This window comes from Mesorhizobium sp. M5C.F.Ca.IN.020.29.1.1, from assembly GCF_003997375.1.
GTDB lineage: Bacteria > Pseudomonadota > Alphaproteobacteria > Rhizobiales > Rhizobiaceae > Mesorhizobium > Mesorhizobium wenxiniae.
In genome coordinates this window covers 1-42965 of the sequence record NZ_RZSW01000004.1, presented here as the reverse complement: position 1 = coordinate 42965, position 42965 = coordinate 1, and the positions used below count along the sequence as shown (strand labels likewise).

At 61.9% G+C, this 42965-nt stretch carries 37 protein-coding genes and 2 pseudogenes; 30 read left to right on the top strand and 9 right to left on the bottom strand.

All coding sequences use genetic code 11. The features are described 5' to 3' along the window. Positions 1 to 16 precede the first annotated feature (16 nt). The 9 genes from EOA85_RS01005 (at position 17) to EOA85_RS00965 (ending at position 10588) form a co-directional block, all read left to right on the top strand. A complete protein-coding gene (locus EOA85_RS01005; RefSeq protein WP_245485549.1) occupies positions 17 to 577 on the top strand; it encodes an SDR family oxidoreductase in 561 nt (186 codons plus the stop codon). Positions 578 to 665: 88 nt separating this feature from the next. Next, positions 666 to 1619: a TIM barrel protein gene (locus EOA85_RS01000; protein ID WP_245485548.1), complete on the top strand. Its 954-nt coding sequence runs from the start codon at positions 666 to 668 to the stop codon at positions 1617 to 1619. Next, a complete protein-coding gene (locus EOA85_RS00995; protein WP_095518460.1) occupies positions 1616 to 2428 on the top strand; it encodes an SDR family oxidoreductase in 813 nt (270 codons plus the stop codon). Before EOA85_RS01000 ends, EOA85_RS00995 begins: the two co-directional genes overlap by 4 nt. 345 nt (positions 2429 to 2773) lie before the next feature. Beyond that, positions 2774 to 3961 (top strand): magnesium transporter, encoded by a 1188-nt coding sequence (locus EOA85_RS00990; protein ID WP_127208017.1) that lies wholly within the window; start codon positions 2774 to 2776, stop codon positions 3959 to 3961. Between the two features lie 124 nt (positions 3962 to 4085). Next, positions 4086 to 5123 (top strand): SulP family inorganic anion transporter, encoded by a 1038-nt coding sequence (locus EOA85_RS00985; protein WP_164759433.1) that lies wholly within the window; start codon positions 4086 to 4088, stop codon positions 5121 to 5123. Further along, positions 5087 to 6250 (top strand): cyclic nucleotide-binding domain-containing protein, encoded by a 1164-nt coding sequence (locus EOA85_RS00980; protein WP_127208015.1) that lies wholly within the window; start codon positions 5087 to 5089, stop codon positions 6248 to 6250. The genes EOA85_RS00985 and EOA85_RS00980 overlap by 37 nt, the downstream gene beginning before the upstream one ends. Positions 6251 to 6563: 313 nt before the next feature. Next, positions 6564 to 7838, top strand: coding sequence for a tetratricopeptide repeat protein (locus tag EOA85_RS00975; RefSeq protein WP_127208014.1), 1275 nt, complete (start codon positions 6564 to 6566; stop codon positions 7836 to 7838). 95 nt (positions 7839 to 7933) lie between these two features. After that, positions 7934 to 8650: a FecR domain-containing protein gene (locus tag EOA85_RS00970; protein WP_164759432.1), complete on the top strand. Its 717-nt coding sequence runs from the start codon at positions 7934 to 7936 to the stop codon at positions 8648 to 8650. Positions 8651 to 8665: 15 nt separating this feature from the next. Next, complete coding sequence (locus EOA85_RS00965; RefSeq protein ID WP_127208012.1) at positions 8666 to 10588, top strand: adenylate/guanylate cyclase domain-containing protein; 1923 nt, start codon at positions 8666 to 8668, stop codon at positions 10586 to 10588. Positions 10589 to 10602: 14 nt separating this feature from the next. On the opposite strand, the gene EOA85_RS00960 is transcribed toward EOA85_RS00965, so the two are convergent. Then, the gene (locus EOA85_RS00960; protein ID WP_127208011.1) at positions 10603 to 11394 is read right to left on the bottom strand and encodes an IclR family transcriptional regulator; all 792 of its coding nucleotides are present in this window, start codon (positions 11392 to 11394) and stop codon (positions 10603 to 10605) included. A gap of 231 nt (positions 11395 to 11625) precedes the next feature. Here EOA85_RS00960 and EOA85_RS00955 point away from each other — a divergent pair, with 231 nt between their 5' ends. The 8 genes and pseudogenes from EOA85_RS00955 (at position 11626) to EOA85_RS00920 (ending at position 21570) form a co-directional block, all read left to right on the top strand. Next, entirely contained in the window at positions 11626 to 13227 is a 1602-nt protein-coding gene (locus tag EOA85_RS00955; RefSeq protein WP_127208010.1) for an ABC transporter substrate-binding protein, read from the top strand. 12 nt (positions 13228 to 13239) lie between these two features. Further along, a complete protein-coding gene (locus tag EOA85_RS00950; RefSeq protein WP_065007058.1) occupies positions 13240 to 14100 on the top strand; it encodes a hydrolase in 861 nt (286 codons plus the stop codon). Next, a pseudogene (gene ggt, locus EOA85_RS00945) lies at positions 14097 to 15706 on the top strand (gamma-glutamyltransferase). The gene EOA85_RS00950 and the pseudogene ggt overlap by 4 nt, the downstream one beginning before the upstream one ends. Positions 15707 to 15764: 58 nt before the next feature. Further along, positions 15765 to 16742, top strand: a complete 978-nt coding sequence (locus EOA85_RS00940) for an ABC transporter permease (protein ID WP_127208009.1) — start codon at positions 15765 to 15767, stop codon at positions 16740 to 16742. A gap of 28 nt (positions 16743 to 16770) precedes the next feature. Further along, a complete protein-coding gene (locus EOA85_RS00935) occupies positions 16771 to 17667 on the top strand; it encodes an ABC transporter permease (protein WP_127208021.1) in 897 nt (298 codons plus the stop codon). Then, positions 17664 to 18626, top strand: coding sequence for an ABC transporter ATP-binding protein (locus EOA85_RS00930; RefSeq protein WP_065007061.1), 963 nt, complete (start codon positions 17664 to 17666; stop codon positions 18624 to 18626). Before EOA85_RS00935 ends, EOA85_RS00930 begins: the two co-directional genes overlap by 4 nt. A gap of 56 nt (positions 18627 to 18682) precedes the next feature. Further along, positions 18683 to 19678 (top strand): oligopeptide/dipeptide ABC transporter ATP-binding protein, encoded by a 996-nt coding sequence (locus EOA85_RS00925; RefSeq protein WP_127208020.1) that lies wholly within the window; start codon positions 18683 to 18685, stop codon positions 19676 to 19678. 20 nt (positions 19679 to 19698) lie between these two features. After that, on the top strand, positions 19699 to 21570 hold the full coding sequence (locus EOA85_RS00920; protein ID WP_245485547.1) for a CocE/NonD family hydrolase: 1872 nt from the start codon (positions 19699 to 19701) through the stop codon (positions 21568 to 21570). A gap of 70 nt (positions 21571 to 21640) precedes the next feature. Here the strand turns inward: EOA85_RS00920 and EOA85_RS00915 are convergent, their stop codons facing one another. Both EOA85_RS00915 and EOA85_RS00910 read right to left on the bottom strand, forming a co-directional pair. Continuing rightward, the gene (locus EOA85_RS00915; protein ID WP_127208008.1) at positions 21641 to 22540 is read right to left on the bottom strand and encodes a proline iminopeptidase-family hydrolase; all 900 of its coding nucleotides are present in this window, start codon (positions 22538 to 22540) and stop codon (positions 21641 to 21643) included. Positions 22541 to 22885: 345 nt separating this feature from the next. Beyond that, entirely contained in the window at positions 22886 to 23476 is a 591-nt protein-coding gene (locus tag EOA85_RS00910) for an amino acid synthesis family protein (protein WP_065007065.1), read from the bottom strand. Positions 23477 to 23641: 165 nt separating this feature from the next. Here EOA85_RS00910 and EOA85_RS00905 point away from each other — a divergent pair, with 165 nt between their 5' ends. From EOA85_RS00905 to EOA85_RS00855, 13 genes and pseudogenes are all read left to right on the top strand, one after another. Then, on the top strand, positions 23642 to 25450 hold the full coding sequence (locus EOA85_RS00905) for a helix-turn-helix domain-containing protein (protein ID WP_127208007.1): 1809 nt from the start codon (positions 23642 to 23644) through the stop codon (positions 25448 to 25450). A 145-nt stretch (positions 25451 to 25595) separates the two neighbouring features. Next, positions 25596 to 26582, top strand: coding sequence for a flavin reductase (locus tag EOA85_RS00900; protein WP_127208006.1), 987 nt, complete (start codon positions 25596 to 25598; stop codon positions 26580 to 26582). Between the two features lie 20 nt (positions 26583 to 26602). Next, the gene (locus tag EOA85_RS00895; protein WP_127208005.1) at positions 26603 to 28114 is read left to right on the top strand and encodes an aldehyde dehydrogenase; all 1512 of its coding nucleotides are present in this window, start codon (positions 26603 to 26605) and stop codon (positions 28112 to 28114) included. Positions 28115 to 28155: 41 nt separating this feature from the next. Continuing rightward, complete coding sequence (locus EOA85_RS00890; RefSeq protein ID WP_127208004.1) at positions 28156 to 29235, top strand: LLM class flavin-dependent oxidoreductase; 1080 nt, start codon at positions 28156 to 28158, stop codon at positions 29233 to 29235. A 1-nt stretch (position 29236) separates the two neighbouring features. Further along, positions 29237 to 30046 (top strand): alpha/beta fold hydrolase, encoded by an 810-nt coding sequence (locus EOA85_RS00885; protein WP_065007069.1) that lies wholly within the window; start codon positions 29237 to 29239, stop codon positions 30044 to 30046. Further along, positions 30043 to 30357 carry an NIPSNAP family protein gene (locus EOA85_RS00880; protein WP_127208003.1) on the top strand — a complete coding sequence of 105 codons (315 nt, stop codon included), beginning with the start codon at positions 30043 to 30045 and terminating at the stop codon, positions 30355 to 30357. Before EOA85_RS00885 ends, EOA85_RS00880 begins: the two co-directional genes overlap by 4 nt. A gap of 269 nt (positions 30358 to 30626) precedes the next feature. After that, positions 30627 to 31769, top strand: a complete 1143-nt coding sequence (locus EOA85_RS00875) for a betaine/proline/choline family ABC transporter ATP-binding protein (protein ID WP_082982249.1) — start codon at positions 30627 to 30629, stop codon at positions 31767 to 31769. Beyond that, entirely contained in the window at positions 31762 to 32721 is a 960-nt protein-coding gene (locus EOA85_RS00870; protein ID WP_127208002.1) for a proline/glycine betaine ABC transporter permease, read from the top strand. Before EOA85_RS00875 ends, EOA85_RS00870 begins: the two co-directional genes overlap by 8 nt. Positions 32722 to 32860: 139 nt before the next feature. Further along, positions 32861 to 33895, top strand: coding sequence for a glycine betaine/L-proline ABC transporter substrate-binding protein ProX (proX, locus tag EOA85_RS00865; protein ID WP_127208001.1), 1035 nt, complete (start codon positions 32861 to 32863; stop codon positions 33893 to 33895). 439 nt (positions 33896 to 34334) lie between these two features. Further along, positions 34335 to 34721: an ATP-binding cassette domain-containing protein gene (locus EOA85_RS40040; protein WP_348627869.1), complete on the top strand. Its 387-nt coding sequence runs from the start codon at positions 34335 to 34337 to the stop codon at positions 34719 to 34721. Beyond that, a pseudogene (locus EOA85_RS40035) lies at positions 34618 to 34839 on the top strand (ATP-binding cassette domain-containing protein); the annotation flags it as partial. The gene EOA85_RS40040 and the pseudogene EOA85_RS40035, both read left to right, overlap by 104 nt. Positions 34840 to 34857: 18 nt before the next feature. After that, positions 34858 to 35328, top strand: a complete 471-nt coding sequence (locus EOA85_RS40030; protein ID WP_348627870.1) for an ABC transporter ATP-binding protein — start codon at positions 34858 to 34860, stop codon at positions 35326 to 35328. Positions 35329 to 35563: 235 nt separating this feature from the next. Then, complete coding sequence (locus EOA85_RS00855; RefSeq protein ID WP_065007073.1) at positions 35564 to 36424, top strand: alpha/beta fold hydrolase; 861 nt, start codon at positions 35564 to 35566, stop codon at positions 36422 to 36424. A 60-nt stretch (positions 36425 to 36484) separates the two neighbouring features. Here EOA85_RS00855 and EOA85_RS00850 read toward each other — a convergent pair whose 3' ends face one another. The 6 genes from EOA85_RS00850 to EOA85_RS00825 all read right to left on the bottom strand — a co-directional run. After that, complete coding sequence (locus tag EOA85_RS00850) at positions 36485 to 37381, bottom strand: arginase family protein (protein ID WP_127208000.1); 897 nt, start codon at positions 37379 to 37381, stop codon at positions 36485 to 36487. Between the two features lie 469 nt (positions 37382 to 37850). After that, positions 37851 to 38930, bottom strand: coding sequence for an ABC transporter ATP-binding protein (locus EOA85_RS00845; RefSeq protein WP_065007075.1), 1080 nt, complete (start codon positions 38928 to 38930; stop codon positions 37851 to 37853). Continuing rightward, entirely contained in the window at positions 38927 to 39727 is an 801-nt protein-coding gene (locus EOA85_RS00840) for an ABC transporter permease (protein ID WP_127207999.1), read from the bottom strand. Before EOA85_RS00840 ends, EOA85_RS00845 begins: the two co-directional genes overlap by 4 nt. 1 nt (position 39728) lies before the next feature. Then, on the bottom strand, positions 39729 to 40589 hold the full coding sequence (locus EOA85_RS00835) for an ABC transporter permease (RefSeq protein ID WP_127207998.1): 861 nt from the start codon (positions 40587 to 40589) through the stop codon (positions 39729 to 39731). 67 nt (positions 40590 to 40656) lie between these two features. Beyond that, positions 40657 to 41661, bottom strand: a complete 1005-nt coding sequence (locus tag EOA85_RS00830) for an ABC transporter substrate-binding protein (protein WP_127207997.1) — start codon at positions 41659 to 41661, stop codon at positions 40657 to 40659. Between the two features lie 64 nt (positions 41662 to 41725). Next, the coding region (locus EOA85_RS00825) for an aldehyde dehydrogenase (RefSeq protein ID WP_164759430.1) at positions 41726 to 42965 on the bottom strand (1240 nt) is incomplete at its 5' end.

The window sequence follows — 42965 nt, the reverse complement described above, 5'->3', positions numbered from 1 at the left end:
GTACCTCCACTGCGACGTGACCGACGTCGCTGCGCTGCAGGCGTCGGTCGAAGGCGTACGCGCGCAGCTTGGTCCGGTCGCCGTCCTGGTGAACAACGCTGCCGATGATCATCGCCATGCGGTTGACGCGGTGACAGCCGAATATTGGGATCGCAGCTTCGACGTCAATCTCCGGCATCACTTCTTCGCCGCGCAGGCGGTGCATCCGCATATGAAGGAACTCGGCTTCGGCTCGATCATAAACTTCTCTTCCATCGCCTGGCGTTTCGGGGCGGACCAGATGGTGGCTTATGCCACCGCCAAAGGCGCTGTGGTGGCGCTGACGCGCGCGCTGGCGCGGTCGTTCGGATCCGACAACATCCGCGTCAATGCAGTCGAACCCGGCGCTGTCATCACCGAGCGGCAGCGCGCGTTGTGGTTCAAGACGCAGGACGCGATTGACCAGACGGTGCAGCGGCAATTGATCCGCCGCGTCCTGCTGGGCGAAGAGATTGCACGGACCGTCCTCTTCCTTGCCGCCGATGACAGCCGCATGATCACGAAGCAGTCCATCGCCGTGGATGCGGGTCTGCGCTGATGCGATCGCTTCCACATCTTTCAACGGGACTACCAAATTGATGCTTCGTCTCGGCCTCAATCCTTTCGGACTGACCTACCATCTCGGCTTGCAGGGCCGCGGTACGCCGCGGCACAATCCGGATGGGGCGGGGCTGGAAGGCTTCATAGCGCTCGCGCAGGAACTCGGCGCACGCACGCTCGAGATCTACGAACCGTGGTTGACCGATTTGCCGGACGCCGAGGTCGTCGACCTGCGCAGGCGTCTGACCGCGCTCGACATCGTCCCGGTGGTAAGTGGCGGACTTCTCGTGGCAGGTCCGTTGGACAACGCATTTCGGGCTGCGCGCCTGCTCGAGGCGACAACGATCCGTATCGCACTGACCCCCGTCCTGTGCGGCGACCGCAACGTGTGGGGCGCGAAATGGAGCGAGTTCAACGCGACGATCCGCGCTGCCTTGACGGAATGGGGACCGCGTGCGGCGGCTGAGGGCCGCGTGCTCGGCATCGAGAACCATCAGGATTTCGGCAGCGACGAACTGGTCGCGTTCTGCGAACTCGGCGGGCCCGGTGTGGGCATCACCTACGATACAGGCAACGTGTTCCCTGTCGGCGAGGCACCGCTTTCCTTCACCCGGCGGATCGCGCCGCATGTCCGCCACGTTCACCTCAAGGACTATCGCGTGCAGTTCACGGATGAGGGCTACCGTCTGGTCCGCTGCGCGATCGGCGATGGCGCCGTGCCATTCGCCGAACTGGCAGCCATCCTCGCCGAGCACCATGATACGCTGACGGCCGTGCTCGAGCCAGGCGCGCTGGAGGCCCGTCACGTTCGCTGTCTCACCGACGACTGGTGGAACGGATATGCGCCGAAGACCGCGCGCGAGTTCGCGGCCTGCCTGAGTGCTGCGCGCGTGAACCGTCTTGCGGATGACGCCGACTACCGGACGCCATGGGAGCGCGACGATGACGGCGCGCTCGTTTCGTACGAGCTCGACATGATCCGGCGCAGCGCCGCCAACATTCAGAAGTTCGATTTCATTGCAATGGAGAAATCAGCATGACTGCCCGAGAACTCAGCGGCCTGACTGCCTTCGTGACTGGCTCGGGACGCGGCCTCGGCCGTGTGATGGCCGAACGCTTGGCCGAACTTGGTGCAAACGTCGCGATTCACGATCTCGATTGGACCCGGCCATCCCAATATGGCGAATTCGCAGACCTCGGCGAATCCGCCAGGGGTTTGGAAAAGCATGGGACGCGAGTGACCGCGGTCACGGGCAACATCGGCGACAAGCAAGCCGTCGCCGAAATGAAGAGGAAGATCGAGGCGGACCTCGGCGATGTGCATGTTCTGGTCAACTGCGCCGGCGGCGACATCGGCGCCAAGGGGGTAAAACCCAGTCCCAACAACGCGCTCGACATCGACTATGATGACATCAAGGTTCTGACAGAGAACAATCTTATCGGTACGATGCTGGTCTGCCAGGCGTTCATTCCGCCTATGGTCAAGCGCGGCTCAGGCTCGGTGATCAACATTGCCTCGGCGGCAGCGCATATCGGATGCTCGCCGGAGGTGGTCTACTCCACGCTCAAGGCTGCCGTCGTCCATTATACGCGCTGCCTGGCCAAGGAATTGATCGACGATGGCGTGCGCATCAATGCGGTGAGCCCCGGCGCCACCAAGACGGCACGCTTCCAGGCGAGCCGCGTCGTCGATCCGGAGCGTATGGACTCGAGCAAGAAATCGCTGAACCGATATGCCGAGCCCGAAGAGATCGCCGAAGCGGTCGCCTTCCTCGCCGGTCCGCGCGCGCGCTTCATCAATGGGCAGGTCATTCGCGTCGATGGCGGTTTCACCGTCTTCCCAGGTTAAAGCGCGGCCGTTCACACCGGAAACTGTCGGGCTGAGCGCACCCCAATGAACAGGGCCACGACGGCCCATTGCCGACCTTACTTCGCCGCTGGGTTGCGACGTGCTCGCGGAGCCCAGGGATCGACGGTGAATTTCGGCAACACGACAATTCTCTTGGCGACACGCTGACGTTACAGCCCGCCTGTATGCACCCACGCAATGGCTCAGATTTGTCTGGGTTCGGTCTACTCGGCGCCCTGAGAAGGCGAAGATTTCCGGATCGAGGCGCTTGGGCCACCGTGCGCCTGGGCAGAGCGAACCGGTGCGGTCTTTAAGCTCAAGAGGCGCAACATTAGAGGGGAACAGATGAGGCAAGAGAACGACATTCAGAAGTTGGTGCGCACGCTGCGTGCTCGAGCACCTGACGACGCGGCTGAATTGCTAGCCCGAGAGTCTCCCGAGTTCATCCGCGACGCACTAGAGTTGTTACCGGATAGGCACGCCCGGAAGGTGGCGGAGTATTTGCCACCGCAAAGGAGGCCCATCAAAACTCATACCGACGGAAAGGATCTCGCGATCCCCGAGGCAATCGTCGAGCTGATGGACCCGATCCCCGCCAGCGTTGCTGTCGGGACGACGGTAGCTGCCGCGGTCGAGGCCGTCAGGCGCGCGCAGGTGCCGACCGAGTTGACTTACCTCTACATCACGGACGAGGGCGATAAACTGGTTGGCCTGGTGGTCTTGCGCGATCTGATGCTGAGCGAGGCCGACGCGACGGTGGATCAGATCATGCTGGCAAGTCCGTTCGCCCTTCACGTCGATATGCCTTTGAGCGAAGCCTGCAAGGCGGCGGTACGCCGTCACTACCCTGTCTATCCCGTGGTGGACGCGGAGGACCGGCTGCTCGGGCAGGTTCGCGGCTGGCGGCTGTTCGAGCAGCAAATCATCGAGATTTCTGCCCAGCCTGGCCAGATGGTGGGTGTCCAGAAGGAGGAGCGTTCTTTCACCCCGCTGTTTTCAGCCTTCTTGAAACGCCATCCGTGGCTGCAGCTCAACCTGCTGACGGCCTTCATAGCCGCTTTCGTGGTCGGCTCGTTCACAGGCACGATCGAGAAGATCGTCGCCTTGGCGGCGTTCCTCCCGGTGTTGGCCGGACAGAGCGGAAACACCGGCTGCCAGGCGCTGGCTATTACGCTTCGTGGCCTCGCCTTAGGGGATGTGGACAAACGATCGAAGCTGCACCTGGTGCTGAGGGAGGGAGCGCTCGGGATCGCCAACGGCCTGCTCGTCGGTCTCGTGGCGGCCGCGGCCATGTGGTTCTACGCCTCGCAGCAACCGGAGTCGGCATCCCAGGCGCCCATGCTGGCACTTGTGATCCTGCTCGCCATGTCCGGATCGTGCCTCATGTCCGGGATCTCCGGCGTGCTGATCCCGTTGGGCCTGCGGCGGGTCGGCGCCGATCCGGCCGTGGCTTCCGCGATCTTCCTTACCACGGTGACCGATATTGTAGGCATGGGCCTGATGCTGGGGCTGGCCACTACGCTCGTGCTGTAGTGGGTCGCGGCCGCGGACGCGTGCCGACATTAAGGATGGCGTTGGCGGGATCACCGCCGTGAGGTTGTAGGGGCTCTGAATGGTGGTTGAGCAGGTTGGGACACAGACGGATTTTGCGCGCCGCTTGAGCGCCGGGCTGGGCGTTCTGGCCCAGGAACTGACCGCAGGTGTGACGACGGCTGGCGTAGCGCTGCCAATGTGCATCTCCTCCGGCGTCCTTGCCCTTTCGCCGCTCGGCGAGGATCGGGTGGCGGAAGGCGCGCTTGCCGGCGTCATCGCGGCCATTGTCGGCGGCATCGTCGCTTCCGTGTTTCAACGGTCGTCCTTCGTGACGACCATGCCCAGCAACTCACTGATCCAGGCCAGCCTGCTGGGATCCTTGCTCGTCGCTCTCGACGGCAACACGACCCAGGCGCTGCTTGCTTTCGTCGGATGCGTAATGCTGGCCGGCTTCTGGATGATCTTCATCGGGGCGACCGGACTCGCCCGAATCGTCAAGCTTGCCCCCCACCCGGTTGTCGCCGGGTTCATCTCGGGCGTTGGCATCCTGATCATCAAGAGTCAGACCCCGGTGCTTCTCGCGGTCTCGTCCTGGAGTGGGGTCGCGGCGGCAGATTTCAGCCTCGCTACTCTGACAAGACTTCCCTTCGGTCTTGCGCTGATCGCGACCATGGTGGTGATCACGCGACATGCACCCAGGATTCCGGCGCTGCTTGCCGGCCTGCTGATCGGCTATCTGATCTACCATGCTGCCCGTCTGTGGGCGCCCGGCATTGAGCTCGGCCCCGTTGTCGGCACGATCGATCTGGGCGGTTGGGCGCCGATAGGCCTACACGACGCTGCCATCGCACTCCGGCTCGGGTTCGGAGATATCTGGTGGACCCTGATCGCCGGCTCGTTGACCCTGGCGATCGTGGGAACGCTTGACACGGTCTTCACCCTCCGCACGGCGCGCAATCTGGCTGACATTCAGATCGGTCCGGACCGCGCCCTTGTCGGGCTGGGCATCGCCAACCTTGTCTCCCCTATTATGGGCGGGCTGTTCGTCTCCACGTCAGCCTCGCTGACTGCCGCCAACCATCGTGCCGGTGGGCGCACGCGCGCCTCGACATTGCGAGCCGGGCGGTGCTGCTTGCGGCCATCCTTGCGTTCCCGGGTCTGATCTTCTCGATGCCGCTGGTTGTGCTGGCCGCCATTCTGGTTTTCGTCGGCATCAATACCATAGACCGTTGGGCGCTGCGGACCGCGCGCCAGGCACTCTTCGGCAAGGATGCGACGGGCCGCATCCAGGCACAGCGCAATATCGGCGTAGTCGCTACGGTGGCGCTCGCCACAGTGCTTGGCCAACCCGTTGTCGGCGCCGTGGTCGGCGTGGCGCTGGCCTGCATCGTCTTCATGGTCGAAATGAACCGGCCCGTGGTGCGGCGAAAGGAGATAGTCGGCAAGACGCGCTCCAGGCGCATCCGTTCCACAGCTCAGAACGAGTTGCTGGCGGCCCACGAGCGGGAGCTTGCAGTCTTCGAGCTGCAGGGGGTGCTATTCTTTGGCAATGCCGATGAGCTCGCGGAGGAGATCGACCGGCTGCCCATCGCCGTGCGGGTGATCATTCTCGATTTCCGCGCCGTCAGCGACATCGACGCCTCCGGCGCATTGACATTGCAGCAGATCGCCGCTCGGTGCGCCAGGCGTGGTCAGCGGTTGTTCTTCAGTGACCTCAAGGATGCCCAGGTTCTGGAGGAGTGCACGTCGCAACCTAATGGACCGAATATCTACCCCGACCTCGAAACAGCGCTGGAGCGCTTCGAAGAGGAAATCGTGCAGCGGACCGACAGTGCAGCCCGCTCCGTGATAGAGGTGCCACTCGAACGCACCGATTTCGGCATGACCACGCAGCCGGAAGATTTGAAGGTGCTGATGAGCTATCTCGACCACGTCGAATTCCCGAAGGGCGCAGTGCTGTGCCGCGCTGGCGATCCGGCGGACCGACTGTGGATGCTGACGCGCGGCTGTATCAGCGTCTGGGTAATTACGCCTGGCGGGCGGCGCCGGCTGGCGAGCATCGGGGCTGGATGCACAGTGGGCGAAATGGGTTTCCTGACCGAGCGACCACGCTCGACGGACGTGATCGCCGACGAGGATGTTGTTGCCTATAAGCTGACCTCGTGGGCGTTCAACAAGATAACAAAGGCTAGGCCGCACATTGCGCAGGCCGTCCTGAGAAGCATCGCCCGCCAGCTCTCCGACCGCTTGCGCAACGCGACGGAAGACCTTCGGATGAGCTACATGTGACACTTGATGCGTCAGGCGGCGACCAGATATGCGCAGAATCGCGCAAACAATATTGATCTTGTCGGCTGCGCGATCCACGGCTGATTATGATTTGGCTTAGTTGCCGTTTGTACCGAATACTTGCTCGAAGTCCAGCAACGCTGAGAAGATGCTTGGCCAACCAGGGTAGCCGAAATGCGGATGAACCCGATAGTTTGTTGCGCAGCTGCAACAGCTGCTGAAGACTCGGAAGGTTTTGTGCCAGTTCTGTCGCTTTTTTTCGTGCAGGCGTGCTAGATCGCTGCACTAGTCGGGTTGGGGTGGGTTTCTCGGCATGCATTCCTCGTTTTCAATGATCTTCGGCTTCGCCGCGGCGCTGCTTTGCACCGGCATATCGCCGGCCGGCGCACAAGGTCCCTATCCGGCCTATGACGATGCTTTTTCAGCCCGCATCGCCAGTCCGGCCGACAACAGAACGCTCGCCCAGTTCGTCACGGTTGCCGTCAACGCCGGGCAGTACGATCAGGCGATCTCGTCGGTCGAGCAGTATCTCATCAAATATCCCCGCGATGCCCGCGCCCGGCTTGCGGCCAGCCGGTTGTACTATCATGTCGGCTCCTATGAATTGGCCCGGCGGCAGGTGCAGTACGGCATCGAGGTCGGGGGCCTGTCCGCGGCTGAGCAGCAGGAAGCTGTTCGCCTGCTTGCCCGCATCGAGCGCGCGTTGCGTGGCGTCACCTGGGAACTCGCCCTGACCGGCGGCGTGTTCAGCGCATTCACCGATTTTGAGCCCGGTGGGGCCCAGGACGACGACAGCTTCGTCTCGCCCTATGGGCGGGCGGAAGGCTTTGTGCGATGGGACCTCGGCACGCCAAGTGCCGACGCTCTCGTTCTTTCAGGGTCGTTGACGGCGACACAGCGTTTTTTCACGCCAGACCTGTCGGTTCCGGGTAGCAAGGAGACTTTCATCCACGGCAACGCCGCGATCACCTGGGACAAGGGGCTGCCCAACAGTGGGATCGATTCGCTGCGCCTGCTGCTTTCGGCGTTTACCGTTACAGATCGTTTCGACAGCGATATCCACGAAACCGGCATCGGCCTCAGTGGACGCTTTCTTGTGCGCCCGACCGTCGAGACGACGCTTTTTGCAGGCGGCGGCTACATCGATCTAAGCGCCTCGCAAGGCATTTTCGCCGATAGCAGGGTCTTTTATGAGGCAGGCGGCAGCTACCGCTTCCGCAATGGCCAGGCGCTCGGATTGCGCCTGGTCGGCACGAATGACTTCGCCTCCGGATCTGGCGAAATCGGCCACAGCTACATGGGCGAGATCCGGTACGGCGGCGTGCTGATGGAAGTACCGGACCTGTTCGTATGGTCTCACCAGGTCGCCGTCTCGGCCGGCCACAGCGACACTCCCGACTTGTCCGTCGGCATCAGCACGAACATAGAAAGCGACTTCTGGCGCATTGCCTCGGAAAGCGATTTTCAGCTCACTGAGTGGCAGAAGGTCAGCGTCGACCTCGCCTATCGCGAAACCGACTTCGATATCGCTAGCCGCGACCGAAATTCATTCGAATTGCTCGTGAGCTACACGTTGACGCTCAACTGAAAGAGACCGCGATGAGGACCCTGTATCGTCAGATAGCCACCTGTATCGCCTGCCTTGGCTTTGCGGCACCGTCTGTCGCTGAAACGGTCGGGTCCATGACGGCCTACCAGACCGACATCATCCGCAATGACCGCGAGGCGATGAACGTCGGCGCTGCCGTCGAACTCGGCGACCAACTGCGCAGCAATATCACCGGTCTGGGAATGCTCGTGTTCCGGGACGAGTCGAGCGCCAAGATTGGTCCGAACACCAGCCTGACGATCGATGAATTCGTCTACAATCCGGGGTCCCGATCAGGAAAGATCGACATCAGGATGAACAGCGGCCTGGCCCGTTTCTACGGCGGTCAGGTTTCGAAGGGCGGCGACATGCAAGTTGCGACGCCACACATGGTGCTCGGAGCCAGAGGCGGCATCATTGAAGTGCTTGTGATAGCTGGTCAGACCGTCGGCATACTGCGCGCCGGCCGCATGACCTGCATGTTGAATGGTCGCAAGCTCGTGATCACAAACCCGGGCCACGCCTGCACGTCGGACAATGGCAACCTGCTGACCGGCTACGGCGGTATCGACGTCTTCCCGATATTGGACAGCATCGATCGGATAGCCGGCACCGGCATGCCAGGCGAACCGGGTCCGGGGCTGAACGTAAGCGCGATTTGTGCGTCAGCACTCGGCAACTCGCTCAAAGCCTGCAAGTCCACCGACGGCGCGTTGCCCGGCGTGGCCATGGAATTCCCTGACAGCTCAACGCCCCCTGTAGGCAGCGGGGTGGATGATGAGGATGATGACTGCTTTCCCGACTGCCGGTAAGCCCGGCCGATCGGCATGAGCCCCTCGCTTGATTGGCGGCGGGCTGCCAGGCGGAAAATACCTGGTCTTGCGGTCGTACTCTTGCTGCTCGCTTGCCATTTTGCTTTCGACGGGCCGCTATCGCGCCTGCGCGAGCGTACGTACGACTTCTACCAGTTTCTCGCCCCGCGCGAGGCGACCAGCAATCCTGTTGTCATAGTCTCGATAGACGACGCGAGCCTTAAGGCATATGGGCGATGGCCTTGGAACCGTGGCCTTTTGGCCGATCTAGTCGATGGTGTCGCCGAGTCCGGTGCGGCGGTGATCGGGCTTGCGCTGATGCTGCCCGAGGCTGACATCTCTCCTGATGGCATCGCCGGAGACAAGCGTCTCGCCAGCGCACTGGCGAAAAATCGAACGACGCTCGCCGTCAGCCTGGGTAACGAGGCGACGGTTTCAGAAGCAGAGCCCAAAGCCGGCTGGTCGATCGTCGGGCAAGTACCCGAGACGCTTCCTGGCTTCACCGGCCTGACAGGCTCGCTTCCGGATTTCTCGAGCGCCGCTGCAGGCCTCGGCGCAATTCGCACTTTGCCGGATCCCGACGGCGTACTACGCCATGTGCCGCTGCTCTGGCTCCGAAATACGGCTCAAGGCGTTCAGCTCTGGCCGTCCTTCGCGCTCGAACTCCTGCGCCTCTACGCCGGAGAGAACGGCTACGTAGCCCGGATGAATGCCGCCGGGTTTGACGCGCTCAGGATGGCCGGGACCATCGTGCCACTCGAACCGCAGGGCAGCATCCGCCTCTGGGAAACCGACACCAATACGCCGCGCATATCTGCCGGTAGTATTCTTTCGGGCCGCGGCGATCCGCTGCTGCGGAACGCCATCGCCATTGTCGACCTGTCGGCCGTGGGATTGATGCAGTACCTGCCAACCCCGACGCGTCCGGCGCGACCAGGCGTGGACATCCACGCTGATGCAATCGGCCAGATGCTTGCCGCGCGCTATCTTGCAGAGCCAACGCAAGCGCGTACGCTCGAGCGGCTGTGGTTGGTCCTCAGTGGCCTCGTTTTCATCGGACTTTCGGGAGTTCTCGCCCAGCGTGTCATGCTTGGCGCCCTCGCTCTGGCGCTCCTTGTTGCCACGCCCTTCGCGTTCGGCGCTCTCGAATACAGCCTGCAGGGTAAGCTCTACGACCCACTACAGCCGGCGCTTGCGACGATCCTCTTAGCAGGCTTCGAAGGCTATGTCCTCTACAGGCGCAGCGAGCAGCGCCGGTCCACCCTGGCACGGCAGTTTTCCCAATATCTGTCGCCCTCCGTGGTGCAGCGCCTCGCAAATTCGGATACCGAAGCGATCCTGTCCGGAGAGAAGCGCGAGATCACAATCCTGCTGAGTGACATACGCGGCTTCACGGCGATGAGCGAACAACTCGATGCCCAAGAAATCGCAAAGGTGGTCAATCACTTCCTCGGCCTTGCGACCGATGAGATACTCAAGCGGGACGGGACCATCGATAAGTTCATGGGCGATGCCGTGCTAGCCTTCTGGAACGCGCCGCTTGACCAGCCAGATCATCGCGAGCGTGCGCTCGAAGCGGGGCTTGCCCTAATCGAACGGGTGAGGCGCGAAAACGCGGCGTTCACGGCGCGCGGGCACCCCTCTATCCAAATCGGCGTCGCTATCGAAACTGGCATCTGCTCCGTAGGGAATTTCGGCTCCGAACGGCGCTTCGATTACACCGCGATCGGCTCGCCGGTGAACCGCGCGGCACGGCTCGAGTCAACCACCAAAAAGCTGAGGATCCCTCTGGTGCTTGGTCCCGGATTTGCGCAAGGAGCATCGATGCCGGTTGTGCAGGCAGGCGCCTTTGAACTCCAAGGCTTCAAGGGCGAGGTGTCGATTTTCACCGTTCCGGAGATACACCCCTCGTCACAATCCGCCAAGGAAGTCGTGTGATGTTTGGCACCGGTTCAACTCGCCATCTCATTGGCCGGCGAGCGAAAGCCAAGGGCGGCGGAAATACGATGGGCGGCCCGGGCTACCATATCGCCCAGTTCGCTTATCCGCTCTTCCGGCACCCGGTTTTCCGGGGCAGCGATGTTCAGCGCCGCGATTATCTTGCCCGGTGCCACGAACACCGGTGCGGTGATCGAAATCAGATCGTCGTTGATCTCGCCGCGACTGACGAAAAACTTCGCCTTGCGGATTTGCTCGAGCCCGCCCCTTAGAAGCCGAGGATCGGTCACAGTTTTCTTGGTGAAGCGCTTCAACGGGCCCGAAAGAATGGCCTCGCGCTCCTCATCATCCATATGGGCCAGGAACGCCTTGCTCGAACCGGCATGTAGCGGCCGCCGGCGGCCGACAATCGCATTGACGCGAAGGTCCCGCTTCGGCTCCCATTTGGCGACGCAAAGGCTTTCCTGGTCATCGCGGATTCGCAGCTGGGTGGTTTCGCCGATCGCCTGACCGAGTTCTTCCAGAACAGGGTTTGCAATGCGGATCAGGTCCATCTGTTCGCTGGCGGCGTGGCCGAGCATCAGCGCGGCGAGGCCGAGGCGATAGCCTTTTCCATCCGATGACCGCGCCAGCAGACCGCGTCGCACCAGCGTCTGCAAAAGCCGGAAAGCACGTGCCTTGCTGTCGCCGGAACGCCGCGCGATTTCGGAAACGCCAAGATCGGCCTCTCCGGCCACAGTCTGCAGCAAGCTGATCGCGCGATCGACGGAATCGACTGTGTACCGGGTGTCTGCCTGATCGGCCATCTCTCGTTCCTCGCCAAAACTCTCATGCTGAAGCCTAAACGAGAAAATTTGTCTCGTCTAGTGAAACAACGGTTTATCTGTATTGACAAACGGAGGAGCTTTAGTTTCAACTCGCCGTCAGGAGGGAGACCGGCACCGACAGCGGATCCTGGGCTGGACTCGATGATGGCAAGCGGCAGCAGAAAAGAACTCCTCCGACGGAACTATCCAGAGTGGACACGGAGAGAACCAATGATGAACCGGACAATATCGCGCCGTTCGCTGATGCAATGGGCGCTCGGGGGTGCCGCTGTCTTGCAAGGCATTAGCTGGACGGGGCTTGCACAGGCCGCGGGAAATGGCCAGCTGCGGATCGGCATGGCTGCTCCGCCGACGACGCTAGACCCGCATCTGAAGAGCAATGCGCCGAACAACGCGCTTGCCACCCACATCTACGACACGCTTGTCATCAACGACGAAAAATCGATCTCCAGACCGGGGCTCGCGACGGCCTGGCGCGTGGTCGACGACACCCATTGGGAGTTCGACCTGCGGCCCGACGTGCGCTTCAGCGACGGCGAGCCGCTCACCGTAGACGACATCGTCGTCTCATTCGACCGGGCCAACACCATCGAAAGCACGGCGTCGTTCCGGACCTACACGCGCAACATCAACTCGATCACCTCGCCCCAACCCGGCAAGCTTCTCATCGAAACCAAGCAGCCGGAGCCGCTTCTGCCCAATTCCCTCAGTCGCATTCGCATCATCCGCGCCAAGTTCAAGGATACCCCTAGCGATCAGTTCAACAACGGCACCGCGGCGATCGGCACCGGCCCGTATGTGCTGAAGGAATATGTTTCCGGCAACCGTGTCGCGCTTTCCGCCAATCCAAACTACTGGGGACCGAAGCCTGCTTTGCCGGACGTCGAGCTCCGCATCGTCACCGATGCCGGCGCGCGGCTTGCCAACCTGCTCGCCGGCGATCTCGATCTCGTTGAACAGGTGCCCTACGAGGGTGTTGCTCGCGTCGAAAAAGACGAGCGCTTTCACATCATTCGCGGCGTCTCGAGCCGGGTCGTCTTCTTCTCGCTGGACACGTTCCGGGACGTCACGCCCTTCATCACTGGCAAGGACGGCAAGCCGCTCGACCGCAACCCGCTGAAGGATCTGCGCGTGCGGCAGGCGCTGTCCATGGCGATCGACCGCAGCGCCATTGTGGAGCGCTTGATGCAGGGCAATGCCATTGTCGCTTCGCAGTTTCTGCCTGCCGGCGCCCCGGGCACCTCGGCTGCTATCAAACCCGTTCCATTCGACGCTGCAAAAGCCAAGGCCCTGCTCGCCGAGGCTGGCTACCCCGACGGCTTCCGACTGACGATCCACGGGCCCAATGATCGTATCGTCAACGATTCGAAGATCGTGCAGGCCGTGGCCCAGATGTTCTCCCGCATCGGCCTGGAAGTCAGCGTCGAGGTCATGCCCTGGTCGGTTTATGCCGACAAGGCGGATGCCCATGAGTTCAGCATCAATCTGGACTCCTGGGGCGTCAACACGGGCGAAACCTCTAACCCGATGACAGCGCTGGTCGCGACGCAGAACCCGGATGCCGGTATGGGTATTGCCAATTCGGGCCGCTACTCCAACCCCGATCTCGATGCCAAATTGGTTGTGGCGAAGCGGACGCTGGACGATGCCAAACGCGAAAAGATGCTCTCGGAGCTCAGCGAGATCGTCTTCAACGACGTCGCTGTGATTCCGATGCACCACGAGGTCCTCGTCGTGGCTGCCCGGAAGGACCTTCAGTTCACGACGCGGGCCGACCAGTATACGCTGGCGATGAATGCCAAGACTGTCTGAGGAGTTTTAGACTTGACGAGCATCGCCACGGGATCCGTCGCGGATCGCGGTCGCGCTACATACGATCTTGGCGCGACCGCCATCTTTGCTTCCAAATCAGACCCACGCTTCCACTATTGCCTGTATGTACCGCCCGCGGTTGGGGAAGGCGCCCAAGTCGACCTGCTGGTGGCCGTCCATGGCACAGGCCGCACCTCGTTCCTGGGTTTCCGCGACGCGTTCGCCGAGTTCGGACGCTGGAACGACTGCGCCATCTTGTGCCCGGTGTTTCCAATGGGCGTTCTCGGCGACGACGCCCGCAGCGGATACAAATACATGATCGAGGGCGACATCCGCTACGATCAGGTGCTGCTCGCCATAGTCGAGGAAGTTGTCGCGAAATACCGTCAGGACTGGACCCGTTTCGCCATGTTCGGATTTTCCGGCGGCGGGCACTTCACCCATCGCTTCGCCATCCTCCATCCCGACAGGCTCTGGGCGGCGTCGATCGGTGCGCCAGGCTCGGTGACCTTGCTCGATCCCACGCGGGACTGGTGGGTGGGCATTCGCGACCTGGCGGAGAAGTTCGGCATCACCTTCGACGCCGCAGCGCTGGCAAAAGTGCCGGTCCAGATGATCGTCGGCGATGCCGACCTGGAGACCTGGGAAATCACGCATGTCCAAGGCAGCACCCATTGGATGCCGGGCGCCAACGATGCAGGACAAACGAGGCCGGAACGCCTCAGGACGTTGTGTCGATCGTTCGAGGAAGCCGGTGTGCGCGTACGCTTTGATTTGTTGCCCGGGGTATCCCACGAACGCGACGCGGTTCTCGATCCGGTCAAGGATTTCCTGGCCCAGGCGCTCAAGGAACGACGGAACGCCTCAAGATGAACGCAATGATCGTTGCGCCGCAGCCGGAGGCGGTCGAGGCGGGCGCGCTGGTGCTCAAGCGCGGCGGCAACGCCGTCGATGCGGCGATCGCCTGCGCTTTCATGCAAGGCGTCGTCGACCCTCAAATGGCCGGCATCGGGGGTTTGGCTCGATGCAGGTCTACATGCCGCGACGCGGCGTGCACGAGGTGCTTGAATTCTACGCCAGGGCGCCGCTCAAAGCATCGCCCGAAATGTGGAGCGACCTCCTGGTCGGCCAGTCTCGCGATGGCTTCGCCTTTCTGCTGGAAGGCGGCATCAGCGAGATCGGCTACCTCGCCGTCTGCACGCCGGGCAGTATCAAGGGTTATGCTGAGGCGCTGGCGAGATATGGCACTTTTGAATGGGCCGATGTCGTCGCACCCGCCGCCACGCAGGCCAGGCGAGGCTTCATGGTCCGCCCGCATGTCCACTGGTATTGGTCGCAGGACGGCGTCGACACCGGCGAAGTGCGGACACTTGACAAGCTGCGCTTCAGCAAGACGGGGCGCGCAATCTATTTTCGCTCTGACGGCACGGTGAAGCTGCCAGGTGACGTCGTCGTCAACACCGATCTCGCTCAAACGCTCGAGCGCATCGCGGCGGCCGGTCCGGACATTTTCTACAAGGGCGAGATCGCCGAAGAAATCGCCGCCGACATGGCCGCCAACCGAGGCCTCATCGGGACGGATGATCTGGCGTGCTACGAGCTCTCTACCGCGCAACCGCTCTGGGGCGAGTATCGCGGCTACGATATCGCGACCAGCCCGCCGCCCGCCAGCGGCATATCCATGCTGCAATTGCTCCACATCCTCGCGCATTTTGATGTTGGAGCCATGGAGCATGGCGGTGCCGAGCACATCGTCCTGCTGGCAGAGGCGATGAAGCGCATGACCATCGACAAGGACCGCCACCTCGGCGATCCTGCCTATGTTGACGTGCCGATCGGGCGGCTGCTGTCCCGCGATTATTGCGGCGGGCTTGCCGCCGAGATCAAGGCTGGGCTGCGCGCCAGGATCGAGCGCGTCGACGACCGGTCGCCGCGCGAGACGACTCATATTTCGGTAGTCGATCGGGAGGGCAACGCCGTCGCCTTGACCCACACGCTGGGCAGTCCGTCGGGGGCGATCACCGATGGCTTGGGTTTCATGTACAACGGAACGATGAGCCGCTTCGACCCAAGGCCGGGCAGGGCCGGATCGCTGGCTCCCGGCAAGCGGCGGGCCAGCTCTGCGGCGCCCACCATCGTCTTCAAGGACGACCGGCCCGTGATCGTCATGGGAGCGCCCGGCGGCAGCTATATCGCGCCGTCCATGGCGCAGGGCCTGATGAACCTCATTGATTTCGATATGAGCATGCCCGAAGCGGTGGCCGCCCCGAGGATCGTGGCGGTGTCGAACACAATCGACGTCTCCAATCGCATTCCGCGCTTTGTCACTGAAGAAATCGAGGGCAGGGGCTACGAGGTGAAGCGCTCCTGGCAAAGTTACGCTTTTGCCGCCCTTCACGGCATCCAGATCGAAGACGGAGTTTGCCGCGGCGGTGCCGATCCGCAGCGCGACGGCATGGCGATGGCGGTGCCGGCGTGATGTGCCGCGCACAGACGACCGACGAGCCTTTCCGGCAATCAGGCTGGAGAGCGATGCCATGACCGCAGCCGTCGTGCGCCGGCTGCTCCAGGCCGTGATGGTCATGTTCGCCATGACGGTCATCGTCTTCATCGCGATCAACGTCATCGGCGACCCCGTCGACATTCTGATCTCTCCCGACGCCGATCAGATCGAGCGCGCGCGCGTCGTCCAGGCCCTCGGGCTCGACCTGCCGCTTTGGCAGCAGTATCTCCGCTTCCTCTGGGCGGCGCTGCATGGCGACCTTGGCGAGAGCTACGTCTACAACGAGCCGGCGATCAGGGTGATCCTGGAGCGACTGCCGGCGACGCTCGAGCTGGCCGTCGCTGCCATCCTCATCGCCATCGTCGTCGGCGTGCCGCTCGGGCTTTATGCCGGGCTGCGGCCGGACGGCATCTTGAGCCGAGTCATCATGACCGTCAGCATCCTCGGCTTCTCGCTGCCGACCTTCTGGGTCGGGCTGGTGCTGATCATGTTTTTCGGCGTGCAACTCGGCTGGTTGCCGAGCGGTGGGCGCGGCCAGACCGCCGAACTGTTCGGCGTCCAATGGGCGTTCCTGACCAAAGACGGCCTTGCCCACCTGATCCTACCGGCGGTGAACCTCGCCTTGTTCGACGCCTGCCTCATTCTACGCCTGACTCGCGCCGGCGTCGCCGAAGTCCTTCCGCTCGATTTCGTCAAGTTCGCACGGGCTAAGGGCCTCAAAGAAACGCGCGTGATCGGCGTCCACGTCTCGAAGAACATCATGATCCCGGTGGTGACCATCATCGGCCTGGAATTCGGCTCTATCGTCGCCTTCTCGGTTGTCACCGAAAGCGTCTTCAGCTGGCCGGGCATGGGCAAGTTGATCATCGACAGCATCAACGTGCTGGACCGTCCGATCATCACTGCTTACCTGATGGCGATCGTCGCCTTCTTCGTCATCATCAATCTCGTCGTCGACCTGACCTATACGGCACTCGACCCGCGGGTGCGGCTCCAGGGCGAGGGATCGTGAGATGAGCGTCGACACCTTGCCGCCGCCGATGCCGGTCGAGGCCGAAAAGGGTGAAGAGGCGCCGTTTCAAGTGCTCGTGCGGGCATTCTTCCGCTCGCCCGCCGCCGTTATCGGTTTCGTGCTGCTGACCGCGGTCATCGGGCTGGCGCTGCTTGCGCCGCTTATAGCGCCGCAAAATCCCTACGACCTGAACCAGCTCGACATCATGGACAGTCGCCTGCCGCCCGGCTCGCAATCGATGACGGGCACGACGTTCTGGCTCGGCACCGACGACCAGGGTCGTGACATGCTTTCCGGCATCATCTATGGCCTGCGCATATCGCTCGGCGTCGGCGTCAGCTCGGCGCTTTTCGCAGCGCTGTTCGGCGCCTCGTTGGGCCTGCTCGCCGCCTATGTTGGCGGTCGGACCGAGACGGCGATCATGCGCATCGTCGATCTGCAACTCTCCTTCCCCTCCATTCTCGTTGCGCTGATGATCCTCGCCTTTCTCGGCAAAGGAATCCTCAACGTTGTACTCGCTCTGGTGATCGTCGAATGGGCGACCTACGCGCGTGCCGCGCGCGGCACGGCGCTGGTGGAGCGGCGCAAGGAATACATGGAAGCAGCGGAGTCGCTCGCTATTCCACGATGGCGCATTCTGTTCGTCCATCTGCTGCCCAACTGCTTGCCGCCGCTGATCGTGATCGCGACGGTGCAGGTGGCGCGCGCCATCTCGCTGGAGGCGACCTTGTCCTTCCTTGGCCTGGGTGTGCCGATCACCGAGCCCAGTCTCGGCCTGCTGGTCGCCAACGGCTACCAGTACATGCTCTCCGGCATGACCTGGATCAGCTTCTATCCGGGCGTAGCGCTGCTGATTACCGTGGTTGCGATCAACCTCGTCGGTGATCGGCTGCGCGACGTGCTCAACCCGCGGGGGCGCGAATGAATGCGACCGTACTCGAAGTCCGCGATCTCAGGACCCATTTCGGACAAGCAAAAGCCGTCGACGGCGTCTCGTTCAGCGTCGCGCGCGGCGAGGTTCTGGGTCTCGTTGGCGAAAGCGGGTCCGGCAAGTCGGTCACTGGCTTTTCCATCATCGGCCTGGTCGATCCGCCCGGGACGATCGTCGGCGGTCAGATCGTCTTCAACGGCCGCGACATCACCCGCTCCAGCCGCGAGGAGATGCGAGCGCTGCGCGGCCGCCGCATGGCCATGATCTTCCAGGATCCGATGATGACGTTGAACCCGGTCCTGCGCATCGATACGCAGATGATCGAGGCGGTGCAGGCGCATGAAAACGTCTCGCGCACCGATGCCAGGGCGCGGGCGCGCGACGCGCTCGGTATGGTCGGGATTCCGAGCCCGGACGAGCGGCTGCAGGCCTATCCGCATCAGTTTTCCGGCGGCATGCGCCAGCGCGTCGTTATCGCTATCGCGCTGCTGCACCAGCCGGACTTCATCATTGCCGACGAGCCGACCACCGCGCTCGATGTGACGATCCAGGCGCAGATTCTCGCCGAGATGCAAAAGCTCGTGGCGCAGAACAACACGTCGCTGATCTGGATCACGCATGATCTCGCCGTCGTCTCGCGGCTCGCCGACCGGATCGCAGTGATGTATGCGGGCCGCATCGTCGAATCCGGTCCGGTGTCGGACGTTCTCGCCCGTCCGCTGCACCCTTATACCGCCGGTCTGATCGACTCCGTTCCCAGCCGCAACCAGCGCGGCGAGCGGCTTCGGCAGATCCCCGGAATGGCGCCCAGTGTTGCGCGGCTGCCGACCGGATGCGCTTTCGCCCCGCGCTGCGCACGTGCCGATGCGGTGTGTGCCCAGGCGGTGCCGCTGTTCGCTGCTGGCCCGCGCGAGCACCGTTGCGTCCATCCCTTGCCGGAGCTCCGCGTATGATCTCCTCCACTCCGGTTGCGGCAAACATTCAAAGCTCCTCACCGGGTTCTGGCGGGATGACGCCGCTGATCGAGCTGAACGAGATTTCTCACAGCTTCGGCACTCGGCCCGATCTCGCTGCTCGATTGGCGATCTCGCTCAAACTTGCCAAACCGGCGGCAAGGGTGCAGGCGATCGACGGTGTCAGTCTCGCCGTTCGCAGGGGTGAGGTTCTGGGCCTCGTTGGCGAGTCGGGATGCGGCAAGTCCACGCTGGGGCGGATCGTCGCCGGCATTGTGTCGCCCACCAGGGGATCGGTATCGTGGCGCGGCAAGGATATGAAGGCGCTCCCGCCGTCCGAGCGGCGTGAAGCCAAGCTGCGCGTGCAGATGATATTCCAGAACCCCTATGCCTCGCTCAATCCGCGCCGCAAAGCGGCCGATATCGTCGGCGAGGCCCCGCGCGTTCACGGGCTGGTCGGCGGCGATCTCGGCACCTTTGTCGATGAACAGTTCCGACGTGCCGGCCTCGATCCGGCATTGAAGCACCGCTTTCCGCATCAGTTTTCCGGCGGTCAGCGCCAGCGGATCGGCATTGCGCGCGCGCTCGCCGTGCAGCCGGAATTTCTCGTCTGCGATGAGGCCGTTGCCGCTCTGGACGTCTCGATCCAAGCGCAAATCCTCAATCTCTTCATGGACCTGCGCGAGAGACTGAACCTCACCTACCTGTTCATCAGTCACGATCTCGGGGTGGTCGAGCACATCTCCGATCGGGTGGCGATCATGTATCTCGGCCGCATCGTCGAAGAGGCCCCGTCCGAGGAGATATTTGCCCGGGCCAACCATCCCTACACGCAGGCGCTTCTCGCCGAGGTGCCGCGGATCGAAACCACCAAACGCGGCTTTGCCGCGATCAAGGGTGAATTGCCGAGCCCGCTCTCGCCGCCGAGCGGCTGTCATTTCCACCCGCGCTGCCCGCACGCGATGCCTCGTTGCCGGACCGAAGCGCCGCGACTGAAGGTGGTTGCTGCCGGACACAAGAGCGCATGCCACCTCAATGACGCTGCCGTCTGAACGCCTTGGAATTTTTAGAGATGACCGACCTCCAGGCGCTCCAGTCCGTGACCGATGACATGGTGCTCTGCCGCGACGTCATGGTGACGATGCGCGATGGGGTAAGACTGGCGACCGACATCTACAGACCGGCAAGGGGAGGCGGCGCGCTGGACCGGCCAGCTCCCGTAATCATTGAGCGGACGCCTTATGGCAAGGCGATGGCGTCGCGTGCCGAGCTCGAGGTCGGTATGACCGAACCGATGGATCGCGCGACGGTCGCCGAGCATTTCGTGCGCCATGGTTACATCGTCGTTTATCAGGACTGCCGCGGCCGCTATGGCTCGGAAGGCGAGTTCGTCAAATATCGCTCCGAAGGTCCGGACGGCTACGACACGCTTGCATGGATCGCAGCCCAGCCCTGGTGCAACGGCCGGATCGGCACCATGGGCCTTTCCTATGCCGCACATACCCAAATGGCGGCGGCGTGCCTTGCGCCACCGGCTCTTGCTACCATGATCCTTGATTCCGGCGGGTTCTCTAACGCCTTCACCTGCGGCATCCGCCAAGGTGGCGCGTTCGAGCTGAAGCAGGCGACCTGGGCCTACCGGGAAGCCCGCGAGAGCGCCGTTGCCGCCGGCGACGAGTTGGGCCAAAAGGCGCTCGGAGCGGAAAACCTGCATCGCTGGTTCGGCAGAATGCCGTGGTCGGAGGGACGTTCGCCGCTCCGCTGGGCTCCGCAATACGAGGCCTATCTGCTCGAGCAGTGGCGGCACGAGACCTTCGACGATTTCTGGAAGCAGGTGGGCATTCATGCAGCGGGCTTTTACGATGCCATTCCCAACATTCCGATCGCGCTGATGTCGAGTTGGTTCGACGTCTATGTCCCGACGACGTTCGAGAATCTGGCTGGCCTTGCCAGCAATGGCAAACGGCCGCTCGCCTTGATCATGGGTCCGGGCTTGCACGGCGACCGCAATCTGTCCTTTGCCGGCGACGTCGATTTCGGACCGAACGCTCCGCTCGGCGGCAATGTGGCGGCGAGCTGGCTGGAGTTTCGTCGACGCTGGTTCGATCGCTGGCTGAAGAGCGGGCCGGAGGGCGATCTCGACGAGGAGCCGATCCGCCTTTTTGTCATGGGCGGGGGAAAGGGCACGAAAAATGAAACGGGCCGTCTCGATCACGGCGGCCGCTGGATCAAAGCCAAGCGGTGGCCGCTGGCGGGCGTGACGGAGCAAAGCTATTATCTGCACCCCAACGGCAGGCTCTCGGAGGCCTTTCCTGCGGCCGACGCCGTCGCGCTGACCTATGATTTCGATCCCGCCGATCCCGTCCCGACCATCGGCGGGGCGCTGACCAGCGGTCAGCCGATCTTCGCCGGCGGCGGCTTCGACCAGAGAGAGGACGACAGGTTCTTCGGCTGCCGCAATTTTGGCTTGCCGCTTTCCGCCCGTCTCGATGTCCTCTCCTTCGAGACCGAGCCGCTTGCCGACGATTTGACCGTGCTCGGACGGGTGGCGGTGGAGCTCTGGGCGGCGACCGATGCAACCGACACCGATTTCACGGCGAAACTGATCGACGTCTATCCACCGAGCGCCGACTATCCGACGGGCTTTGCCCTGAACCTGACAGACGGGATTTTCCGCTGCCGTTTCCGGCATTCATTCGAAAGAGCCGAGCTCGTGAAGCCCGGGGAGATCATGCGGCTTCGCATCGAGTTATTTGCGACCGCCAATCTGTTCCGTGCCGGCCATCGGCTGCGGCTGGACATCTCTTCGAGCAATTTTCCGAAGTTCGACGTCAATCCGAATACCGGTGCGCCGGCTGGCCTCGGCCGTAGCCGGCAAGTGGCGCGCAACACGGTTTTTCTCGATGGGACGCGGCCATCGCGGCTGATCGTGGAAAGATTATGAGCAAATCGGGCGGCTCTAAGCCCTGCACAATGAGCTTGCGCAAGGATAGGCTGATGTGGGGGTATGGACCTCAGTCGTATCTGGCCAGAAAGCGTCCGACGGCGGCGAGGCAGTCGTCCTTCTCCTCGACATGCGGCATATGGCTGGAATTGGGGAAGACCATGCCTTCGACGTCGGGAATATGATCGAGAAAAGGCTGGACGCAGGCTTCGGTCGCTTCGTCGTAAAATCCGCGGAACGCCAGGGTCGGCGTCTCGATCAGATGCAGGCGCTCGACGATGCTCCAGTTCCGCATCGTGCCGATGACGTGAAATTCATTGGGTCCGTTCATGGTGTGATAAACCGTCGGATCCGCGTCGATTGCGGCAAATGTCCGGGCGACCTCCGGCGGCGTCGGAAGGACACGGCAGACGTGGCGTTCGTAGAAGGCTTTGGTCGCCGCAACATAATCCGGGTGATCGGTGGTCCCGGCGGCCTCGTGCCGGTCAAGCGCATTTTGCACATCGGCCGGCAGCCCGGCGCGCAATTGCAGCGCGCCTTCCACCCATAGCGCCATCGAGGCCAGCGAATTGGCCAGGATCAATGCCTTGAGCCCTGCAGGACGTCGCACGGCATGTTCGGCCGAAAGTATGCCGCCCCAGGACTGGCCGAGCAGGGCGTAACGCTCGGCAATGCCAATGTGAGCGAGCAGCGCATCGAGTTCGCCCAAAAAGAAATCGACGGTCCAGAAGTCGCCGCCCTTGTCGGGCAGATGGGTCGATTTGCCGTTGCCGATCTGATCGTAGTGGATGACGGCCCGCCCGGTATCGGCAAGCTCCTTGAACGAATCGACATAGTCGTGGGTGCAACCCGGCCCGCCGTGAGCAATGACCAGCGGCAGCTTGCCCGAGTTGAGATCTCCGATTACGCGATACCAGGTGCGGTAGCCCCTGTAGTCGCTAAATCCTTCGGTGGTCGCATGTGCCGTCACAGTTCCAAGCTCCGCGTCATGGCGCGGCAGGAACCGAATGACGGACCCTCCCAAGCCTTGTTTGCGGCCGACGGTACTAAGCGGCCCGGCCCATTTACAGCTAGCACTGTTTATAGGTTTGCCTGGCGGGGGCCGGTGGCCCTCAGGCGGAGAGCCTCAATGCTCCGGCTCTTCGCGCTTAGGTTTATGGGCTGATTCCAGACGCCGAGATATTTCACCGAACGCGGGTCGATCGCGTCCGCCCGATAGTGGAATGCGTTTTCGGGCGCGCGTTTGGCAAAAATCGCTGCCCACTCATAGAGGAAGGTCATTTCGGCGCCTCGGGATTACCGCGAAAGAGGAAGCTCAGCGTGCCTGCTCCTCAGCTTCCATTTCCGCCAGGTCCTGGAAGCGGTCGGCGATACGCGGATGCGCCCGCCCGCCATCACACGCGCCAATGGCGATCAGTATCTCATCCGCACCGGGCGCGTCCGGAACCTGGAAACTGGCCGTCAGGAAGTGGGAGCGCTTGCCGGTTTCGCTCTTGTGGGTCATCGGCAGGGAAAGAAGGGCGCCAGGCCCGTTGCGGGTATTCGTGAAACTCAGATAGGTCGTGCCGTTTACCGCCGTGCGGAACATATTGCCGAACCGTAAGGTATGGATCAGCGCCGATGCATGTTCGATCTCGCCATTGACGCCGACCGAAGCCGCCTTGCCGTAAGCCTCGACCTTATCCGCCGACAAGAGCGCCACCAACCGCTTGGTCATTTCGGCGCCAAGACCCGGCGCCAACCGGAGAATCTCAGGGCGCAAATTTTCAACGAACCCTTGACCGGCCCACGGGTTCTTCAAGACGGCTGCGACCACCACCATGGAGATCGGTTGGTCGGCTTTCTTGCCACCCTCGACGAATACTTCCTCGATGAATGTGCAGAACTTTCTCACTCCGAGATCCATGGATTCCTCATCTGTTCGCTGGATTGTGGCGCAACCTAATGAGCAACGACGGTGAATGTCTTCCTTCGTTAGGGAGGAAAAACAGAATGGCCGGCACTTCGAAACGATGTAGAATTCAGCTTCGTCGCATGCCTAACTCAGCGGGTCGTGGCGCAGGGAGCGATCGTGGACAGGAAGGCGCAAATCTCGGTTCTCAAAGATGTCGCGAGTGAGATCAATTCCGGCGGCGATCTTGTCACGATTCTGAAGCACTTGGTTTTCGCCGCCTGCCGCCATGCGAACTGGACGCTCGGTTCGATCATGTCGATCGATGCCGCTCATGGTTATGCCCATGTGATGGTTCGCTATGATCCGACGTTGATCGAGCGAACGCTCCCTGACCGTTGGGAACTGGCGACGAGCCCCTCGCTGATCGCCTTGAAGCGGAACGAGCCAGTCTACATCCGCGACGTGCGCGAATCCGAGGAGTTTCCAGGTTATCGCCGCGAAGCTTTCGAGCGAGACTACCGTACCGTCCTGGTCATGCCTATGAACTGCAGCGACTTCGAGGGCCGGCCAATGGTGCTGAGCGTTGTGTCGCGGGATATCATGGAGGTCCCGGAAGAGGATTTGGCGTTTCTGGGTTTGATCGTCCATCTCGGCGCCATCGCGATCGAGAGGGAGCAGCGGCTGGAAGCCGAACGGCAGGCCGGAGACAGGTTGCAAAAGGCGCTCAAGGCGCACACCTCACTACTTGAACACGTGCTTGCAGACGGCTCGGTTTCTTCATTGTCGGCGATGGTCGGCAGCCTGCTGCCCAATCCGGTCGTCGTCGTCGATTTTACTGCGAACCAGATTGTCGCCGGCCGCTCGCCAAGCGAGGTGCAGTTCGATGATGTCGCTTGGCAATCGTCAGCGGCGGGTCCGCTGAGCCGACAACTGGGAAAGGCAGCACGCGATACAATTGAGCGGGGCGGCAACAGCGGGGCGACGCTTTTTCTCGATGACGGCTGCTCCCGGCTCAATCTCGCCGCCCGCATCGAGCCCTTGACGGTCGACCGCCAACTTGTCGGGGCATTGATCATCTTTTCCACGTCGCGTGCCTTCAGCGATCTGGACCAGTTGCTGCTTGACAGCGCCAAGTTCGCGCTCAGCGTCCAAATGATGCGCAGTTTCATCCGATTCCGTTTCGAAACCCGCACACAGACCGAGCTTTTCTTCGAGGTGGTGGAGCGGCGTTGGCGCGACGCGGCAGATGTCCAGCAGCGGGCCCAGCGGCTCGGCATCAATTTCATGACAACTCAGCAAATCGTCGTCGTCGACTTTCCCGAGAGCGCGAAGAATCTTGGCGGAACGTCCGTCGATCTGCATCACAGTCTCGCTCGCATCATGCAGCAAGCTTCCGTCCCCGCGAGCGTGGTGGCCATCGATGGCGGGCTGGTGTGCCTCATTCCCTGTGACGAGATCTGGAAACAGGAGCGGACATCGAAACTGATGCGGCGTATCGCAGCGGATCTCGGCCAATATTTTGACGAAGAACCAATCGTCATCGCCAGCAACGTCTGTGCCACGTTGACGGATTATCCGTTGGCTTGGGATCGCTGCAGTCGCATGATTGCCATCGCCCGTTCGTTCGGTCGCACCGGTGCGCTGTCCGGCCAGGATTTCGGGCCGTTGCCGATGCTCGTAGCGGCCGCAGGCGCCGACGATGTACGCGCTTTCGTGCAGGAAAGCATCGGCGCCATCGCCGCCCACGACCGCCAGCATGGCACGCCCTATCTGAAAACGCTGTCGACTTATCTGCGGGAAGGCTGCCGCAGCGGCGCCTGCGCCGATGCGATGGGCCTGCACGTAACCACGCTGCGCTATCGCCTCTCGCGAATCCAGGAAATGTTCGGCATCAATGTCGAGACGCCCGAGCAGCGCTTTGCCATCGAATTGGCCATTCACCTGCATGGTGTCACGGAAGTCGTGGCTGACGATCAATCGACCTGACCCTCGAGACGGCGGATCGGCACCCTTCGTCTCTTACCGCAAACAGTAGCAATATATTCCGCGCTCTTCCGGCTGAATGAAGGAAGAAGCTCGCTCTTCTTGCGATTAGCCTTCCCGCTATCAACCAGCAGGAGGCGCTGATCCCATGTTGACCACGGGAACCGCAAAGATTGCGACGGCCATCGACCCAATCGCGTTGCGTCGCGCTTTCGGAACCTTTGTCACCGGCGTCACCATCATCAGCACGCGCGACTCGGACGGCAATCCGCGCGGCATGACGGCCAATTCCTTCACCTCGGTTTCGCTCGATCCGCCGCTGCTGCTCGTCTGCGTCGCAAAATCGGCGTCAAGCTTTGCTGCCTTTACGACGGCGGATTCCTTTGCCGTTAACCTGCTACATGAGGGGCAGGTCGACATCTCGGCGATCTTCGCCTCGAAATCCCCCGATAAATTCCAGTCCGTCAATCACGACCGCGTTCATACCGGCGCGCCAATCCTGACGGACAGCCTTACCTGGTTCGACTGCACGATCTACAACAGGGTCGATGCAGGCGATCATGTCATCCTGATCGGCCAGGTGCAGGCTTTCGGCACGAGCCCTTCAGCGCCCCTCGGCTTTTGCCGCGGCCGATACGCCAGCGTCAAGGATCCGCTGCCGTCCGGCTGGCTGGCCTCGCACAACATGATCATCGGCTATCTGATCGAAGCCAGCGGCGAGATTCTGCTGCGAGCGGATGGAAGCGGTGGCTGGGCTCTGCCAACGGCCAAACGCCGTAAGGCCGGCAGCGAACTGCCGCTCAACGACGGAAAATCCCTCAAGCTGCTGTCAGACAAGACCTTTCTTTACTCGATCTTCGATGTTGCTGACTGCGACCCCGGTTATCTAATCTATCGCGCCCGACTTGCCGATGGCGGACAAGGGCGCGACCTGCCGGAAGACCTGCGGTTCTTTGCCATTGACAAGCTGCCCTATGACCTCATCCCGACCCGGGAATTGCGGGCGATGCTCCGCCGCTATGTCCGCGAGCGCAAGCAGGAACGCTTTGGCATCTACATGGATTCCGGCGACGGCGGGCGACTGGCAATGATCGAGGGCGAGGCCCGCTCGTGGCATCAGGCCATTCAAGACTAACCCGAAATCAGGAAGCGACGATGAAGACGACGGTGAAATCGCTCGAGGGAATGCGCCTCAACCTCTTTATCGACGGCCGGTTTGTCGAACCGACATCCGGTCGCTACCTGGACAGTTTCGACCCGACCACCGCGGAGGCCTGGTATCAGTTTGCGGAAGCCGACGCCAACGATGTGCGACTGGCGGTTGAGGCGGCGCAAAAGGCATTCGTCAATCCTGCCTGGCGACGTATGACGCAGACCGATCGCGGAAAGCTGGTGCGCAAGCTGGCCGATCTGGTTCTCGCCAATGCCGACGACCTCGCGCTGATCGAAACACGCGACAATGGGAAGCTGATCAAGGAAATGCGGGCGCAGATGCGCTCGATCCCGGACTCTTACACTTACTTTGCCGGCATGGCTGACAAACTGCAGGGCGATACGATCCCGGTCAACAAGCTGGACCAGCTCAACTTCAACATGCGCGAACCGATCGGCGTCGTCGGCATGATCACACCCTGGAACTCGCCGCTGATGATGTTGACAGGAACGCTCGCTCCCTGTTTGGCGATTGGCAACACCATCGTCATCAAGCCTTCCGAGCACGCGACCGCCTCGACGCTGGCCTTGGCCGAGCTAATCATGGAAGCGGGGTTTCCGGCCGGCGTTGTCAACGTCGTCTCGGGAACGGGTGCGGTAACCGGCGACGCGTTGACGCGGCAAAAGGGCATCGCAAAATACGTCTTCACCGGCAGCACCGATACCGGCCGTAAAATTGCCGCTAACGCGGCGGCCAACCTTGCGCAGTGCCAGATGGAACTCGGCGGCAAATCTCCCCACGTGATCTTTTCCGATGTTGATATCGAAAAGGCCGTTAATGGGGTCGTTTCGGGCATCTTCGCGGCTGCGGGCCAGACCTGCGTCGCCGGCTCGCGCTGCTTCGTGGAGGCCAGCGTCTACGACCGCTTCATCGAAGCGTTGGTGGAACGCACCAACCGTATCACCGTCGGCCACCCATTGGAGGACAAGACGGATATCGGCCCGCTGGCTCTGTCGGCGCAACTGACGAAAGTCGAGTCCTACGTTGCTTCGGGCGTCAAGGAAGGGGCACGGATCGCGTCAGGCGGCAAGCGTCCTCAGGCGGAAGAACTCGCCCGCGGCTGGTATTTCGAGCCGACCGTCATGATCGACGCCAAGAACGATATGTCCTTCATGCGCGACGAGCTTTTCGGACCGGTCGTTGGTGTCATGCCCTTTTCCTCGGAAGAAGACATGATCGAACTCGCCAACGACACACGCTACGGCCTCGCGTCCGGGATCTGGACCCAGAATATCGACCGGGCGATGCGCTTCGCCAACCGGATCGATGCAGGTACCGTTTGGATCAACACCTACCGGTCAGCAGCCTACATGTCCGCAAATGGCGGCTTCAAGGAAAGTGGTTACGGCAGGCGTGGCGGTTTCGACGTCATGCGCGAGTTCTCCAGGGCAAAAAATGTCGTCATCGACTATTCCGGCGCCATGCAGGATCCCTTTGTCATTCGACTGCGCTGACCGTCAGAAACACTGGGACAAACCATCCAAGGGAGATTGAAATGAAATTTGCCGTCTCATTGGGCATGGAGCGTTTCTCGCCAGAAACCTCGATGACGGCCGTAATGGACAATCTGCTGCAACTTGCCAAAATCGCGGACGCCGGCGGGTTTGAGGCGATCTGGACGCCGGAGCACCACACAATCGAGTGCACGATATCACCTAATCCGTTTCAGATCCTCACGTGGCTATCTCAGCATACGAGCCGGATCCGCCTGGGAACGGCAACGCTTGCCGCCGCCTATTGGAATCCAATCCGTCTCGCTGGCGAGGCCGCACTGTGCGATCACCTTACAAACGGGCGCCTGGAATTCGGCATCGCCCGCGGCGCCTATCAGTACGAGTTCGACCGAATGGCGCCGGGCGTCCAGCAGCAGGAGGGCGTCGGCTACATGAAGGAACTGGTGCCGGCGGTCCAGAAGCTTTGGGCCGGTGACTATGCGCATGAGGGCCAGTACTGGAATTTTCCGCGAGCGACCTCGGTGCCGAAGCCGCTGCAGAAGGGAGGTCCTCGCATCTGGGTCGCCGCCCGCGATCCCGGCACCTTCGACTGGGCGCTCGGCATCGGCGCCAACATTCTCTCCACGCCGCTCTCGCTTCCGGCGGCGGAAATCGGCGTGCTCGCCAGCAAGTTCAACAAGGCGGTCGCCGATCATCCCGAGGTGAAACGCCCAAAATTCATGATGCAGCGGCGCACTTGTGTCTATGACAAGGTCGATGACTGGCATCTCGCCGTCGAGCACAGCATGAACTATGGTCGCTATTTCGAAAACCTGATGCAGAACATTGGCACCGTGAAGAACGGTTTCCCGGAGGCCGTGCCCTTCGAAAGCGTTAAGGGCCGCGACAACTACAACCCGGAAAATATCCGCAAGAACCTGATGTTCGGAACGCCCGACGAAGTGATCGAGAAGCTGCTCGACTACGAAGCAGCTGGCGTCGATCAATATTGTCTCGGCCTCAGCTTCAACTTGCCCTTCGAACTGCAGAAGAAGACGCTTCGCCTGTTCACAGACGAGGTCATGCCCTTCTTTGCGCAACGCGAGCGCGAAACCCAGCAACTGGCCGCGGCAGGGTATTAGTATGACTGATACGCAGCGTCATACGGTCGGAGATGTGGTCCTGAACTATAGGGTTGACGGCAATGGGGCAGAGCCGCTGGTGCTCATCCACGGTGTCGGTTCCTACCTTGAAGCCTGGAGCGGGGTCGTCGAGCGGCTGAAGCATCGGTTCACCATCCTGACGTTCGACCTACGGGGTCACGGAAACTCGTCGCGCGTCAAAGGCCGCTACGAGATCGACGATTTCGTTGCCGAAACACTTGCGTTGGCGGACAGTGTCGGCTTCGACCGTTTCCATCTGGCCGGTTTTTCGCTTGGCGGGTTGATCGCACAGCGGTTGGCACTGACGCATCTTCCGCGCATTCAGCGCCTGATTCTCCTCTCGACGGTCGCGGGACGTACGCCTGAGGAGCGGGAGCGCGTCCTCGCCCGCCTCGCCGCTCTTCGCAGCGGCGAACCGGGATCGCACTACGACGCATCCCTGTCGCGTTGGCTGACTGAGGATTTCCAGAAGAAGAATCCCGATCTGATCGCAACGCTTAGACAGCGAAATTCTCAGAACGATCCGGACTGTTACGCTTCTGCCTACCGGGTTCTCGCCGAGACCGACTTCGGCGGTTTTCTCGACCAGATTCGCTGCCCGACGTTGATTGCAACCGGCGAGGAGGATGCAGGCTCCAATCCGCGCATGGCAAGATATATGCATGAGCGCATCCCTGGCTCCGAGCTCCGCGTCCTTCCGGGGCTGCGGCATTCAATCCTGACGGAAGCAGCCGATCTCGTCGCATCGATGATGGCGGACTTTTTGACCGTGCCGGAGACCGTGAAATGATCGTTGAAGAGCGTATCTATCGCATAAGATCGGGCAAAACCTCCGAATATCTGAAGCTTGTGCGCGAGGAGGGGCTGGCAATCCAGGAACCGATTCTCGGCGGACTGATCGGCTATTTCGTCACCGAGGTCGAGGCGCTGAACCAGGTGGTCCATCTGTGGCGATATGCCGATTTCGCCGATCGCGTCGCGCGCCGGCGCACGTTGTCGGAAGATTCGCGCTGGCGGGCCTTCATTCCGAAACTGACGGCGCTGATCGAAAGCGCGGAAAACCGTATCCTTCTTCCGACCGATTTTTCACCACTTCAATAGAAGAAGGGAAACGCAAGGCAAACCCTGAAGCCAACCGCGCACGGTGGAGTTGCACTGCAGTAAATGCACCTCGGTTTGGAGGAAGCGTAGCAGCAAAAATCCTCCGTGTTCGCGGAAGACGATCTAGCTGACATGCCCCTTAATTGATCCTCTTCAAAAAATTGCGGATCGGGAACATCCGTATCGTTGAAACATGGGAGCCAATGGTGACAGAGCGATTGAGAGTAGAGAATCTGTATAAGATTTTCGCCCCTTCACCCACCAGAGCCATGACGCTGCTCGCCACCGGCGCGGATAAGGCGCGTGTCCTTGCGGAGACCGACGCCGTCGTCGGTCTGAACAACGTCTCGCTTTCCGTTCCCTCGGGCGCGATCTACATGGTCATGGGCCTTTCGGGGTCCGGCAAATCGACGCTGGCGCGTTGCATCAACCGGCTGAACGAACCAACGGCAGGCAAGATCCTGCTCGACGATATCGACATCGTGCCGCTACGCGAGGACGCGCTTCGCGAATTGCGGCGCACGCGCATCTCCATGGTCTTCCAGCATTTTGCCTTGTTGCCAAACAAATCGGTGATCGAAAATGCCGAATTCGGCCTGAAGTTGCGTGGCGTTTCCGCCGCGCAGCGACGCAGGCGCGCTGAAGAGGTGCTGGCGATCGTCGGTCTCGCCAAATGGGCCTATCATCGCCCGCATGAACTCTCCGGCGGCATGCGCCAGCGTGTCGGCTTGGCGCGGGCCCTGGCGACCGATGCCGACGTCCTCATAATGGACGAAGCCTTCAGCGCCCTTGACCCGCTGATCAGGACCGAGATGCAGGATGAGTTACTGCGGCTGCAGCGCACGCTGAAGAAAACCATCCTCTTCATCACTCATGACTTCCAGGAGGCGCTGAAACTCGGAACGCGCATCGCCATTATGTCCGAAGGCGAGTTGGTGCGCGAGGGAACACCGCAATCGATCGTGCTCGAACCAGGCAGCGATTATGTCGCCGCCTTCACGCGCGAAGTCGACCGGTCGCGATTGTTTGATGCACGGTCGGTGATGCGCACCGGTTCGACGGTGTCGGGCGATGGTTCGGCGCGGATCGTCGGCGACGCCGAGCATCCCGAGGCTATGAGTTTTGCCATCGACGCGTCGAACCGCATCGTCGGCTGCCTCGATGCTGCAGCCCTGCAACAGGTAAAGGCTGGCAAGCCGGTCGGTGACCTTTTGACGCGTGATTTCGTCGCGGTGAGCGGCGCCACCAAGCTCGTGGATGTCGCTGGCTTGTATCAGAGCGGCAAGGCAATGGCCGTCATTGACGAGGACGGCCGCTTCCTCGGCATGCTTGAACCCGAACATATCCTTGGACGGATCGCCTCGGCGGCGAGATCACCAGCGCCTGCTTCGATGGGAGGCCACAATGCTTGATGCCGATGATCTAGCCATCTTTCCGGTGGACCAGTGGATTGCAGACGCCGTCCAATGGGTCGCGCTCCACCTCCGTCCACTGTTTCTTGGGATCAAGTGGCCGGTCGAAAACCTGTTGTCGTTCAACGATTACATACTGCACGAAATTCCGTTTCCGATCTTCGTCGTTCTGGTGTTCTTGGCCGCCTATCGGCTTGCCAGCATCGGCATCGCGGTGTTCAGCGCCATCTCACTTGTCGTGATCGCAGCCATCGGTGTCTGGACCGAGGCCATGACAACGCTTTCGCTGATTACCACGGCCATCGTGTTTTGCACCGCCATCGGCGTGCCGACCGGCATCTGGTGTGCTCGTAACGACAAGGTCTGGAGCGTGGTGCGGCCGGTGCTCGACATTATGCAGACCACACCGACATTCGTTTACCTCGTACCGGTCGTCATGCTGTTCGGCGTCGGCACAGTGCCGGGCGAAGTGGCGGTCGTAACAGCAGCTGCACCGCCGCTCATCCGCTTCACCAATCTGGGTATTCGCATGGTAGAGCAGGAAATGGTCGAAGCAGGTCTCGCCTTCGGCGCCGATAAGCGCCAGCTTCTGTGGGAAATACAGCTGCCGTTGGCTATCCCCACCATTCTCGGAGGACTGAACCAGACCGTGCTGACTGCGATGGTTATGTCCGTAGTCGTTGCCATGATCGGCGCGGAAGGCCTTGGCCTCGTGGTTCTCCAAGGTCTCGGACGTCTCGATGTCGGTCGCGCCGCCGTCGGCGGCATCGCCATCGTCCTGCTCGCCATGATGCTTGACCGGATCACCCAGCAGCTTGCCCGGCCGACCGACCGCAAGCGCAGGTCGGTGCTGCGCCACCTTTTCAATCTTTTCAAGGGAGAGCGATCGCACGAGGCCATCGCAACAACCGCAGCGAACCGCACGCATTCAGCGGAACCGCTCCGGCGGTAACCACCACCGGAATGACGACAGACACCGGCGGCTCGTTCCGCCGGACAGGAATTCACTTGCCTATGCCTTGCAGGGCCCGCGTTACAGCCAAACCTCGAACTCAGTGAAGTCCAAAGAAAAATCCAGAAGGAGAACATCGATGAAGCACAGCCTGAAAACCTTTTCCCTTTTTGTCACCGGCATGGTGCTGGCGGCCTCTCTAGGCCAAACTGCTTTCGCCGAAGACCTACCTGGGAGCGGCAAGATGGTGCGGTACGCCCAGTCCGACAGCCTAGGCGCCAATTATGTCGTTGCCCAGATCGGCATGGCGGCGATGAAGGAACTCGGTTACGACGTCAAGCTTAGCACGCTCAACACCACCTTGTTCTTCCAGGCGGCGGCCCAAGGCGATCTCGATATCGCGACCGATATAAACTTCCCGCAGCGCGAGCCGGGCTACAAGAAGGTCGAGGCGGAGGCGGAGATCGTCGGCGGTGGCCTAATTCAAGGCGGCGGCATCAATGGCTATCTGATCGACAAGAAAACCGCCGACGCAAACAACATCACCACGCTCGATCAGATGAAGGATGCGAAGATCGCAGCTCTTTTCGGCACGACCGGCAAAGCCGACCTCATCAATTGCGATCCGGGCTGGAGTTGCGGCGACGTCGTCGACTTCCAGCTTGAGAAATTCGGACTCAAGGGCAGCGTCAATTCGGTCCGCGGCAAATACGAGGCGCTGATGGTCGAGGCCGTCGCCCGTGTCAAGCGCGGCGAGCCGGTATTCTTTTATGCCTGGAGCCCTTCGTGGATGAACAAGGCTCTGGTGCCCGGCAAGGATGTCGTCTGGTTGCCGACGCCCTTCGATGCCTTGCCGGAATCGGTCCCGAACAAGGGCTCTGCCCTGGTGCCAGGCGTCAGCGGTTGCGCTGGCGGTGCTGATCCATGCCGCATGGCCATGGCGGCATGGAACTGGAACGCCGTCGCCAACCGGAAGTTCATTGCAGCCAATCCGGCCGTCAAGAAGCTCGTAGAGCAGATGTCGTTCCCGCTGGCCGACTGGTCGACCTGGGAACAAACGATCAGTGAAAAGGGCGGCAGCGACAGCAACATCAAGAAGCTGGCGCAGGGATGGATCAAAGCCCATCAGGAACAGTTCAACGCCTGGGTTGACCGTGCCAAAATTGCAAGCTGATCACAACGGCGCTCAATACGAGGCAGCCGCGCCAGCTTGGCACGACGCCGGGGTTTGACGATGCAAGGAATGCCCCGCCGTCGCAAGCCGTCGGGGCAATTCGATTTTGCCATACTGCAAAATGCGGAGCTTTCGCTATTGAGTTCCTTGAGCCAGTTTCGAGACGGTCCAAGACAGCGAATTGGCGTGTGGGGCTTACATCTGCGTTATTGCGCTGAACGATGTCCGGCACGGCTCGCCGCGATTCCGGGAACTCCGCCTTCCCTTTCCAACCCCCGAAAGGCTGCGCCTTCGGCCCGCGCTGTGCGTTCCGCCACGATGCCTGCGTTGTCCAGCCCCCGCTTGTCGGCGGGAACGGCCATCGTGCTGCTTGCGCATTGCCGGAAACCAGCCGCAAACGGTTCCATATACGCGAGGTTGCCAGCATCGAGACGCCAGTATGAGCGGCGTGCTGCGGGAGCGCCCGCTGCTCCGGACCAGCGACCTTTCCAAACACTATCACGTCGGCCGCTCGATCTTCCCGGCGCAGCGCCGGACGGTCCAGGCGGTCGACACGGTATCGCTCGATATCTGGCCCGGGGAAACGCTTGGCACCGTCGGGGAGTCCGGTTGCGGTAAATCCACTCTCGGCCGATGCCTGGTGCGCCTGACCGACATCACCTCCGGGTTCGCTGGAGTTCGAGGGCCGCGACATTACCGACGCGTCCCAGCGCCAACTCCGTCCGTTGCGGCGGCAGATGCAGATGGTCTTTCAGGATCCGAGCGCCTCGCCCAATCCGCGCCGGCGCGTCGGCGATCTGCTGGCCGACCCGTTCCGCATCCATGAGCGCCTCTCGGCATCCGAAATGGCGGACCGCGTCGCCGAGCTTCTGCGCCGGGTTGAATTGTCCCCCGAGCACGCGTCGCGCTATCCCCACGAATTCTCGGGCGGCCAGCGCCAGCGTATCGGCATTGCTCGCGCGATGGCGCTCCGGCCACGGTTGATCGTGGCCGACGAGCCGGTCTCGGCGCTCGACGTTTCGATCCAGGCCCAGATCGTCAATCTGCTCGCCAATCTGCGCGAGGAGTTCAACCTGACCTATGTATTCATCGCCCATGACCTCTCCGTGGTGCGTCAGATTTCGACGCGAGTGGCCGTCATGTATCTGGGATCGATCGTGGAAAGCGGGCCGACCGATCTGGTCTTTGCGGCACCCAGGCACCACTACACTGCGGCACTCCGTTCCGCGGTGCCGATTCCTAGTGTCGATCGGGCGCGGCATGGGCGGCTCGTCCTGAAGGATGACCTGCCGAGCCCTATGAACCCACCCTCCGGGTGCCGGTTCCACACCCGTTGCCCGGCTTCTACCTCCACGTGCCGCAACGAGCGGCCGCTTCTGCAGAGCACGGGAGACGGTCGCCTGGTTGCTTGCCACCATCCAGGGGGCGGGTAAGGCGCGGGATCTCGTCGGGAAAACAGGTGGAAGGCTGGGAACCCCGAACAGTCCGACGGCGATTGTGTTTGAGGAACAAAATTGTCCCTCAAAAACAATCGACTGGGAGTGATTTTTGCCCGTCCGGGCGTATCCGCAAGCACGCTATAGCGCCACGTAACCCACTGATTTAGAATAAATCCGGGAGAACGGCGGGCGAACCGAGCAATGGCTCGGCGAGAGAAGGAGGCCTGCGATGATCCGGCACTATCTTCGTGTCATGGGCGGAAGCCGTCTCGCGGTGGATGTCGGAGGGGATCCCTCCAGTCCCGCCCTATTGCTGCTGCACGGCTTTCCCAGCTCAACGCGCACGTTCCGGCGTCTGGCCCCGATGCTCCTCGACGACCTGTTCGTCATCGCTCCCGATCTTCCGGGGTTCGGGGAGTCCGATGTCCTTGCCTCGACCTCCTTCGAAGCAATGGGGAAGGCAATCCTCGAAGTCCTCGACCACTTCTCCGTCGGTCCCCGCTTCATCTATCTTCACGATTTCGGCGCGCCAGTCGGCTTTCATGTCGCGATGTATGCGCCCGTGCTGGTGACGGGTCTGATCATCCAGAATGCCAATGCTCATACCAGTGGGTTCGGCCGCCAATGGGCAGATACCATCGCCTATTGGTCGAACCCCACCGCGGAGAATGAGGCCGCCGCCACCGCTCATCTGACCTGGGAAGGGATGCGGTATCAGTATGTCGGGGGCCTGCCCGACGATATTGCAAAGTCCATCGCCGCCGAAAACTGGGATGAGGACTGGCGCGTGATGAGCCTGCCAGGACGGCTCAAGGCACAACGTGCCCTCGTGGCGGACTATGGAAACTATGTGCGCCGCTTCGCAGAGATCCAGAGCTATCTGCAAATCTACCAGCCGCCTGCACTGATGGTGTGGGGTCGCCATGACCCCTTCTTCGAACTCGCCGAAACCATGAGTTGGATCGAGGCGCTTCCCCGTATGGACGCCCATATCCTCGACGCCGGTCATCTCCTGCTCGAAACCCGTGCGGAAGCGGCAGCTCACCTGATCCTTGATTTCATCAACAGGGAAAAGGGCCGGTCCAGGTGAATGGGTCACGGTGTCGAATTTGACCGCCGTCAGCAAATTTATTTGTTATTGGTTTCAATACTAAGCAGGCGTGGCAGTGCCGAGAGCTACGGCCAGGACATCAGCAAGGCCACGGCCGGCGCTGCCGTCGACGTCGAGGCGCGGATTGTAGATGGCGACCTCGAGCCCGACCGCCTTTCCGCTCGCCAGGATGATCCGGAGCGCCGCCGACAGTTCGTCCCACGACAGCCCGCCCGGTACGCGGAAATCGACCGCCGGCATAATCGCATCGTCGAGACAATCGGCGTCGAGATGGATGAAGAAGCCGTCGACTTCCGCCCGCGTCAGGTGGCCAACGGCCGCCCGGGCGGCGGCTTCGACGCCCAGGCGGCGGATGGCGTGCAGATCGTAGGCCATGAGCTCCGCTGGCAAAGGCTGGCTGCCGAATTCGGCCTGGTCTTCGTGGTCGCGAAATGCGAAGGCGACAGCGTCCTCCGGACGCACCAACGGGCGGCGACCCTCCAGGTCGGCCAGCAGCGCCGGCCCGTAGCCGCTGACGAAGGCCAGGTCCATGGACGCGCCTTCGCCATTCGGCTCGGCCTCGGGCTGGAAGAAGTCGGCGTGGCCGTCGATGAAGAACAGGCCGTAGCGGCCGCGCCGGCGCAGCGCGAGCATCGGGCCCAGCACGATCGTACAGTCGCCGCCCAGCACCACCGGGAATTCGCGCGCATCCAGCACCTCCTCCACGGCGTCGGCGAGCTTGGGCGACCACGCCGCGATCGCGTTGGCATTCAGCGTCAGAGTGGCAGGGTCGGGCTTCGGGTCTTTCGGCGGGACGGCCAGTCGCCCGGCATGGCGCGCATGGATGCGGTCGGCGAGGCCCAGTTCCAGCAGCCGACCGGGCAAGCCCTCGACGCCGTCGGTCGCGAGACCCAGCGAAGAAGGCGCTTCAAGGATGGCATAGGGTCGGGTCGGCATCAGATGCTCCAGATATGGCGAATAAGAACCGGCGCAATGCCGGCGGTCTCTGCCACTGAGCGCTGCGGGCCGAGGCTGCCCGTCTAACGGCCACATAAGCAATGCTTTTGCGGCCAAAACTCACCTCGCAGCCGACGTAGCCTCGGTACGCAACACCTCTCGGTACGCTTCAGGCCGCCACGCTCTTCGACGTTGTCTCCAGCACCGCTGACGGTATTTTTCTCGTCAATTCGATCGCGTTGTTTTCGCCGGAAGTCGCACCACGCGGGCAATTGATACCGAAAGTGGACAAAGCCGAGGACAATTCAACCCGCCCAATTCCCTTTTGAAGTCAAAACCGCAAATTCTGACCGTGGAAGACAGGTCTTGGTGTGTCGATGTGGTGTTGCTGCAGCATGTGGCGATGAACATCTCGGACCTGGCGAGGCCCTAGCGCGAGTTACGCCGTGCTGAAGTCAACTGTCGTCTATCAGGCTGGAAACAGAAATGCGGCAGCGGGATCGAAAAAAATCTGCTGTCTGCTCGAGGCGATGCCTTCCTGTGCTTCCGCCATGTCGGATGTCGGCCTGACGTCGATCTCCTGACCGGCGGCCGTTCGCGCGATGACACGTCGCCGCTCGCCGAAGAAAGCGGTGTCGACGAATTCGACCGCAAGCCCGGCAGTGGCCGGGCCGGGTCTCAGCCGAAACGCTTCCGGCCGCACCATCAGCCTGGTCTTCTGGCCATGGCTGAAGTCCTGATCGATCCTGACGCCCGAGACAACCGAGCCATCGGCCAGGCGGATCGTGGCGGAGCCGTTGATGGTTTCAAGATGCTCGGCTGGCAGGAAATTGGAATTTCCGATGAAGCTGGCCACGAATTCGCTCGCCGGTCTCAGATAGAGGTCCTCACCGGTGCCGATCTGCTCGATGCGCCCTTCCCGAAACAGGGCGATGCGATCCGAAAGATGCAGGGCCTCGTCCTGATCGTGGGTGACGTAAAGGATCGTTACGCCGGTTTCGCGATGGATGCGTCGTATCTCGGCCTGGATTTCCTCGCGCAGCTTCTTGTCGAGTGCCGAAAGCGGCTCGTCCATCAGAAGGATCGGCGGATCGTAGGCCAGCGCCCGGGCAAGCGCCACGCGCTGCTGCTGTCCGCCGGAAAGCGCGGCAGGATATCGGCCGCCGAAACTCTCCAGCCGCACCAGCGACAGCATCTCGGCGACTTTTCGTTTGACCTCGGCGTCCGGCCGGCGGCGCACGCGCAACGGAAAGGCAACATTCTCGGCGACGGTGAGATGCTGGAACAGCGTGTAGCGCTGGAACACCATGCCGATGTTGCGCTTGTGCGACGGCACCGACAGCAGCGACCTCCCTTCGAGAAGAACGTTGCCGGATGTCGGATGCTGAAATCCGGCGATCGCGTAGAGCGTCGTCGACTTGCCAGAGCCGGAAGGGCCGAGAAAGGTCAGGAACTCGCCCTTGGGTATATCGATCGTGACATCGTGCACGGCGACGAAGCTGCCGAATGTTTTGCGCAGGTCGCGAATGGAGAGGAAGGGTTCGGTCATTTCGACAATTTCCGCCGAATGAGTGCGGTTACGATCATCAGGCTCAGCGTCAGGAGAACGAGAAGGCTGGACGCCGCGGCGATGACCGGGCTCAGATCCTGGCGCAGGCTGCCCCAGATCTTGACCGGCAAAGTCTGCAAGGTGGGGCTGGCCATGAAGATCGCGACCACCACCTCGTCCCATGAGGCGAGAAAGGCGAAGATCGCCGCCGAGAAAATCCCGATCTTGATCGCCGGCAAGGTGACCCGGAGTTTTGCTTCGAATGGGCTTGCGCCGCAGACGATCGCCGCATCCTCGATGGATTTGTCGAACCCTTCGAGTGCCGCGGTGATGGGAATGATGGCGAAGGGGAGTGCCAGGACTGTGTGTGCGATGACGAAGCCTGCCGTGGTGCCGCCAAGCCCGATCCGCAGGAAGAATGCATAGATGGCGATGGCGAAGACCACGACCGGCAGCACCATTGGCGTCAGCAGAAGGCCGCGAAGCGTGCTGCGCCCGCGAAACTGTGCCCTGACCAGGGCGAAAGACGCCAGGAGCCCGATGGCGACGGCAAGGATCGCAGCCATAGTAGCAATGCGCGCACTGGTCAGCGCCGCTTCGAGCCAGGCCGGATCGGCGAAGAGCTCCTCATACCATTTCAGCGTCCAGCCGGGCGGCGGAAAAGCCAGCCACCGCGACGATCCGAACGACAGAAGCACAATGAAGACCACCGGCAGTAGCAGAAACGCGGCAACCAGGCCGGTGAAGCCGAGAAGTGCTGCACGCAGCCAGCCCAGCCGGTCGTAGTCGAGCAGCATCTCAGATACCTCCTGTCATGCGCTTGGCGCCGACGAGGCGCAGCTGCAGCGCGTAGAGCGCCATGGTAACCAAAAGCAGGATGAAAGCCGCCGCGCTTCCGAGCCCCCAGTTGAGCAAGGACTGGATCATCTGGGCGATCAATGCGGCGAGCATTATGTTGGAAGTGCCGCCGAGCAGCGCCGGTGTCACGAAATAGCCGAGCGACATGACGAAAACCATCAGGCCGCCTGCAGCTATTCCCGGAAGCGACAATGGCAGCAGGATGCGGCGGAAAGCCTCGAAGGGACTCGCACCGCACAGAGCGGCGGCGCGCAGCGTCATCGGATCAATGGCGCGCAGGGTTCCGACCAGTGGCAGTATCATGAAGGGCAGCATGATGTAGACCATGCCGATGGTGACGCCGGTCAGGTTATTGATCAGCGGCAGCGGCTCGCTGATCAGGCCGATATCCATCAGCGTCCGGTTGATGACGCCGGTGCGTTGAAGCAGCACCATCCAGGCATAGGTGCGGGTGAGCAGATTGGTCCACATCGACAGGATGATGATGCCGAAGACGATCGAGCCGAGGGCAGGCGGCATGATCGCCAGCATCCAGGCGACTGGAAACGCCACGATCACGGTGACGGCGGTGACGACTGTGGCGACCAGAAACGTATTGAAGAAGACTCGCCCATAGGTGCCGTCGCCAAACAGGATTGCGTAGTTCTGCAGGCCCGGTACGGGTTCGGTTACGCTGCGCAACAGCAGCGCAACAACCGGCACCACGAAGAACAGGGTGATGAGGGTCAGCGCTGGCAGGGCGCCGCCGACGCCATCTGGCCTTCGGAGGATTGGCTGTCGATGAAGCAAATTGCCCGACATGGCGATGATCCGCAGCTCAGGCGGGACGCCTGGCGACGCCCCGCCGGTTCATGGGTGAGGTCGGCTTCTATTTGGCCTGCCAGGCGTACCAACGCTCCGCGATCGTGTCGCGGTTTTCTGCCCAGTAGTTCATGTCGAGGTTGATCTGCCCGTCGACATAGGCGTCCGGCAACGACTTGACGACATCGGCCGGCATTTCGGCCTTGGCTGCCTTGTTGATGGGTGCGTAGCCGCTTGCTTCAGCAAACATTGCCTGGCTTTTCGGGCTTGTCGCTGTGGCCAGGAATTTCATGGCGCTCGCCTTGTTCTTCGAACCCTTGGGGATGACGAGCACGTCGGCGGCGGTCATGTTCTGATTCCAGGATGCGCCGACATCGGCGCCGTCCTGCTTGAGGGCGAAGACACGTCCGTTCCAGAGCTGCCCGAAGGCCGCTTCACCGGAGGCGATCAGCTGTTGCGACTGCGCGCCGCTATCCCACCAGACGATTTCCGACTTGATCGTGTCGAGTTTCTTGAACGCCCGGTCGAGGTCGAGGGGATAGAGCTTGTCTGCCGGCACGCCGTCGGCCAGCAGTGCGATTTCGATGACGCCCGGCGCCGACCATTTATAGAACGTGCGTTTGCCGGGAAATTTCGTCAGGTCGAACATGTCGGCCCAGCCCGTTGGTTCGCCCGACACTGCCCCTTTGTTCCAGGCAAGAACGAAGGAGTAGTAGAAGCTGCCAACCGCATGGTCGGTGGTGAAGCGAGGATCGAGATCGGCTTTCGGCACGACGTTGAAATCGATCGGCTCGAGCAGGCCGTCCTTGGCCGCCTTGATGGCGAAATCCATTTCGACATCGACGACATCCCAGGCGACGCTGCCGCCTTCCACCATGGCCTTCAGCTTGCCATAGTCGGTCGGGCCGTCCTGCAGAACCTTGATGCCTGAACTCGCTTCGAACGGAGCAGCCCAGGATTTGGTCTGCGCCTCCTGCGTGGTTCCGCCCCAACTGGTGAACACCATTTCATCGGCCCGTGCGGCAGTGGCTGCCAGGAGTCCGGCCAAAATGCCGGTCAAAATCAGTTTCATGTCATTCTCCTCTGTTGGTTGCTTGGTTTCTTGTTCTTATGAAATTGCGCGATCGGCGCTGCCCTCATCGCATGACGAACGGGTCCGGGATCGGCTCGTCGGATAACCGTATCCAGACGGATTTCGAGCGCGTGTAGTCGCGGATGGCGTCGAGCCCGCCCTCGCGGCCGAGCCCGGACTGACCATAGCCGCCGAACGGCACGAGCGGCGAAACCGCGCGGTAGGTGTTGACCCAGACGACACCGGCATGGATGTCGCGCGCCATACGGTGCGCCCTGGCGAGATTGGTGGTGAACACGCCCGAGGCCAGGCCGAACGGCGTGTCGTTGGCAAGCGCCAGGGCTTCGGCTTCCGTGTCGAAGGCGAGAACGCTGAGCACCGGCCCGAACAATTCCTCGCGCACGCAGGGCAGCGCTGGATCCTCGGCGTCGATGATGGTCGGTGCGTAGTAGAAGCCGTGCGGATGATCGTCGGGCCTTTTTCCGCCGGTGACCAGCGTCCCGCCATTGGCGAGGCTCTCGGCAACGACCTTCTCGATCCATTCCCGCTGGCGTGGCGTTGCCAGCGGTCCCATTTCGGTGGCCGGATCCTGCGGATCACCAATTTTGATGGCCTCGGCCTTGTGCTTCAGCCTGTCCAGGAACTCGGCCTTTATCGAACGCTCGACAAGCAGCCGTGAGCCGGCGACGCAGCTTTGCCCGGACGCCGCGAAAATCCCGGCCACAACCGCGTTGGCCGCGCTGTCCAGGTCTGCGTCGGCGAAAACGACAACCGGGCTTTTCCCGCCCAGCTCCAGCGTCGTGTAGGCGAGATTTTCCGCCGTGTTGCGGATTATCGCGCGAGCGGTCGAAGGTCCGCCGGTGAAGGCGACGCGTGAAACCAGCGGGTGACTTGTCAGGCGCCGGCCGCAATCGTGCCCGAACCCGGTCAGTATGTTGACGCTTCCGGCGGGAAATCCGGCCTCGTGAACGAGTTCGGCGAAGGCCAGCAGCGGCGCTGGGCCGTCTTCCGAGGCTTTCAAGACCACCGTGCAGCCGGCCGCCAGAGCCGGACCGAGCTTGACCGCCGAAAGGAAGAGCTGCGAATTCCACGGCACGAGGGCAGCGACGACGCCGATCGGCTCGCGCCGGATGGTGACGTCCATGTCGGCCTTGTCGATCGGCAGATGCGAGCCTTCATGCTTGTCGGCAAGCCCGCCATAGTAGCGATAATAGTCGCCGACATAGGCAATCTGGGCGCGGGTCTCGCGGATGATCTTGCCGGTGTCGCGCGTCTCCAGCTCCGCCAGGCGGCCGGCATTGGCT

What these genes read in the sequence shown, in the direction of transcription:
- EOA85_RS00995 (WP_095518460.1), top strand. Translation starts at nt 1,616, where the DNA reads ATGACTGCCCGAGAACTCAGCGGCCTGACTGCCTTCGTGACTGGCTCG.
- EOA85_RS00990 (WP_127208017.1), top strand. Translation starts at nt 2,774, where the DNA reads ATGAGGCAAGAGAACGACATTCAGAAGTTGGTGCGCACGCTGCGTGCT.
- EOA85_RS00975 (WP_127208014.1), top strand. Translation starts at nt 6,564, where the DNA reads ATGCATTCCTCGTTTTCAATGATCTTCGGCTTCGCCGCGGCGCTGCTT.
- EOA85_RS00970 (WP_164759432.1), top strand. Translation starts at nt 7,934, where the DNA reads ATGACGGCCTACCAGACCGACATCATCCGCAATGACCGCGAGGCGATG.
- EOA85_RS00965 (WP_127208012.1), top strand. Translation starts at nt 8,666, where the DNA reads ATGAGCCCCTCGCTTGATTGGCGGCGGGCTGCCAGGCGGAAAATACCT.
- EOA85_RS00960 (WP_127208011.1), bottom strand. Translation starts at nt 11,394, where the DNA reads ATGGCCGATCAGGCAGACACCCGGTACACAGTCGATTCCGTCGATCGC.
- EOA85_RS00955 (WP_127208010.1), top strand. Translation starts at nt 11,626, where the DNA reads ATGATGAACCGGACAATATCGCGCCGTTCGCTGATGCAATGGGCGCTC.
- EOA85_RS00940 (WP_127208009.1), top strand. Translation starts at nt 15,765, where the DNA reads ATGACCGCAGCCGTCGTGCGCCGGCTGCTCCAGGCCGTGATGGTCATG.
- EOA85_RS00935 (WP_127208021.1), top strand. Translation starts at nt 16,771, where the DNA reads ATGCCGGTCGAGGCCGAAAAGGGTGAAGAGGCGCCGTTTCAAGTGCTC.
- EOA85_RS00930 (WP_065007061.1), top strand. Translation starts at nt 17,664, where the DNA reads ATGAATGCGACCGTACTCGAAGTCCGCGATCTCAGGACCCATTTCGGA.
- EOA85_RS00925 (WP_127208020.1), top strand. Translation starts at nt 18,683, where the DNA reads ATGACGCCGCTGATCGAGCTGAACGAGATTTCTCACAGCTTCGGCACT.
- EOA85_RS00920 (WP_245485547.1), top strand. Translation starts at nt 19,699, where the DNA reads ATGACCGACCTCCAGGCGCTCCAGTCCGTGACCGATGACATGGTGCTC.
- EOA85_RS00910 (WP_065007065.1), bottom strand. Translation starts at nt 23,476, where the DNA reads ATGGATCTCGGAGTGAGAAAGTTCTGCACATTCATCGAGGAAGTATTC.
- EOA85_RS00900 (WP_127208006.1), top strand. Translation starts at nt 25,596, where the DNA reads ATGTTGACCACGGGAACCGCAAAGATTGCGACGGCCATCGACCCAATC.
- EOA85_RS00895 (WP_127208005.1), top strand. Translation starts at nt 26,603, where the DNA reads ATGAAGACGACGGTGAAATCGCTCGAGGGAATGCGCCTCAACCTCTTT.
- EOA85_RS00890 (WP_127208004.1), top strand. Translation starts at nt 28,156, where the DNA reads ATGAAATTTGCCGTCTCATTGGGCATGGAGCGTTTCTCGCCAGAAACC.
- EOA85_RS00885 (WP_065007069.1), top strand. Translation starts at nt 29,237, where the DNA reads ATGACTGATACGCAGCGTCATACGGTCGGAGATGTGGTCCTGAACTAT.
- EOA85_RS00880 (WP_127208003.1), top strand. Translation starts at nt 30,043, where the DNA reads ATGATCGTTGAAGAGCGTATCTATCGCATAAGATCGGGCAAAACCTCC.
- EOA85_RS00875 (WP_082982249.1), top strand. Translation starts at nt 30,627, where the DNA reads ATGACGCTGCTCGCCACCGGCGCGGATAAGGCGCGTGTCCTTGCGGAG.
- EOA85_RS00870 (WP_127208002.1), top strand. Translation starts at nt 31,762, where the DNA reads ATGCTTGATGCCGATGATCTAGCCATCTTTCCGGTGGACCAGTGGATT.
- proX (WP_127208001.1), top strand. Translation starts at nt 32,861, where the DNA reads ATGAAGCACAGCCTGAAAACCTTTTCCCTTTTTGTCACCGGCATGGTG.
- EOA85_RS40040 (WP_348627869.1), top strand. Translation starts at nt 34,335, where the DNA reads ATGAGCGGCGTGCTGCGGGAGCGCCCGCTGCTCCGGACCAGCGACCTT.
- EOA85_RS40030 (WP_348627870.1), top strand. Translation starts at nt 34,858, where the DNA reads ATGGCGCTCCGGCCACGGTTGATCGTGGCCGACGAGCCGGTCTCGGCG.
- EOA85_RS00855 (WP_065007073.1), top strand. Translation starts at nt 35,564, where the DNA reads ATGATCCGGCACTATCTTCGTGTCATGGGCGGAAGCCGTCTCGCGGTG.
- EOA85_RS00850 (WP_127208000.1), bottom strand. Translation starts at nt 37,381, where the DNA reads ATGCCGACCCGACCCTATGCCATCCTTGAAGCGCCTTCTTCGCTGGGT.
- EOA85_RS00845 (WP_065007075.1), bottom strand. Translation starts at nt 38,930, where the DNA reads ATGACCGAACCCTTCCTCTCCATTCGCGACCTGCGCAAAACATTCGGC.
- EOA85_RS00840 (WP_127207999.1), bottom strand. Translation starts at nt 39,727, where the DNA reads ATGCTGCTCGACTACGACCGGCTGGGCTGGCTGCGTGCAGCACTTCTC.
- EOA85_RS00835 (WP_127207998.1), bottom strand. Translation starts at nt 40,589, where the DNA reads ATGTCGGGCAATTTGCTTCATCGACAGCCAATCCTCCGAAGGCCAGAT.
- EOA85_RS00830 (WP_127207997.1), bottom strand. Translation starts at nt 41,661, where the DNA reads ATGAAACTGATTTTGACCGGCATTTTGGCCGGACTCCTGGCAGCCACT.